A 57,671-nucleotide genomic window follows, 5' to 3' on the forward strand; every position below is an offset into this window, starting at 1 on the left:
TCAGTTGGGGCGTTGGTTTGCCGGTGGTCAGGAGTTGTCGGGCGGACAGTGGCAGAAAATCGCCTTGTCCCGCGCCTACATGCGTCGGGACGCCGATATCCTGATTCTTGATGAGCCGACCTCCGCCCTCGACCCGGCGGCGGAAGCGGCGGTGTTCGAGCATTTCAGCCAGCACACCGAAGGGCGCATGACCTTGCTGATTTCCCACCGATTTTCCAGCGTGCGCAACGCCGATCACATCATCGTGCTGGACAAGGGTGCGATCCTCGAACGTGGCGATCACGCCAGCCTGCTGGCGGCGGGCGGGCGTTATGCGCAGTTGTTCGATTTGCAGGCCAAGGGCTATCGCTAGGAGTCCTGCGCGCCACGAACCGCAGCCGGCCCGGCGATCTGAGCTGGCGGTCTGGATTTCATCAGGCTGTCGATGGCTTGGCGATACTGCGTACCGCCCAGGCTCATGCTGTTGTTGTGCGTGCCACCGGGCACCAGCAACAGGTGTTTCGGTTCAAGCGCTGCGTTGAATAATTGCTGGCTGAAGCGCGACGGCATGAACGGATCGGCCAGCCCATGGACCACCAGCAACGGCATGTCGATGTCGGCAATCTTGTCGATGGAGTCGAATTTTTGTGACAGCAACCAGCGCACCGGGAGCCATTTCACCGGCAGGTTGCTATCAGCCACTTGTGCCACCGCATCGCCCAGCGAGGTGAAGGTGGACTCGATCACCAGCCCGCGCACTGGCACGGCGGCGTGGTCTTTTTTCGCCTGTGCGGCCAGATCGACGGCGAGGTCAATCGCCACCGCACCGCCCAGGGAGTGGCCGTAGATCAGGCGCTTGCTGGCATCCGGCTGCATCGCCGTGAAGCGTTCCCAGGCGACGCGGGCGTCTTCGTAGACACTGGCTTCTGACGGCAGATCACCCGTGCTCTGGCCGAACCCGCGATAGTCGATGGCCAGCACCGAGTACCCCATCGCCCGCAGTTGTTCGATGCGAAACGCCTGGCCGGTGAGGTTCCAGCGCACACCGTGCAGGTAAAGAATCGACGGTGCATCGCGGCGCGCTGCCGGCCACCACCAGGCGTGCAGATTTTGCCCGGCCTTGAAACTGGCCGGCTTGATGTCGAACTCTTGAACGTCCTGCGGCAAGCCGTGATACCAGCCCGCGGTGCCGGGTTCGATACGAAACAACAGCTCGCGCTCTTTGTACTTGAGCACGCCGCAGCCCACCGGCAAGCCGACAATCAGAGCGGCCATGCACAGCAGCGGCAGCCAGCGCCGGCCTAAACGGCTGATAAAGGAGGAGAACATGCAGCGATCCGGTTGATCAGGGAAAGGACGGGTTTTACCAGATGCGTGAGGGCGACGGGGATTAATTCGACAATCGAGCCGGCCAGACACGCAACCTGTGGGAGCGAGCCTGCTCGCGAACGCGTTGTGTCAGGTAATACATCTTCGACTGACACTCCATCTTCGCGAGCAGGCCCGCTCCCACGGGGGGGGGCGTGTGGCCAGGCAGAGATCGGGCGACGTTCGCCGATCAATCCACCCGCAACACAATCTTGCCAATATGATCGCCAGCTTCCATCCGCGTATGCGCCTGTGCCGCATCGTTGAGCGGATACACCTTGTCGATCATCGGCAAGCAGCGCCCGGCCGCCAGCACCGGCCACACATATTCGCGCAATTGATCGGCAATCGCGGCTTTCTCTTCCTTGGTGCGCGAGCGCATCAGCGAGCCGGTAATCGTTGCGCGTTTGCCCATGATCGCCAGCAGATCAACGTCCTTGGCATGGGCACCGCCGAGAAAGCCCAGCATCACCAACCGTCCCTCCATGCCGAGGGCGGCAATGTTCGGGTTCAGGTACGAACCGCCCATGATGTCGAGGATGACGTTGACGCCTTTGCCCGCGGTTTTCTCCTGAATCACCTGGGCGAAATCCTGATCGCGGTAGTTGATCGCCTCGGCGCCGAGCTTGCGGATCGCCGCGCACTTTTCCTCGCTGCCGGCCGTGGCAAACGCCCTGACGCCGAACTCGCGGCAGAGCATCAGTGCCGTGGTGCCGATGCCGCTGGTGCCGCCGTGAATCAGCGCCCGCTGGCCTTTGCTGGCACCGCCCATGTCGAACAGGTTGGCCCACACCGTAAAGAACGTTTCCGGCACCGCAGCCGCGTGCACCCAATCCATGTGCTCGGGGATCGGCAAGGTCTGGCCAACCGGCGCCACGCAATACTGCGCGTAACCGCCTCCATTGGTCAGCGCACAGACCCGGTCGCCCACCGTAAAGTCGCAAGGGCCGGGGCCAATGGCGACCACTTCACCCGCCACTTCCAGACCGGGGATCGGGCTCATGCCGGGCTTCATCGGGTATTTGCCGGCGCGCTGGATCACGTCCGGGCGATTGACGCCAGCGGCGTGTACGCGAATCAGCAGCTCACCGGTGCCCGCCGTCGGCATGGGCACCTGGCGTGGTTGCAGTACTTCGGGGCCGCCGGGGGCGGTGATTTCGATCAGGGTCATGGTCTGGGGCAGGTTCATGTCGGGCTCCGGTCAGGGAAGGGGTTAATAAGTGGGACCACATCAATGCACGAGTGATTCCTTGTAGTGCAGCCCGAGTGGGAGCGAATTCGCTCCCACGTTACCGGCAGGTTTGACGATCATGCCATCTCAGGCAGTTCCTGAGGACGCAGGTCGAATACCAGCACTTCGGCATCCACACCATTGCTCAAGGTCAGCAGCTGTTCCTGGCGAACCCGCACGCCATCGCCTTCGTGCAACGACTGGCCGTTGAGTTCAACGCTGCCACGGGCGACATGCACATAAGCGTAGCGGTTGGCGGCAAGCTCCAGCGTAGCGCGTTCCTGGCCGTCGATCAGCGCCGCGTAGACCCGGGCGTCCTGACGCACTTGCAGCGAACCACCGGCCCCGTCCGGGGAGATGATCAATTGCAGGCGCCCGCGTTTTTTCTGGGTGCTGAAGTGCTCTTGCTGGTAGCGCGGTTTGGCGCCGCTGACCTCTGGCACGATCCAGATTTGCAGGAAATGCACACCACGGCTGTCAGAGTGGTTGAACTCGCTGTGGGCCACGCCACTGCCGGCACTCATCAACTGCACATCGCCGGGTCGGATCACCGAACCGGTGCCCAGGGTGTCTTTGTGTTCCAGCGCGCCTTCGAGCACATAGGAGAAGATCTCCATGTCCCGGTGCGGGTGCTGGCCGAAGCCTTTGCCGGCGGCAACCCGGTCATCATTGATCACCAGCAGGTCGGAAAAACCCTGCTCTTTGGGGTTGCGATAGTTGGCGAAGGAAAAGGTGTGGAACGACTTCAACCAACCGTGATTGGCTGCGCCGCGATCCGAAGCTTTGCGAAGGGTCAGCATGATGAAATCTCCTGTCAGGACGTGAATTCGTCCGAGTGAGGAGAAGGTTAATGTTTATCAGATGGCGCAATAAGTAGATGAAAATTGAAAGACTGTCCTGTTCAGGTTGACAGTTTTGTGCGATCAGTCACGTATTCTTGGCCGACGTTTGCGCCGTGGTTGGCCATAATGCAGTGCATTTCCTGAAGCCTTACAGCCTACAGCCTTACATCAGATCCCTGTGGGAGCGAGCAAGCTCGGCTCCCACAGGGATTTGGTTGAGTCTTCCATTTTTATGACTTTCAGTGATTTCACCCATGAAAACCGTGGCAATGGTGTTGTTCCCCAATTTTCTGCTGCTCGACATGGCCGGGCCGATGGAGGTGTTTTCCATCGCCAATCGCTACCTCGCGCCTGCCGATCATTATGCGTTGACGATGATCGGCACCGAATGCGCGCCATTGCGTGCCTCCAACGGCGTCTGCGTTCAGGCCGACGTGCATATCGATCAGGCGAGCGGGGAGTATGACTTGTTGCTGGTGCCGGGCGGGCCGGGGGCCTACAACGAAAAACCGTTGGCGCTACTGGCCTGGCTCCGCGAGGCCACCGCCCGCGCCGGCGTGTACGGCTCGATCTGCACCGGCGCCTTCGTCCTCGGGCATGCCGGATTGCTCGACGGCTACCGCGTGACCACCCACTGGCACTACACCGAACGGCTGATCAAGGGCTTTCCCAGGGCCACGGTGCAAACCGATCAGATCTATGTGCAGGACCGCAACCTCATCACCTCCGGTGGCGTCACCGCCGGCATTGATCTCGCTTTGGCCGTGGTGGCCGGGGACCACGGCAAGAAAGTCGCCCAGGACGTCGCCAAAGTGCTGCTGGTGGTGATGAAGCGTCAGGGCGGGCAGGCACAATTCAGCCCGTTGATGGCGACAGTGGCGCCTCAGGAAACACCGATTACCCGCGTGCAAAACCATGTCCTCGAACACCTCGATGAAAACTGGACCATCGCCCGCATGGCCAGCCAGGCCAACCTCAGCGCGCGGCACTTCGCCCGGCTGTTTGTCCGCGAAGTGAACATGACGCCCTTGGACTTTGTGCAAAGCGCGCGCATCGACTGCGCCCGTAATCTGCTGGAAACCACAGAGCTGCCACTCAAGACCGTGGCCTACAAAAGCGGTTTCGGCAGCGTGCGGCACATGCGCTTTCTGTTCAGCGAAAAACTCGGCCTGACCCCCGCGCAGTACCGCGAACAGTTCAGCTAGAGCGCTCTTGTCCGTTTTGCGCACCGTGATGTCCGTGATGCTCCCTGTGCAGCGGTTGTGCCGCTGTCGACGCCTGCCAAGATAGCGTTCAACGCTTGAAAAGGGAGGCGCGGGAGCCAGCATGAACACGCAATGGATGATGCAGGACGTTGAGCCGAACCCGGTTTCGGCACGTATCCACGCATGAACAGCCTTCGAGATTTGAACAGCGAAGCGGTGCTGCGGTTCGGCCCGTACGCTTTTTATCCGAGCCAACGGTTGATCCTGGACGGTGATCGGCCATTGCGCATGGGCGGGCGGGCGCTGGACATTCTTCAGGTTCTGGTCGAACGGGCGGGCACGGTGGTCAGCAAAGACCTGCTGATTGCCCGCGTCTGGCCAACCTCGGTGGTCGAGGAAATCAACCTGCGGGTGCACATTGCCGCCCTGCGTCGCGCCCTCGGCGATGGGCAGAACGGCCAACGCTACATCGTCAACGTGCCGCAGCAGGGCTACAGCTTTATTGCGTCAGTGCAGCGCATGCACGAGCGCACGCCGATATCGATCGACCGCCCTCAACACAACCTGCCGGCACGCCTGACGCCGGTCACAGGGCGAGACTCGGTGGTCGGCAGCCTCTCTCGCCAACTGCCGGTGCGCCGCTTCATGACGCTGGTCGGGCCGGCGGGCATCGGTAAAAGCACGGTGGCGTTGCGCGTGGCCGAGTTGCTGTTGCAGCACTATGGCGACGGCGTGTGGCGGGTTGATCTGGCACTGATCGATAACCCGGCGCAGCTCGACGAACATCTGCTGCGTGCCCTGGAACTGAACGGCGGCCTGGCGGCCCTGGCGCACTGGCACGCCTTGTTGGTGCTCGATAACGGCGAGCATGTGCTTGAGCGGTGCCGCACCCTGACAGAGGACTTGATGGCCTCGGCGCCCCGATTGTCGATCCTGGTGACCAGCCGCGAGCCGCTTCGGGCCCGTGGCGAAACCGTGTTGCGCTTACCGCCATTGAGCGTGCCGCCGATCTCGGTGCACGGCGTGACCGAAGCCATGAGTTATTCGGCGGTGCAGTTGTTTGTCAGTCGTGCCCGCGCTCGCCAGCAAGGCTTTGTCCTGCGTGAACAGGACATCAAGGCCGTGCGCGAAGTCTGCCGTCGCCTCGACGGTTTGCCACTGGCCATCGAACTGGCCGCCGCGCAGATCGACGCACTGGCACTGGTGGGCCTGCAAGCGCAACTCGACAACTGCTTTGAACTGCTGACCCTCGGCCGGCGCACCGCCGTGCCACGGCATCAGAGCCTCAAGGCGGCGCTGGACTGGAGTTACGAACGCCTGAACGTGCGCGAGCAGACGCTGTTACACCGGCTGGCAGTGTTCAAAATGGCCTTCACCCTGCAAGCCGCTGTCGACGTGATCCAGTGTGCCGTGCTGCGGCCGCCAGTCGTGGCCGGGTTGATGCAGCGGCTGGTGGACAAGTCGCTGCTGTCGATGGACACGGTCCACGGTCAGCCTCGCTACCGCCTGCTCAACACCACACGACGCTATGCGCTGGAGAAACTCGAACACAATGCTCAGACCTTGATGGCCGTCGAATAACCCCTTTCGGCAGCGCCTACGCAGGCGTACCGAGTTCATTCAGCAATTGCCGCACCTGTTTCAGGTCCGGCGTGGCATGGCCCTCGGTAAAGCGCGCATGGATCGGCGCCAGCAGCTCATAAGCTTGCCGGCGCCGCCCCTGACGCTGCCAAAGCCGCGCCAGCGACATTGCACTGCGCAACTCCCACATCAGCGCCCCCTGACTTTTCGCCACCTCCAACGCGTTCAACAGCGCCACCTCAATCCTGTGGGAGCGATGGTGCGACGATTCGACCTGGTTGCGCAGCGGCCCACCCAGACAGTCCACCTCTAGCGCCAGGTCTTCAATCTGCAAGCCCTCGGCCCGAACCCGCAAGATCTCCGCGGTACTCCAGCCCGCCGCCCCTGTCTCAGCCCGCTCGAGCAGGGCGTCATCCAGAAAACGGCCATCCAGCGTCACCATGATTTCACGCACCAGACCGCTTCCCGGCAGCGCCGGCAAAGTCGCTTGCGATTCATCAATCACCTGAGCGTAATGCCGCGCCCAGTCATGGAACAACAACACCGAATGCTTCTGCGCCTGCTCCAGCAACAGGCGCAAGAGTTCGCGAGCGGTCGGTTCGTCGCCGTTGTACTGGGCGATCACACACCCTGCCAGCGCCAGGGTGTAGCAGACGGACATCCCGTGGTTGATTTGCAATGCAATGTCCAGCGCCTGCCGCGCAGTACGCCAGGCTTGTTCCGGCTGCCCCTGCAACCAGAGGATGCGCGCCAGAATCGTCAGCGCGGCGACGCTCTGGTCGTATTGCACGCCAAAGCCGTGGGTGAAGCGATTGAGATGGCCGCTCTGCGCCATGCGCTGGATCACTTGCTCGGCATCGGCCCGCGCCCGGTCCTGATCGCCTGCAAAATGCAGCGCCAGTACCCGCAGGCGTTGGGCGCTGAGGGACAGGGCGCCCAGGTCGTCGGCATACAGCCCCAAACGATCGAAATGTCGGCTCTGCGTCAGCGCCATTTGATAGTTGCCGCAACTGAGATTGACCGCCATGTGCCCGGACACTGCCCGCAATTGACCGGCCACATCATCGTGTTGTACGGCCAGGAGACGGGCACTGACGAACGCCTCGACGGTTTCCTCGGTGCCGCCCTGAATGTGGTAACACGAACTGCCCAGGGCGAGTTTGAGGCTGATGCTCAAGTGAGGGCAGGGCTCGGCGCTGGTCGTGAGTAACGCCAGGGCTTTACGCAGGTAGCCGCCATGCTCCTTGAGCAGCGACAACGCTTGCCACAATGGTGTCGAGGCGGCCGTCAGGCGGATCGCCAAGTCGTCAGGCCCTGATCCGTTCAAGCCCCAGTCGAGGGCGGTACGGATGTCTTCCAGACTGCGGGCATACCGCTCGATCCACAGCCCCGTGGGCGTTTGCTCCCAGTCGTCGCGGGCTTGCTGCATCAATGCCAGGCAACGTTCGGCGTGGCGCTTGCGGGTGTCGGGCCATTCGGCGGCCAGTTCGAGTTTTTCCAGCGCAAAGTGGCGGGTGGTGTCGAGCAGGCGATAAAACACGGCTTCATCACCGACCTCCACGTTCAACAACGACTTGGCCACCAATTGTGTGATCGACGCAAACACCGCGCCGGGCTCAAGGTGCTGGCCGCCGATCACCGCGGCGGCTGATTCCAGGGTGAAGCTGGCCTGAAATATCCCCAATCGGCGCAGGCAGGTCTGCTCGCAACGGGTGAGCAGATTGAAGCTCCAGTCCAGCGTTGCGCGCAGCGTCTGATGGCGACTCAGCGCCGTGTGATCGCCCTGGCTCAACAAGCGAAAACTGCCGTGCAGTTGCGCCAGCAAGCCGCTCAGGCCCAGGCTGGCGACTTGCGCCGCCGCCAGCTCGATGGCCAACGGGATGCCGTCCAGGCGTCGGCAGATTTCAATCGCCACCGGCACATCGTCCTCGCTCAGCTCGAAACTGTCTTGGCAAGCCATGGCGCGTTCGACGAACAGCTGCAACGCCGCAAACTCCAGGGCACGGCTCGGCACGGCCAGGGGCGGCGGACAGTCGAGGGGGGCCAGGCGTTGCACGAATTCGCCCTCGGCCCGCAGGCTCTCGCGACTGGTGGCCAGGATGTGCACCAGTGGCGCGCCTCTCAGGATGCTCTCGCTCAGCAGCGCCACGGCATCCGGCAGGTGTTCGCAGTTGTCGATCACCAGCAGCATTCGCCGATCGCGCAAGTAGGTCGTGAGCGCGGATGTCGGTTCGCTGTCTGGCAAAACCAGGCCGAGCAGGGTGGCCAGGTGCCGGGTAATCAGCAGCGGATCGTTGACCGGTGCCAGGTCCAGAAAACGAATGCCGTCGCGGTAATGGCCGATCAACTGTTCGGCCACTCGCAGGGCGACAGTGGTCTTGCCGATACCGCCGGGACCGACCAGCGTGATGAAGCGCTGGCGCGGCAGTTGCGCCATGACGTTGTCCAGCAGAGGCTGGCGACCGATCAGGCGCGTATGGCGCACCGGCAGGTTATGCCGACCCGGTTCAACGAAGGCATTGGCGTCGCATTTCACAACAGGTTGCAGGGTAATCGGAGCGACAAAACTGTAGCCGCGCTGGGCCACCGTGACGATGTAGCGCTGGCCGGCCTGACCGTCGCCCAATGCCTTGCGCAGCGCCGCCATGTGCACGCGCAAGTTGATGTCTTCGACCACACTGGTGGGCCAGACCCGGGCGATCAACTGTTGCTTGCTGACCACGCTCCCGGCGTGCTCCAGCAGCATCAACAGAATATCCATGGCGCGCCGACTCAGGCGCAGGGGCTGCTCGCCCTCCAGCACCAGGCGTTGCCCGGGATGGATTAGGTAAGGGCCGACATGCATGGCCAGTTCGGGGAAAAGAGACAACGGTTTGCTCCTGCTGCGTGTCGATTGAGTCTTGAGCTGACGCGGACCCCTGTGGGAGCGAGCCTGCTCGCGAAGGCGGCATTCCATTCAGCATCATTGTTGCCTGACCCACCGCTATCGCGAGCAGGTTCGCTCCCACAGGGACTTGCGTTGTAACCCCTCTACCTCAGGTTTTTCGCGCATGTTCCCCAGCTTCTTCCAGCAACGCAATGATCGGGGTACATGCCCGTTCATCGGATGTCATGCGCCTCGGCCTCCAGCCATCCGCAACAGGTGCTGTATTTACTGGCTGCGGTGCCGATGCGCGGGATCTGAGGCAGTGCCCGGAATTAACAACGATTAACTCGTGCTGCCTGCGGTCTACGCCCAAAAATCCAGTCCTTCAAGACTCACCCTCGTCAAGGAGTATGCCCATGAGTACCTTCACCACCCGCGATGGCACCGAAATCTATTACAAGGACTGGGGCAGCGGTCAGCCCATCGTCTTCAGCCACGGCTGGCCATTGAACGCCGACAGCTGGGAATCGCAGATGTTCTTCCTGGCCTCCAAAGGTTACCGGGTGATCGCCCATGACCGCCGTGGTCACGGCCGCTCCAGTCAGCCGTGGTCGGGCAATGAAATGGACACCTATGCCGACGACCTCGCGCAACTGATCGAGCTGCTGGACCTCAAGGACGCCGTGCTGTTCGGCTTCTCCACCGGGGGTGGCGAAGTGGCGCGTTATATCGGCCGCCATGGCACCGGTCGCGTCGCCAAGGCCGGGCTGATTTCGTCGGTGCCGCCGCTGATGCTCAAGACCGAAGCCAACCCCGGCGGCCTGCCGATCGAAGTGTTCGACGGCATCCGCCAGGCCTCGTTGGCAGACCGTTCGCAACTGTACATCGACCTCGCCAGCGGGCCGTTTTTCGGCTTCAACAAACCGGGTGCAAAACCGTCACAGGGCATGATCGACTGGTTCTGGATGCAAGGCATGACCGCCGGCCACAAGAACGCCTACGACTGCATCAAGGCATTCTCGGAAACCGATTTCACCGAGGACCTGAAGAAGTTCGACGTGCCGACCCTGGTGATCCACGGCGATGCGGATCAGGTGGTGCCGATCGAGGCCGCGGGTATAGCCTCGGCGAAACTGGTGAAGGGCTCGACACTGAAAGTCTATCCAGGCGCGCCCCATGGCTTGACCGACACGCACAAGGATCAGCTCAACGAAGATCTGCTGGCGTTCCTCAAAGCCTGATCAGAAACACCCCCCCCTGTGGGAGCGAGCCTGCTCGCGAAGGCGCCGGCACATTCGGCATCGCTGTTGATTGACCCAACGCTTTCGCGAGCAAGTCGAATCGTCGCACCGCCGCACCCACAAGGGGGGGCTGTGTTCAGCCCGCTGAGAGGCTGTTGTTGAATGGAATCGCACGCACAACCCGACACCGCCACGCAAACGGGTTGATCCCCTCGCTGCGGGTGAAGATGTGGCAGAAATGCGCCTGATCGCAAAACCCGCATTCCAGGCTGATTTGCGTCAGGCTCAGGTCAGTGGTCTGAATCAGTTGCTTGGCGCGGGCGATGCGTTGCTGGCGGATCCAGTCTTGCGGCGAGAGCCCGGTGCTGCACTTGAACGCCCGGGAAAAATGGCTGCGCGACAGCGCGCAAGCCTGTGCCAGTTCGCTGACTTCAACCGTTCCACCGAGCCGTTCGAGAATCAGCTGCTTGACCAGATTTTCGCGCCACGGGGCCAGGCCACCGGTGGTTCTGCCGGGTGCCGGGGTGATTGCCGCGCGGGCGGTGTTTTGCCGAGAAGGGGCCATGGCAGATATCCGTGTCGGAGCTTCATTCTTGGTCGCGGCGATCTGGGCGGCGAGTTAAACGTTGTTAATTGCGTGGGTACGAACAGCCGATCAAGCACCTGAACTCAGCACATTGCTGCAATTTTTCAAGGGATGGGCACGGGCAGAATGGGTGTCATGTGGCGGCCCCGTTCAGGGCCGTTTTTCAGACTCGATAAAGGATGGCTGCATGCAAAAATCCCAGGCTGAACCCACAACGGAACCGTGCTGATGAACCGAAACGATCTGCGCCGCGTCGACATGAACCTGCTGGTGATTTTCGAGGCCTTGATGTTCGAAAAGAACCTGACCCGGGTCGCCGAAAAACTCTTCATGGGCCAACCGGCAGTGAGTGCCGCGTTGGGGCGTTTGCGTGATCTGTTCGACGATCCGTTGCTGCTGCGCAACGGTCGCGGCATGGAGCCGACGGCGCGGGCGCTGACGATTCTCAAGGAGCTGCAACCGGCGATGGACACCATCTGCGGGGCAGTCAGCCGGGCCAAGGAATTCGATCCGACCACCAGTTTCGACGTGTTTCGCATCGGCTTGTCGGATGACGCTGAATTCGGCCTGTTTCCGCCCCTGTTGAGCCAACTGCGCGAAGAGGCGCCGGGCATCATCGTGGTTGTGCGTCGCGCCAATTATTTATTGATGCCGGCGCTGCTGGCGTCCGGGGAAATCTCTGTCGGCGTCAGTTACACCACCGACCTGCCGGCCAACGCCAAGCGCAAGAAACTGCGCGACATCACCTGCAAGGTCCTGCGCGGCGACAAACGGCCCGGCGCCCTGACGCTGGACGAATACTGCGAACGGCCGCATGCAATGGTGTCGTTCTCCGGCGACTTGAGCGGCAACATCGACCTCGACCTGGCCAAGGTCGGACGCAGTCGCCGCGTAGTGCTGGGCGTGCCGCAATTCAGCGGGTTGCGAGCCTTGCTCGCCGGCACCGAGATGATCGCCACCGTGCCGGATTACGCGGCCTGTGCGCTGGTCGAAGGCTGCGACCTAAGGGCTGAAGACCCACCGTTTCCGATTGATGCCGCGCAACTGTCGATGGCCTGGAGCGGGGTGCACGACAACGACCCGGCGGAGCGCTGGCTGAGGTCACGGATCAGCGAATACATGTCCGTCCCGATCCCATGATTCCTGCCAGGACACAGTTCCCCTGTGGGAGCGAGCAGGCTCGCTCCCACACGGATTTTGCGGTGGGTTCGGGATCTCAGTCCCAGCAAAGTCAGCACGTACATCCAATTTTTCCCGACCTTGCCCCGGCACTATCGTTTCAAGTGCCGGCGAAGCCATGCGGGCGATTTTCATTTGTGCGGGTAGGGCCATGGACGCAACAAGATGGGATGAACGGGATCTGGGGCTGTTGTTCCTGCGGATCAGCGGCGGGCTGTTTCTGTTGTGGGTGCACGGTCTGCCAAAACTGCTTCACTACAGTGCGCAACTGCACGTCATCGAAGACCCGTTTCACCTGAGCCCGAGCCTGACCCTGATGCTGGCGATTTTCGCCGAGGTGCTGTGCCCGCTGCTGATCGTCGCCGGGCTGCTGGTGCGATTGGCCTGTTTGCCTATTCTGTTTGTGCTGCTGGTGGCGTTGCTGGTCGTGCACCCGCAATGGAGCCTTGAAGAGGGCCAGTTCGGCTGGCTGCTGTTGATCGTCTTCACCAGCATCTTCCTCGCCGGGCCGGGACGGCTGGCGCTCAATCACCGTTTCGCCGGAGTCTTGAGTCATGCCTGATACCCACCGTGTCGAGCCTGCAAAACCGGGTTTCGATGAAGTCGTGACACTGATCGTCAAACACCGGGTCAAGGCCGGTTTTGAAGTGCCGTATGAAGCCTGGCTGCGCAACATCGTCAGCGTGGCGGGGCAGCGCAATGGGCACTTGGGCGTGGACGTGGTCCGCGGCAAGAACGCCGGCCTCGACACCTACACCTGCGTGCTGCGTTTTTGTTCCACCGAGGCCATGCAGCAATGGCTCGATTCCCCGGTGCGCCAGGAACTGGTCGATAAAGCTGCGCCGATGCTGGCCGACGGCGACCAGACCGAAGTCAACCCGGTCAACGAGTTCTGGTTCTCGCCACTGGCCGATGCGGCCTCGCCGCCGCCACGCTGGAAGCAGGCGCTCATCACCTTGCTGGTGATTCTGCCGCACACCTTGCTGGTGCCGCTGCTCTGGGGGCCGTTGCTCAAGCTCAACGGCTTTTTGTCCAACTACGTGGTCGCCACGTTCCTGATCACCCTGACCATCGTGGTCTCGGTGGTGTACCTGTTCATGCCCCGAGCCACGCGCCTGTTTGCGCCGTGGCTGACCGCCGATACGGCTCATTCCACCCTGCGTGAGGAAACGCGATGAACGCCGATCTGATTCTGTTCAATGGCCAGTTTCACACTGTTGACCGCACCAAACCCCTCGCCAGCGCCGTGGCCATCAGTGACGGCCGGTTTGTCGTGGTCGGCTCCGATGCCCAGGCCATGGCCCTGCGCGGTGCCGGCACGCAGGTCGTCGACCTCAAGGGCCGCTGCGTCATCCCCGGCCTCAACGACTCGCACTTGCACCTGATCCGGGGCGGCCTGAACTACAACCTCGAACTGCGCTGGGAAGGCGTCCCGTCCCTGGCCGATGCCCTGCGCATGCTCAAGGATCAGGCCGACCGCACGCCGACACCGCAGTGGGTGCGCGTGGTCGGTGGCTGGAACGAATTCCAGTTCGCCGAAAAGCGCATGCCGACCATCGAAGAACTCAATCAGGCCGCGCCGGACACCCCGGTATTCGTGCTGCACCTGTACGACCGCGCCTTGCTCAACCGCGCGGCACTGCGAGTCGCCGGCTACACCCGCAACACGCCGAACCCGCCGGGCGGCGAGATTGTCCGTGATGCCAATGGCGACCCGACCGGCATGCTGGTGGCGCGCCCCAACGCGATGATTCTGTACTCGACCCTGGCCAAGGGACCGAAGCTGCCGCTGGAATATCAGGTCAACTCGACCCGCCAATTCATGCGCGAACTCAATCGTCTCGGCCTGACCAGCGCCATCGACGCCGGTGGCGGCTTCCAGAATTACCCGGACGATTATGCGGTGATCGAGCAGTTGGCCAAGGACCAGCAACTGACCGTGCGCATTGCCTACAACCTGTTCACCCAGAAGCCCAAGGAAGAACTCAGCGACTTCAAGAACTGGACCAGCAGCGTGACCCTGCACCAGGGCGACGACTACCTGCGCCACAACGGCGCCGGGGAAATGCTGGTGTTCTCGGCGGCGGATTTCGAGGACTTCCTCGAACCGCGTCCGGACCTGCCGCAAACCATGGAAGAGGAGCTGGAGCCGGTGGTGCGCCACCTGGTCGAGCAGCGCTGGCCGTTCCGTCTGCACGCTACCTACAACGAATCCATCAGCCGCATGCTCGACGTGTTCGAGAAGGTCAATCGCGACATTCCGTTCAACGGCTTGCCGTGGTTCTTCGACCATTGCGAAACCATTACCCCGCAGAACATCGAGCGAGTGAAGGCATTGGGTGGCGGTATCGCGATTCAGGACCGCATGGCGTTCCAGGGCGAGTACTTCGTCGAGCGCTACGGCGCCAAAGCCGCCGAAGCCACGCCGCCGATCAAACGCATGCTCGCCGAAGGGGTGCCGGTCGGCGCGGGCACCGACGCCACGCGCGTTTCCAGCTACAACCCGTGGACCTCGCTGTACTGGATGGTCAGCGGACGCACCGTCGGCGGTCTGGAATTGCACGCCGAAGGCCTGTCGCGCCAGACCGCGTTGGAACTGTTCACCCACGGCAGCGCCTGGTTCTCGTCCGAGCAGGGCAAGAAAGGCCAGATCAAGGTCGGGCAACTGGCCGACCTTGCGGCCCTGAGCGCGGACTTCTTTCATTGCGATGAAGAAGCCATCAAATGGATCGAATCGGTACTGACCGTGGTCGGCGGCAAGGTGGTGTACGCCGCCGGTGATTTCGAAAAACTCGGGCCCGCCAGCGTGCCGGTGCTGCCGGACTGGTCGCCGGTGGTGAAAGTCCCAGGCCACTGGCGCCCGACGTCGCCGATGCAGGCCCTGGTCCACCATTGCAGTGGACCGTGCGGGGTGCATTCCCACAGCCATGAGCGGGCGCGCCTGTCGAATGCGCCAGTCAGTGATTTCGCCGGTTTCTGGGGCGCCTTCGGCTGCTCGTGCTTTGCCTTCTGAGCAGCAAAAAATAAAGCGCCGGCCAACGAGCCGGCGCTATCAAAAAAACAACCACCCCCAAGGAGTTTCACATGAGCAATGTTCCCTACAAACGTCTGAACAAAGATGACGCCGTGGTGCTGCTGGTCGATCACCAGACCGGCCTGATCTCGCTGGTCCAGGATTTCTCGCCCAACGAATTCAAGAACAACGTGCTGGCGCTGGGCGACGTGGCCAAGTTTTTCAAACTGCCGACCATCCTCACCACCAGTTTCGAAAACGGCCCCAACGGCCCGATGGTGCCGGAGCTCAAAGAGCAGCTCCCGGACGCGCCGTACATCCCGCGCCCCGGCCAGATCAATGCCTGGGACAACGAAGACTTCGTCAAGGCGGTCAAGGCCACCGGGCGCAGACAACTGATCATCGCCGGTGTCGTGACCGATGTGTGTGTGACGTTCCCGACCCTGTCGGCGCTGGCCGAAGGCTTTGACGTGTTCGTGGTCACCGACGCCTCGGGCACCTTCAACGAAACCGTGCAACAAGCCGCCTGGGCACGCATGACGGCCGCCGGTGCACAACTGGTCAACTGGTTCTCGGTGGCGTGTGAGCTGCAGGGCGATTGGCGCAACGACATGGAAGGCCTGGCCAACCTGCTGTCGCCGCGTATTCCGAACTACCGCAATCTGATGAACAGCTATTCGGTACTGTCCTCCCGATAAGCCCCGCCTCAATCCTTGCTCGCGATGGCTGCTGCACATTCAACACCTCTGCTGACTGTCAGTCCGCTATCGCGAGCAAGCACGCTCCCACAGGGGCAACAATCAGCTGTCGAAAGCGCAGAAAAAAGCTATAAAGGGATCGACTGTCAACCAGGGCATGACAATGAACCCGTTCGAAGATATGCGTATTTTTTGCCAGGTCATGGACTCCGGCAGCTTCACCGCTGCCGCCGATCAACTGGGCCTGTCGAAGCAGTTCATCAGCCGTCGCCTGATGCAACTCGAAGAGCGCCTCGGTGTGCGTCTGCTCAATCGCTCCACCCGGCGCCTGGACGTCACGCCGCTGGGCCAAAGTTATTACGAATCGGCCCTGCGCCTGCTCAGCGAAGTGGAACAGGTGGAGCAGGGCATTGCCGGCCAGACCACCGAGCCCCGTGGCACCCTGCGCATCAGCGCGCCGCTGTCGTTTGCCCTGGCGCATCTGGGCTGCCTGCTGCCGGCGTTTTTGCAGCGCTACCGCGACGTCACCGTTGAGGTGGATCTGAGCGACCGGCCGGTTGATCTGCTCGGCGAGGGCTATGACCTGGCGCTGCGCATCGGCGTGCTGGAAGACTCGACCCTGATCGCCCGCCGCATCGCCTCCATCGAACGCGTGTACTGCGCCAGTCCAGCGTACCTGGCCGAACGCGGCACGCCACTCAAACCCGAGGACCTGCACAGCCATGACTGCCTGCCCTACGGTCACGGGCGGCAGGTGCAGTGGCGTTTCGAAGGGCCGGGCAAGCCGCTGACGATCAATGTCACCGGGCGTATGCGGGTCAACAACGGCGAGTTGCTCAAGGACGCGGCGATTGCCGGCATGGGCGTGACGTACTTGCCGACGTTCATCGTCGGTGCGGCGCTCAAGGATGGGTGGTTGTTGCCGGTGCTGGAAGATGTTCGGCCCAGGCCGCTGACGTTGTCGGCGGTGTATCCGCAGCATCGCCAGTCGTCACGACCGGTGCAGGCGTTGATCGAATTCCTGCGTGAGCGACTGGATCAGAGCAACTGATTACAACATCACAACAAAGCGCGGATGTGGTTTTCGCAGGCGCTGTTCTAGACGTTGTTTTGCTCGTCTGATATCAGCGCTTTGCGAGGCCTTGTCACCGCTGGGCGATAGCACGATGACCACTCCATTACGCTGGATGAAATAAATTCGATAGCCGGCACCGACGTCCACGCGCATTTGCGAAACGCCTCCACCCACGGGTTTGATATCCCCCAGATTGCCAGAGCCTGCGCGGTCGATATGACGGGCGATTGCAATCTTCGCCCGTATATCCCTCACTGAGGCATGCCATTTCACGAAAGTGCTGGTTTGCCGAACAAGACAGTTCATTGCTCAACTGTATCCAGGTGGATACGGATGAGTAGTCAGGCCACTCCCTTGATGTGTGTGGTTTCTTGCGTGGTTTGTGCAGGAAATATGATTTTGAGAAAAACGGGGGATGTTGGCTGGCAGGGATGCTTAAAGAGTCGAAGTATGGGTGCTCTGGCCGACGCCTTCGCGAGCAGGCTCGCTCCCACATGGGGCCGGTGTGAAGCACATTTTTGTGATCGACATTGAACCCCTGTGGGAGCGAGCTTGCTCGCGAAGGCGGCCTGTGTGGCGCGAAAATTTCGAGGCGGCACGGGATGTCGGTTATTCCTGCGCCGCAGTATCGCCGGGCAAGCCGCCCAGAAGCATGCCGTAAGACACCCGTGGCACGCCCGCCAGACGCTGTTCCAGCAACCGGCTCAGTGATTCGCCGGGGTGCAGATAGGCATCGCCGAAATCGGCGCCGAGCTGATTGGGGTGCGCGACGATTTCCAGCACACCGTCGGTGGGCGGCGGTGCGTCGCGCAGGTCCACCGGGGTGCAGACGTAGTCCGCGGTGGCACCGGCCAGTTGGTTCAAACGCCAGTTGAGTAAGCCCTTGAATACGCGTTTCGGCAGGCTCAGGTTGTGCCCCAGATTGCGCGCCAGGCGCACGGCCACGCCTTGTCGGGCAGCGAAGCGCGCGACGATCTCGCCGATGGGCCAGATGTTGTGCACATGCTGGTGAGAATCCAGATGACTGGGACGCACGCCATGGTCCAGGCAGCGTTGCCACTGCGCGTGCAGTTCGTCCATCACCGCCTCCCGGTCTGAGGCGCTGAGCCAGAGACGGTGACGGGGCAGGTCGAGATCGAACACGCCATTGCTGTCGCAGAAGGTCGGGCGCGTCAGAATGCCCTGGCTCAAGGGGCGCCCGTAGGTCAGGTTGAAGTGCAGGCCGATCCGGTCCTTGAGCAGCGGGTGCTGCGCCATCACACACGCGGCGTCAAACGCCGGCATGTTGGCCATGGCCGTGGCGCAACTGATGACCCCGGCCTGAAAGGCATTGAAGATCACGGCGTTCTCGTTGTTGCTGAGGCCGAAATCGTCAGCGTTGACTATGACTTGGCGAGGCATGTTCGCCCTCCATGGTTTTTTCGACAGGCGCGGCGGCCTTGGGCGCGGGCGCATCAAGCGGTCGTTTGCTGCGCCAGCGTTGCACGGTTGGTTTGATTCGGTGCCAGAGGCGCAACGCCAGTCCCAATACCAGGCCGCCGGGCCGCCAGGAATAGAAACTCCAGCGCCAGTGCTCCAGTTGCCCGGTCATGCGCTCGTGGAGTTGATGGCTGGAGTTTTCCAGGCTGACCCGCGAGGCATCGATCCAGCGCCAGTTGTCGTCCAGGCCCCAGCGAATCCATTCTTCAAGCAGTACCCGACCGCTGCCCAGATCGGCGTATTGCGGCAGGAATGCCAGGTTGTAATCGTACAGCCGACCCTGTTCCAGCAAGCCGAGGCGGTAACTGATGCAGCGCCCGTTCAGCTCCAGTATCACCAGCCGCACCAGCCCTTGGGCGGCGAGGCCGGTAAAGGCGCGATCCATCCACAGTCGATGTTGCTCGCCGGTGAAAATCCCCACGCCTTCATCACCTTTCCAACTCACCGCTTCCACTTCACTGATGGCTTGTAACCAGGCCGGCATGCTCGTCGCATCGGGGGTGATGCGCCGTACTTCGGCGCCGCAGGCGGCGATGCGTTTGCGCGCCCGGCGCAGTTTGTAGCGCGGGTCGCCAGACACTTCCTGGCGGTCGGCGTCGCTGATCAGGTGCACCGGCACTTTGCAGCTCAGGCGGCGTTCGGCGGTCGAGCTGCGGCCCATCCATTCGGTCAGGGCGCTTTCTTCACCGGTGGGTTCGGACAATTCGTTGAGTTGCAGCAGCGCGTGGGGCAGGTGTCGACGGATGCCCTTCAGCGCCCGGCGCGTGTCCTCGGCGTCGAGGCAAGACAGCAAGGCCAGACGATCGGCCATCGGATAGCCCAGGTGATGCAACACCCGAAACGGCACCCCGCCAAAACGCTGCCTGCCTGCCACCAGTGGCAGGCACAGCATCAGTTCAGCGCCAGACCAGGCAAGCAGAATGTGCAAGCGCTGGCCATCGATCAGTGCCTGTTCCGAGGCGCACAGCCAGGCCAGGCTGTTGAACGGCGTGTGGTCCGTCACCCGCAGGCGCAAGGCCTCGAAGGCCTGCGCCGGAAAGTCCGGGGCGCACAACGAGGTGCGCCATTCGAATCGCGCCGCCATCGACTCAGGTCGCCTGTGCGGTGACAGGTGGCCGAGACGGTTTGCGCAGCGCATCCAGACGTGAGCCGGTGTAGCGGGTTTCACGGTAGAAGCGCCAGCGGCCGAACAGGCCATAGACGTTCATGATCCGCCCTTGCTCGGTGTAGCCCATGCGCAGGTGCAGCTTGAGCGCCGGGATGTTGTGGAACTCGCAGACGTCCACCACCTTGTCGCAGCCCTGGGCCTGCATGGCTTTCCACAGCTCCAGTTGCAGGTCCACCGACAGCGTGGTGCCCCAGTAGGCGCGCGTCAGTTCGCCGCCGAACTCGAAAAACTCGCCGGGTTTTACCGGGAACCAGCAGCCGTAGTAGTGCTTGTCGAAGTAGTTGCGGTTGGCGCCCCAGATGAACGCCACGGCATCGCCCTGATCGTCCAGGTGCATGTGCCCGGTGTAGCCTTCGCGGGCGAGTTCGGCCATGGTCTCCACACGGTCGCCGAAGTAGCGGGCGAAGGCCTTGGTGTTGTGCGGCGTGATGGTCTCCAGGCGCAATGGCGGATATGGCTTGAGCGAATGCGGCGGCACCGGGCTGACCAGGTCACGCTCCATCCACAACAGTTCCCAGTGATAAAACACGTAATGGCGCCACAGCGTCTTGACGGTGGCGCGCAAGCCTTTTTGTTTGATGCGATCGCGTAATTTCTGCAAGGCACTCATTGGATCGTCTCCTGAGTTCTGGCTGGGTGAAAACACTGCGTTGGCGGGGTCAGCCCCAATGCCAGTGAGTTAAGCGCAATCCCTTGTGGGAGCGGGCTTGCTCGCGAAGGGGCCATCACCTGCGACATCAGTGTTGACTGAGCCACCGCATTCGCGAGCAAGCCCGCTCCCACAGGTGATTCGTCGATGGTTCGGTATTCGGGTTCATGACGCACTCCAGCTCAATGCAAACAAGGTTTGCCCCGGCAGCTCGAAGCTGACGCGTCCGTTGCGGCAATCGAAGGGCGCGTCGCGGCTGCGGTTGTCGGCGCCGAAATAACGCAAGGCGCCTTTGCTCAACGGGCAGCCCGCGCCAGCCAGATCGACACGTTGCAAACGCGTGCCCTTGTTCACTCCCAGCAGGCTGCGCTGGTGATCGGTGGCCATCGCCAGGGCGTCGACTTCGAAGGCGTCGTTGTCCAGTTTCAGCACGCTGCCCAACCAATGCCCGGCGATGAATTGCTGCGCCAGGCCCACCGGCTTGAGTTCAAAGCGGTCATTGCCCAGCACCCGCAACATGCCTTTGGGGTAGTCCGGCTCATCGGCGGCCTGGAACCAGTTGAGCATGCTCAGCAAACCGTCCTGCGCCGAATTGATTACCACCGACGCCCACCACAACGAAGCGTAGTGGGTTTCCTGATCGTAGGGGCTCAGGCTGCTGCCACTGGACAGATTGGTCTGGTCGAGCAGCAAGGCCTTGCGCGGCTGGCCCTTGGCATCGAGGCCTACCAGTTCGGCGGCGCGGCGCACGCTGTCGCGGTAGACCCGGGTCGCCAGCAGGTCGCGGATCATCCATTCGTGCCAGGCCAGGGCATCGACCAGTTCGCCGGATTCGGCCAGCAGGCGCCGCGCCCACTCGATGCCGCGCTTGTCGGCGGCGTTGTCGGCGAACGGACCGTTGACCAGCCGCGAACTGGCGGGCATGGCAATACGGATTCCCGCCCTGGCATTGGCCGGATCACTGCGCACTTGCCGGGCCATGCTGTTGAAGATCGCCTGATAGTTGGCGTAGCTCGGGTAGTTGAGGTTCGGCTCGTCGGCGAACCCGATGTAGTGGGTGCCGTTGCCGCCCAGCGCCCGGGTGCTGGCGAGCCAGGCGTCGAGGCCGCTGTTGCTGATCGTGTCGGCGCGCAGGTCGGCCTGGCGCTGGCTGCCGGCGAGCAGCGTGATGTCTTGGCGGATGCCGAAACGGTCCTGATAAACCTGGCGGAACGCGTCTTCGAAATGGCGGTTCTTCGCCGTAATGTCGACGAAGCTGTAGTAACTGCCCGCCTGCGGTTTCAGCGCATCGAGCACGGCATAACTGGCGGGCGGCGGCAGGGTATAGGGCAGGGCGATGCCGAGCTTGGGTGTGGGGCCGAGCACGTCTTGGTAAAGCGTCAGCCGGGTCCGGCCATCGTCCTGACGCAATGGTTTGAGCTGCTGCGGATTCTGCGCGAACAGGTTGGCGGTGCCGTCGAGCCAGAACGCGACTTTGCCGCTGCCTTGCAGGCGCAGGCGCCAGACTTGTTCCGACGTGGCCACGGGCAGTTCAACCTGATCAAACTGCCAGTAGGCGCGATACGGTTTCAGCGCCAGGGACAGGCTTTTACCGTCGCTCATTCGTTGCGCTTGCAGGGCGCCGACGCCGCCGTGGAACTTGCCGGCCAGCACCGCGTGCTCGCCCGGCGCGACCTTGAAAAACAACTCGTCGCCGTCACGGGTTTCGGCACTGAAATGCACCTTGGCCGGGGCGAACAGCGCCACCGTGCGTTCGTCGTGTTCGACCTTGTAGCGACGGAAACTGTAGCCCGGAATATCCAGCTGATAACTGGCCGCGCCGGGAGCCAGCGGCCAGCTCTGCGTGCCACGACTTTCACTGGCGGTGATCAGGCGGTCGCCCTGAAGTTTGCCCTGGCCGTCGAGCAGGTAGATATGTTCTTCATTGGCATCGGCCTGCCACGCCGCAGTCCAGCGAATCGTCAGCGTATCGGGCCGATCCGCTTGCAGGTACAGGCTGCCGTCGCGGATATCGGCCCAGCGCATGGGCGCGCCGTGGGCACCGAGGGTCAGGCCCAGGCTCAACAGCAGCACGACGCGTTTCATGCCGACTTCCGTTGCAGCATGTGCAGCATCGGCACGACATCGCCGGGCAGGATGATCAGGGTTTGCCAGACCGATACACCACTCAGGCGGCAATACAGCACCAGCAGCGCGAGGGTCACCGCCAGATAAGCGATGGACGAAGCCGCGGCCGCGCCGACGATGCCATAGTGGGGAATCAGTAAAACGTTCAGGGCCAGGTTGAGCAGGGCACCAAGGCCCATCAACAGCGAGATGCTGCCGGGGCGGTTCTTGCCCAGCAGGTCCAGGCGCAAAATGGAGGCGTAGCACAGGCCCAGCAGCCCCGGCAGCAGGGCCAGCAACGCCGGGTATGCCGGTTGGTAGGCAATGCCGAACAGGGTGATGATCAACCATTCACCGATCACCGCCATCACCAGGCAGGCGCCGAGCATCACCGTGCCCGTCAGGCGCAAGGCCAGGGGCGTCACCTGGTCGATGCCTTCTTCCTGTTGCAACAGGCGCTTCATCAGCGGCGTGGTCACCGCTTCGGGGACGATCAGCAGCAACTCGGCGGCGGTGCTGGCCATGGCGTAATGACCCAGCGCGGTGCTGCCGAGCAGGGCGCCGATAAACAGATAATCGGAACGCAGAATCACTTGCTGAAACAGCAGGTCGGGATGGCTGCGTGCGCTGTAGCGCAGCAGCTCGTTCTGACTGGCGCGGTCCCATTGCAGGCGCAGCGGCTGATCACGCTTGAGCCACACCCAGCCGGCCACCACCACCAGGCTGATGCCCGCCAGCCAACTGATCAGCGCCGCTTCCAGGGCGGCGGTTTTCCACATCCAGAACAACGCGAGAAACAGCAACAGCGGTGTCAGGGATTCCACCAGCCGCAAGGCGTTGAACGCCACCACGCCACCGGACGCGTTGTGCAAGGTCAGCAAACCACTTTTGAGTACCGTCAGCGGCACTGCCAGCAGCAACAACCAGGCCAGCAGGCCCAGTTGGAGGGTGATGTCCAGCTCGTCGCCAAACGCCCGGGTCAAGGCTACTACCAGCAAGGTCAGCAGCGCCGCGAGCAGGCAACCGAACACCAGCACTTGACTCAACAGCAAGCCCATCGGCCGTTGCTTGGCGGCCTGATAACCCACCGCCGAATTCAGCCCGCCGCTGGTGGCCGCGCTGATCAGGTCAGGCAATGTGCTGAGCAGGGCAAACAGGCCCCGCTCGCTGGGCCCGAGAATCCGTGCCAGCAACACGTTGCGCAGCAAGCGCAAAGCGATCATCGCCAGCTTGGTGCCCATGCTCAGGGCCAGGTGTTTGAGGTAGTGGCTGCGACTCATGGTTGACCGCCGCGAAAGATGCGCCAGGACAGCAACTCGGGGTTGCGTGCAGTGCGTTGGCTGACACCGAAACGCGGCAGGGCCAGCGGGTCGCTGTTGCCGCGATAAATGCCGGTGCCGGTGCCCAGCGCGAACGGAAAATCGTGGGCGGCCACCTGTCGCCGGACGCGCGCATCATGGTCGCCATTGGGGTAGCAGTAGACCGGCAGTGGCCGGTTGCAGCCGTTGAGCAGCGCGTCGCGGCTGCGGCTCAGTTCTTCGTCCAGGCGTTGATCGTCCAGGCTGGTGAGGATCGCGTGACTGGCACCGTGAGGGCCGAAACGCACCAGCCCGGACGACTCCAGCGCGCGTACCTGTTGCCAGTCCAGTGCCTGGGGCATCGACTCTTGCGGGCATTCATCGGTCAGCCGGCTAAGCTCCCGCGCATCCAGGCTTTTCAGGCTTTGCAGGTAATGCAGCAGCGTCACGCTGCGCCGGTTCTCATCCAGATCGTCCATCAGTACCGGCACCGGGTGACCGCGCTTGTACAGGCATTCGATCAGGTGCCGCCGGGCCTGCTCGCCATGGCTTTCCCACAGGGTTTCACCCAGGCTTTCCCACCAGAAGCGCTGGCGGCTGCCAATGAAATCGGTGGAGAGAAAAATACTCGCCGGTACCTGGTGTTTCTGGAGCAGCGCGAAGGCGTTCACGGCGTTGTCGCGCCAGCCGTCGTCGAACGTCAGCGCCACTTTCGGGCGGTCCGAGCGCAACGTACCAGGTTGCAGAATGTCCATCAGCGGCACGCAGTCGAAGTGTCTGCGCAACCAGATCAGCAAGTGTTCGAAGGCCTTGGGTCCGACGCACAACTCGTTGCGGTGCGGCAGGTTGGCCGTGTGGTCGCTGGCGAGCACCCGGTGCAGCATCAGGATCACCCCGGCGCCCTGCAACTGGCTGCGCCCGACCGCCGAGTTCAGGTAGAGCCATCCGCTGGTGCGTTTGATCAGTTGCTTGATGACCATGGCGCAGTCCTCTCAACGGTTTTGTTCCGGATTCCACTGGCTGTAACGCTGTCCCCGCAAGAACTGCCACAGGCCGATGCTCATCCCGGCCAGGGTCACCAGCAAGAACGCGGCGAGGCGAAAGGGCTTGGGCAAGCGGTGCTGCACGTCCAGCAGCCCGGCGACGGCCACGGCGTAACCCAGCAATTGCGCCACCAGGCTCAGTTGATAGAACGAGTGTTCGTCCCACAGCCAGAAGTTGCTCAGCAGCAACGGCACCAGCAGGACCGGTGCCAGGCGGCGGATCAGTTTGTGGCTGATCAACGCCAGCGCATACAGGCCGTGGCGCAGCGGGTTAAGCAGTTCCCGGCGCTGGGCCAGGCTTTGCAAACCGCCGACGGTGACGCGCTGACGGCGCCGAAACTGCTTGTCGGCTTCATCCACGCCGTGGTCGATCACCTGGGCTTCGGGCACATAGACGATGCGTTTGAAGGCCACCGGCGCGCAGGTGCTGATGAAGAAGTCATCGTTGACCTCGGCCGGTACGCTTTGGAACAACTCGCGGCGCAGGGCGAGCAGGGCGCCGTCGGCGGAGACCATGCAACCGGTGCGATTCTCGACCCGGCGTACCCAGCCTTCGTAATGCCGATAGAGGCTGTCGCCGACGCTCAGGCCGGCGCCGGTCACCGGGATCACCATGTGCCCGGCGCAGGCGCCGACGTCGGGATCGGCCAGTGGTGCAAGCAGGTAACCGAGGGTCTCGCGGGACCATTGATTGTCGGCGTCGGTGAACACCAGAATCTCGCCGGTGCTCACGGCGACGCCGGCATTGAGGGTGGCGGCCTTGCCCTGGCGTGGCAGGTCGAGTACTTGGATGCGTGGGTCGATGACGTTGTGCGCGCAGGCCACGGTGTCATCGCTCGAACCGTCACTGGCCAGAATGATTTGCAAGGAGGCGGGCTGATAATCCTGGGCCAGCAGGGTACGCAGCTTGTGTTCGATGTGCCGCGCCTCGTTGTGTGCGGCGATCACGATGCTCACGTTCAGCGGTGGCGTCGCTTCCCGCCGCAGTGGCCGGAACAGCGGCGTCAACAGGGTCAGCAGTAACGGGTAGCCCAGCCAGGCGTACACCGGCAGTAACAGGCACAACCAGAAAATGAGTTCAGCCACGGGCAGGCCTCCTGGCATTCCAATGACACAGGCTGAGCACTAGCGCGGCGCCGGCCAGGTGTAGACGCAACCAGTGCAAGCCCCAGAGTTGCAGGGTCAAGCGAATATCGTGGTGCTTCAGACTCTGGCGCAGACTGAGGAACAGCGCCGGCAGCGACGTGACGAAGATCATCAGCAACGCGTGGTGCGGGAAGCCATTGAGCAGCGCCGAGATCGCCAGGAAATCCAGGAGCCAGACCACAATCGACAACAGTGGGAAACGCAACAGACGCAGGCTCATGCCGTGGGTGCGGAGCAATTGCAGGTGACTGCCCTGACGCCACATTTCCTTGCCCATCCACTCGCGCCAGCTGCGCTCGTAACCCCAATGCAGGGCGACCGTTTCGTTGACTGTCAGCAAGCGTGCGTCGGCTTCGCGCAAGCGCATGGTGAATTCCTTGTCTTCTCCGGTACGCAGATTTTCATCGAAGCCACCGACCTGTTCACACCAACTGCGACGCATCAGCAGATTGGAACTGGGCAGCCATTGCACCGGGTGCAGGGTGTGAGTGACGGGGCGCAAGGTGCGGCGTTGCCAGGCATCGGCAAACCAGGGCGCTTCGGCCGGGGTGTGCAGATCGAGGCCAAAGACGTCGGCGTGCTCGGCGGATTCGAGTTCGAACAGCAGCGTCAACCAGTCCTCGGGCATCTCGACATCGGCATCGATAAAGGCCAGCCATTCTCCGCTGGCGACGGCGGTCCCGCGATTGCGCAGGGCGCCGATCAACAGACCGGGCAACACCAGCACCTGAGCGCCGAACTGGCGGGCGATCTGCGGGCCCTGATCTTCGGAGCCGTTGTCGACCACGATCAGTTCGCATTCGATATCGGCGGCATCGGCGGCCCGTTGCGCAGCCAGCAACGTGCGGCCGATGTGCCGGGCTTCGTTGAACATCGGGATGACGATACTGATCCGACTCATGCCCTGACCTCCAGCAACGGCGCTTCTTCGGCCTGGGTGCGCAGCACGCTGCTGAGCGCGAGCATGATCCACACGTACTTCTGGTTCGGCGCGCTGAGGAACATCAGAAACAGCGTCAGCGACAGAAAACTGATGGACAGGTGCGTCAACAGGTCGGCCTGTTCCCAGTTGCGCCGCAGCATCCAGGCGCGGCGGGCGCGGATCAGGTTGTACAGGCCCAGCCCCAGCATGGCGACGAACAACAGGCCGGCGGGGATCCCCAGTTCGCTGAAAATCTCCAGATAGGTGTTATGGGCGCGGCGGTACAAGTCGCCGATCTTGCGGTTGGCGGAAAACGCGGCGGCGTAACCGCTGGGGGCGTAGTGCAGGGGGAACGTGCCGGGGCCGGAACCGAGCAGCGGATTCTCCCTGATCATCTGGCCACCGACCACGATGTACGAAGCGCGGCGGCCCAGGGATTCATCGTCATGGCCCTTGGCGCCGGCGCTGAGCACGCTCAGGGATTGAATGCGCGCGATGTAGCCCGCCGGCATCGCATAGATCGCCAGCGGAATGACGATGGCCGCGCCGAGCATGGCAAACCCCAGATGCCGGGGGCGGATACGCGGCAGTTGGGCGCGGTAGTGCAAGGTGCCGATGACCAGGCTCAGGAACAGCACCACCAGCCCCGAACGGGATTCGGTCTTGGTCATGCCGCCCAACAGCAACAGGCAGCAACCGCCCCAGAACAAACGGTGCAGCAGGTTCGGGCTGCGAAGCACCAGCAACAGAGCCATGGGCACGGCGAAGGCGATCAGCAGGGCGAAGGCGTTCGGGTCTTCCAGCAAGCCGGAGGCGCGGCCCTGATCCTGATACTTGGCGGAAAACATCGCCATCACGCACGTCACCGCCACGCTGAGGGTGACCAGCCGGGCGAACAGATCGAGGTTGAGTTCACGGCCAATCAGCAGGGTGATCACAAACAGAATCAGACCGACGCTCAGTTCCCGCAGGTGCCCGGCAGACATGCCGAGGTCGTCGCTGGTGATGAAACTGAGCCCGTACAGAATCAGAAACCAGATCAGGAAGCGCCAGATGTTGCTGCGCAGCCGTTCACCGGGCAGTTGATGAATTGCCAGTTGCAGCAGCAGGATCAGGATCAGCGAGACACCGAGGAATTTGCTGCCCGACAGCGCGTTGCCCTTGAAGAAACCTTCGAATGGCACCAGCGCGGTGATGCCCAGCAAGCCCCAGGTCGGCTTGCGGTACAGCACGGCAACGCCGACCAGGCCCAGCACCGCGCCCGGCGCCAGATACGGATAAGGACTGGCCAGCAGACCGAGACATGCCAGGCCGAGCAGGCTGACGATCGAGAGCGGAAAAATCATGCGCGTGCCTCCCGTGCCGTTTGGATGTACAGCTGCGACCAGCGTTCGGCCAGGGCCTTGAGGTCGTAGCGGTCACGTTGTGTACGTTTCGCGTTGTCGCTCAGTTCCCGGGCCATGGCCGGTTGCGTCAGCAGCGCGTCGATCTGCCGGGCGAGGGCGGCGCTGTCGGTGGGCGCGGCCAGCAAGCCGTTGACCCGGTCCTGCAGCACATCCGGAATGCCGCCGACGCTGAACGCCACCACTGGCACCCCGGCCTGCATCGCTTCGAGCAGGATCATCGGCGTGCCTTCGGTGCGCGAGCTGATCACCAGCGCATCGAGCTGTTGCCACCACGGCGCCATGTCGGTCTGATAGCCGGGCAGGGTGATGCGGCTATGCAAGCCTGCCGCCTCGATACGCGCCAGCAGGCCGTCGCGCTCTGGGCCGTCGCCGAGCATCACGGCATCCAGCTGCGGGTGCTGCTGGCACAGCGGGATCAAGGCATCGAGAAACAGGTCCGGGCCTTTTTCACTGCTCAACCGCCCGACAAAACCGGCCAGCCAGCGCGAAGTTTTGACGCTGGCACCCCTTTTAAAAACTGACAAAGCACCGGTGGCGAGCGAGCTTGCTCGCGCCGGGCCGCGAAGCGGACCCAAAGCCGGCCCCGCGTTCTGTCTGAAACCCTGCGCTGCTGTTGTTGGGGCTGCTGCGCAACCCAGCGGGAGCGAACTCCCTCGCCACGGTTTTGTGCCGCCGGTATCTGTGCTTTGTGCGGGCAGGCCGTTGGGGATCACTTGCAGCTTCTCGGCCTGCACACTGGCTGCGCGGTGCAGCACGGCAATGCTTTCGGCCACGCACACCACCCGATCCACCGAAGCGGTGCGGCACAGTTGCAGGCTCAGCCAAGTGTAGAAGCGTTGTTTGCGACTGCGCGGCGTGAAGCCGTGCTGGGTAATCACCAGTGGCAAACGCCACAGCGTCGCGCCGATCCAGCCAAACAGCAGGCCCTTGAAATTATGCGTATTGATCAGCGGATGGTCGGCGCGGCGCTGGCGCAAATGCCCCAGCAATGCCCCGAGGCTGGCGCAGCCCTGGCTATCAACACCGGCTGCGCGAAACCGTGCAATCAGTTCTGGCGGCGCATCGAGGAACAGCACCTGGTGCTGCCCCGGCGTCGCCAGGCAATGGTCCAGCAGCATCCGCTCAGCCCCATAGAAGCCGCCGCTGCCGAGCAAATGAATGATTGGCAGGGCGCTGGCAGGGCTGAGCGGCGCGTTCAATTGCGCACCCAATGCATGAAACTTGGCACGGTCCAGTTCTTGTACGGGTTGAGCGGTTGCGCGTTTTGATCGTTGATCACCAACAGCACCGGCAGGCCCAGCTCGTGGCTGATTTGCGCCGGGTGTTTGAAGCGGTGATCGAAGAACTCACGCACGTAGACCAGGGCAATCGCCAGCAGCAGGCCGGTGAACAGTCCGAATGGAATGATCAGCATGGGTTTGGGGAACGCCGGATCGGTTGGTTCATACGGTGGGCTGAGGATCCGGGCGTTGGACAGGTCGTTGTCCAGCGAACGGGTGGTGCTGCTTTCGGCAAAGCGTTGGGCGTAGGTGGAGAATGCCGCGTGCAACGCGTCGATCTCGGTGTCCATCTGCCGCAACTTGCTCTGGGTTTCCTGCAACTGGTGGATGCGATTCTTGAACGTGGCGATGCGCGCGGTTTTCTGATCGATCACCTGGCTGACCACTGCCAGGTCGTTGGTGCGCTCCTGAATCCGGTTATTGACGATTTTCAGGAATTGCTGACGGGTGCGACCGATTTGCTCGCGGGTCAGCAGCATGGGTTCACTGCTTGGCTGGAACACCGCCAGGTCGTTGTTGTAACGCGTCACCTGAGTGGTCAGCTCTTCGCCCAGCTGTTTGATTTCCCGGTCCTCGAACGCCACGTTGTCGACGGTGGTGGTGAAGGTGTAGGGGAAGGTGTAGTCGGTCAGCTTGTTGTTGGTGGCATTGGCCAGGGCGGTTTTCAGGTATTCGAGCCAGCGCTGGCTTTGCAGCAGCCGGTCCTGATACAGGTTCAGCGCCTGTTCCTCGGTGTTGATGGCGTTAAGCCGAAACGTGATCTCTTCCTTGGGATCGGAGGAGGCGACACTTTCCAGCAGCGTCAGGCGCGTGCCTTCGAGCCCGTCAAGGCGCACCTGGTATTGGTGCTTCTTGGTTTCGTAGAAACTCTGCGGCAGGTCAATGGATTGCAGGGCCTGACGACTGATCAGGTAGTTTTGCAGCAGCGCCGCGACAAACTCGGTGCCTTGATGCGGATTGCCAAAGCTGTAGATGATGGAGATCACGTTGGAGCCCGGCAGCGTCTCGACTTTCAGGCTGTCGATGGCCTGTTGGGTCAGCGCATCCAGCGCCGTGTCGCGCACCGGATCGGTTTCCAGTCCCAGCACCTTGCGCACCGGGTTGATCACGTATTCACGCAGCGGCGTGGTCACGAAACGCCGGAATGGCTGGGCCACCAGTGTGTAGAACACGCCGGGGCTGGGTGTGTACTCGCCCTTGTCCCGCAGCTCGCTGATGGTTTGGCGGATCAGCGCCGGTGAACGCAGGATATTGCTCTCGGTTTCCATGTCCGCCAGCGATGGCGGAATGAACGTGGCGTTGTCCACGGTCAGTGAGGTGGTGGCATCGCCCTGCGAGAGTTTCTTCGACTGGACGATCACCTGCGCGGTGATGTCGAAGCTCTGTTTGAGCACCAGCGGCAACAGCAGAACGATCACTGCAAAGACCAGGAACACGCGCTTCACCAATTGCTTGTTGGCGAAGAAGATCCTGAAGAACTCGTGCAGGTAGTTTTCCTTTGGATTCATGTCAGGTCACCCACGCATCAGTTGCTGCTGTTGTCGTTTTTGTTATCCAGGCGGTAGCTGAAACTCATGCCCACGCCTTGAAACAACACCACGTCCGCCAGTTGCCGGGCGAGTTCACCGGCGCTGGCCAGTTTGGTCTTGGGTACGTAGAGCATGTCGTCGGGTTGCAGGTAGGCGATTTGCGAGGCATCGCCCGCCAGGGCTTTTTCGACGTCGTAGTGCACCGCCTGTACCTGGTTGCCATTGCGCCGCATGATCACCACCGAATCGAGCCGCGCCTTGATGCTGGTGCCTCGGGCCAGGGTCAGCGCTTCCAGCACCGACACCGGACGGCGGATCGGGTACGAACCCGGCTGGCCGACTTCACCCAGCACATAGATTTCGTTGCCGGCGGTGGACTTGAGCATCACGTCCACGCTCATTTTTCCCGGCAGGCTGGCGTAGCGCTGGTTGAGGAAAGTCTCCAGCTGATTGATGGTCATGCCTTGCAGCGGCACCGCGCCGATTTCCGGGAAGCTGGCATAGCCGTCGTTGCCCACGGTGATCTCCCGGCTCATGCCGGTGGCCGGGTGGTTCAGCGCACTCTTGAGGTTCTGTTCATTGGTCAACGGGCTGATGACTTGCACGGTCAGCTGGTTGCGGTTGGGCTGGAACAGCTGTTTGCGCTGATAGGCGCGCTGGATTTCATCGCGCGCCTGATCACTGGTCAGCCCGGCGATTTTCACCGAAGTGTTGGCGCCCGGCAGGTTGATGGTGCCGTCAGGCAGCACCAGCTGATTGCCGTTGAGCTGGCTGGCGGCGGTGAAGTTCAGGCCGATCTGGTCACCGGATTGCACCCGGTACGCATCCGAGCCGCTGGTGCTGATGTGGAAGATCACGTCCAGCACGTCCTGGGGCCGCAGGGTCTGTTCGACCTTGGCCATGTCGGTGGCCTGGGCGTTGGCGGGCGTGGCGGTCATGATCTGCACCGGCATGCTGGAGGGGTTGTTGCTGGAGCAACCTGCAAGTGGCAACAGAAGCAGGACAAGCATTTTGGCGTTCATGGCGTCATCCTTTGGCAGTCACTTACAGGTTTTTGTAGAGCCACTTGGGCATGTAGTACTTGCGGCGATTGAACACGCTGCCTACCAGTTTTGCGCCGGCCTGGGTCAGGCGTTGCACGGCGGCCTGGCCGACTTCCCAGCGGGTATCTTCGGCGCGCACGACCATGATCACGCCGTCCACCTGGGTGCTCAGCACCAGGGTGTCGGCGGCCGAATACACGGCGTCGCCGTCGATCACCACAAAGCGGTACTGGCCGGCGAGTTGCGCCAGCAGTGGGCTCAGGCGCTCGGCGGTCAGGTGTTCGGCACCGCGAATGTGGCGGCCGTTGGGCAGGATGTGAAAGGGCAGGCTGGAGACCTGCACCACGCAGTCCTGCAACAGCGGCGGGTTATCGGCGTTGAACAGCAGGTCACGAAAACCGCGTTCCTTGGTCAAGCCCAACTGCTGACTGAGATTGGTCGCCGACTGGCTGGCGTCCACCAGCAACACCTGGCCGCTGCTCATTTGCGCCAGTTGGCTGGCCAGCGCCAGCGCGCTGGTGGTGGTGCCTGCACCGGGATTGGCGGCGGTCAGGAAGAGGGTCCGCAGACCTTGATCGAGCACGGTCGAAGTCAGATTGGACTCGCTCGGGTTGGCAATGGTCAGGCTTTTGGTCGATGAACCGTCCATTTAACTCGCTCCGTGGCCGCTGAATACTTTGAAGGGGGTTTTCAACAGGATCTTCAGATCAAGCAGCAGGCTCTGCTCGGCGATGTAGTTGAGGTCCAACTCAACGCGCTGGTCGAAGTCGATATTGCTGCGCCCGGAGATCTGCCACAGGCCGGTCATGCCGGGGTAGATGCTCAGGCGGGCAAGGTGATTGTCCTTGTAGCGGTAGGCGCTGAACGAGGTTGGCCGGGGGCCTACCAGGCGCATGTCACCGGTAAACACGTTGATCAGGTTGGGCAGCTCGTCGAGGCTGCTGCGCCGCAGGAAACCGCCAATGCGGGTGATGCGCGGGTCCTTGTCGATCTTGAAATCGATGGCGTCGGCGCCATGCTTGTTGAGGTGGCGCAGCGACTCCTTGAGCTCCTCGGCGTTGGCCACCATGGTGCGAAACTTGTACATGCCAAACGAACGGCCGCGATAGCCGGTGCGTTTTTGCACGAACAGAATCGGACCAGGGCTGGTGTATTTGATCGTCAGTGCCAGACCCAGCAGCAACGGCGAAACCAGCACCAGAATCATCAGCGCGCCGATGCACGCCACCACGCGGTTGGTGCGCGACAGCGTCCAGGGCCGGCCACCATCGCGCCCGGTGATCCAGCCGCGACCCTGCATGTGGATCGCGCTGTCGAGGCGCATTCGGTGCTCGGGGTCCAGACGATTGTCGCGTCGCAGATTGTTGAGCGGGACTCCTTTCTCATGACCAGTCATAGACTCCTCCGCTTTAACGCTGCCGCGTGCGAAGCCAGGGGGATCGGCAGCAGGTAGTAATCGCAGAACCAGGCGACGAAGCGGCGCAAGCCTTCATCGAGTTCAATGCGCGGGTGAAAGCCGGTGTCATCTTCCAGTTCATGCACATCGGCACAGGTGTTGAGCACGTCTCCAGGTTGCAGAGGCAGCAGCTCGACGTTGGCCTTGCGGCCCAGGTGCTTCTCCATCAGCGCCAGATAATCCTTGAGTTCCACCGGGTGCTCGCCACCGATGTTGTAGATGCGCCACGGCGCCATGCTGCTGGAGGCGTCCGGTTGTTCACGGTCCCAGTTGGGCGAGAGGTGCGGCGGGTGGTCGATCAGACGGGCAATGCTTTCGATGATGTCGTCGATGTAGGTGAAGTCGCGTTGATGCTGACCGTAGTTGAACAGCTTCAACGGACTGCCTTCGATGATCGCCTTGGCAAAGCGGATCGGCGACATGTCGGGCCGGCCCCACGGGCCGTACACGGTGAAAAAACGCAGACCGGTGCTGGGAATGCCGAACAGGTGGCTGTAACTGTGGGCCATCAATTCGTTGGCTTTTTTGGTCGCGGCGTACAGCGACAACGGGTGATTGACACCGTCGTGCGTCGAGTAGGGCGTGTGCTGGTTAGCGCCGTACACCGAACTGGACGAGGCGTAGATCAAGTGTTCCACCGGATGGTGCCGGCACGCTTCGAGGATGTTCAGGAAGCCGCAGAGGTTGCTGTCCAGATATGCCTTGGGATTGTCCAGCGAGTAACGTACCCCGGCTTGCGCCGCAAGGTTGATCACCACCTGCGGTTGTTCACGGGCAAACAAATGTTCGACGGCCGCAGCGTCGGCGAGGTCGATGGTGGCGAGGGGAAATTCACCGACCTGGTCCTGCACCCAGCGCACGCGATCGCGCTTGAGTTGCGGGTCGTAGTAGTCGTTGAAATTGTCCAGCCCGCAGACCCGATGCCCGTCGCGCAGCAGCCGCAATACGCAATGGGCACCAATGAACCCCGCCGCTCCGGTCACCAGGATATTCATGGGCGCAGTCCCTTCGACGCGGTGCCCATAGACCGCACGCGTTGTTCGATATTGGCCGGTGCTGCAGTTTGAATAAGGCCGACGTAGCCCATACCAAATACGTTCACGTCCATAGTGGCGTGCCTCGTAAGTCGGTGGAAAGATCGAATAGAGACTGTCAAAAGGGGTATAGCCCAGCCTTGGCAAACCGTGTCAGCAAAATGACATGTTGCACGGCTATAACACCGGGCTTTTTTCCGGCGATTGGCCATCAAGTACTTGGTGGGGCTGGATTTGCCGCGGTTTTGACGGGTTCCTGACAATTCCGAGAAAGCGATAAACGGTCGTAAGCCGCGAAATACAAGGGCTGCGGCGATTCGAGTGTGTCAGTTTTGAGTCAACGTTTTTTTGACGCTTAATCGAAAAAGCCGACATTTCTTGCGGTTTGATGGCCCGCTGCTAGTGTCAGAAAATGGCCGACAAACTATTGGCTCGACACCTTTTTGATCAGCATCGGAATCGCCATGATTCGCTACCTCAAAGAACTGTTGCTGGTCCTCTATCTGCTCAAGAATTACGACTATTACCTTGAGCGTCTGAACGCGATGGGCATCGGTTTTCCGATGCTGCTGTTCGGTGCGATGTTTGTGGCGCTGACCGTGGCGTTGTTCATGACCGCCTACATTCGTCAGACCTTGGTGCGCCATGTGTTTGCCTTGGCGATGTTCGTTTCGGCGGTGTTTTTTGATGTGTATACGCGGGTCACCGCCGACTACCTGACCTACAGCAGTTTTGTCTCACTGGTGTATTCCGGCGGGTTCATACAGGAAGCGGCTTATCAGTACCGCGCGCCGCTGATCAGTGGTCTGCTCAGCGGTGTGTTGCTGTTGTTGGGGATCGGGCTCAAGCCGCGTCGGCGTTGGCCGGTGCCAGGTGCATTGCTGATAGCGGCGCCGTTGCTGGGCGTGCTGTTGCTCAGCGCGGTGCTGTTTGTACGGGCCGGCGAGGGCGCCCGGGGCCTGCCGATCATGTACACGCCACTGGCTTACCTCAACCTGTTTGCCTATGAGTCATTGCACAACACGGTCGGCCCGCGCGAGCCGATCAAACTGGCGCGCATCGACACGCCCGTGGACCACGACATCGTGTTGATCATCGACGAGAGCATCTCCGGCAATTATCTGGACATCAACGCGCAGTACGGTGTGCACAGCCAGCTCAAGGAAGCGCGTCCGGGGGTGGCGATTTTCAACTACGGCTATGCGGCATCCATCGCCAATTGCAGTGCCGACACCAATGTCACCCTGCGTTACGGCGGCACTCGCGCCGACTACATGCGTATCAACACGACGATGCCGTCGATCTGGCAGTACGCAAAAAAGGCCGGGCTGCGCACCGTCTACATCGACGCCCAACGCACTGGCGGCAACCTGCAGAACCTGATGAGCGACACCGAGAAAAAGGACATCGACGAGTTTGTGCAATTCGACCAGACCAGCGTGCGTGACCGCGACATGGCGGCGGCCAGCAAGCTGATCGAACTGCTTGATGACGGCACCCCGGAGCTGGTGGTGATCAACAAGGTCGGCGCGCATTTTCCGGTGCACGACAAGTACCCGGATGCGTTTATGGCCTACCGTCCGACGTTACCCCGCGGGCAGTTTGTGGAAGTGGCGGACACCGGCAAGCGCGATGGTTTCAACGGCCAGCCGGATGACTGGGTGCTGTATCGCAATGCTTATAAAAACACCGTGCTGTGGAATGTCGGCGAGTTTTTTTCACGGATATTTGCCCAGGCCGACCTCAGTCATGCGCTGCTGATCTACACCTCGGATCATGGTCAGGATTTGCATGAACGTGGCAACCCTGGCCTCAACACGCACTGCGGTGGCGACCCGGTGGAGGAAGAAGGATTGGTGCCGCTGGTGGTGATTCAGGGCGATCAATTGCATACCCTGGACTGGCAACAGGCGCTGGCGCAGAACAAGGACCGCTCCAGTCACTACAACATCTTCCCGACTTTGCTGGAGCTGATGGGCTATGACGCGGCTACAGTCGAGGCGACCTACGGCAAACCGCTGAGCGTGCCGACGGTGGACGACTTCACCTTCAACTACCGCTTCAATGCGCGGCTGGGGGCCAAGCCTGCGTGGCGGCATATTGATCTGAAAACCATCGTGACGCCTGGTGAGGCGACGCCGAATGTGGTGGTTGAGCCGTGAGAGGTGGGTTGATTGTGCCGGCCTCTTCGCGGGCAAGCCCGGCTCCCACAGGGGATCTGTGGTGGGTAGGGAGTTTGCGGGCACTGCGGTTCAAAGGTGGGAGCGAGCTTCAGTGAATGAATGACGTGTACACGACACAAAACAGTGTGGGAGCCGGGCTTGCCCGCGAAAAGGTAGGCCCATTCAAAGCAACGGCAACAGACCCCCCACGTTCCTGAGGAAACCACTCAATCCAGCGCCACCACCCACACCGTATCCCCCGACGCATCACACACGTACAGCCGACTGCCATCGGCGCTGAATGCCGGGCCCTGCGGGTACTCGCCGGCCTGGAAGCGGCTGACCACCTGCCACGTTGCCGTGTCGATGATCGTCAGGCGCCGTTCACTCGCGCTGCAACAGCACGCCAGGTCGCCATGGGGGTTGATGATCAAACCATGGGGCAACGCCGGGGCGGGCAGCAGGTCGAGTACGTCGTAGCTTGTCAGATCGATCTTCGCCACGATGCCGTCGCTCGTTCGATATGGCAGATAGCCGACATCCTGTGCAGCAACGATAGCGATCTCTTCAAGGGGAGCGGGCAGTGACAGGGCCGTGGTGATTTCACCCGTGTCGGTGTCCAACACTTTCAGGGCGTGGTGAATGTAGTCGCAGTAGAACAGACGACCGTGCGCGGCAAGTACGGCAGCACTGGTAAATGATCCGGTTTCGATGCTGTCGATCATGCTGGCGCTCGCCGTGTCGATCACACAGATCCGGCATTTCGCCGGGCTGTTGGCGTTGACATAAACCCGCGTGCCCTCGGCGTTGATGGCCAGCGCATGTCCTTCGCCCGAGATGATTCTGCCAATGACCCGCCGCGCCGCAATATCGATCACCATCAGCAGCGGTTTGCCCAGCCCGGTCACATAACCACGGCGGCCTGACCGGTCGATGACCATGGCCAGTGGTTGAATCGGCAGGCGAATGACGGCAACTACTTGATGGGCCGTGGTGTCGATCACTGACAGCGTGCTGTCCAGCGCATTGCAGACCCAGACAGTTGAATCGCGGTCGGACAGCGCCAGGCTGTTCGGCTCGCAACCGACTTCGATGACGGCAATGACCACAGCCTTGCGCTGGCGTTTGCCGAGGATGTTCGACGGGTGACGGAAAGAGTTGCCTGGTGAGATTTTCACGAGCCGTGCGCCTTCTGTGCGCTACGCCATTGAACCAATGGATTGACCGTCCTCGGTATCAGCACTCCCTGTGAGGGTATTAGATACCTGCGCCCGACCGGCCGCTACTGTAAGAACTAACAGGTAGTCCGCTATCCTTGGTCCACACTCCTCAATCGGGTTTGCCCATGCTTCAGGTCCACGACGTCTTTAAAAGCTATGCTACCGCGCAAGGCCCATTGCCGGTGCTGCAAGGCATCGACCTGACCCTCAGACCCGGCAGCAGCCTGGCGTTGATGGGCGAGTCGGGCAGCGGTAAAAGCACGCTGTTGCACCTGATTGCCGGGCTGGACAAGGTCGATCACGGCAGCATCAGCAGCGGTGACTATCGCCTCGAACAGATGAACGAGGCTCAACTGGCGCACTGGCGGCGTACCGAAATCGGCCTGGTGTTCCAGCAGTTCAACCTGATCGGCAGCCTGCGGGTGGAAGACAATCTGGCGTTCCAGGCGCGGCTGGCCGGGCGTCACGACGCGCAGTGGCAGGCACATCTGGTACAGCGGCTGGGGCTGGCGGATTTGCTGCGGCGTTACCCGGAGCAGCTATCGGGCGGGCAGCAACAACGGGTCGCGTTGGGCCGCGCGCTGGCGTCGCAACCGAAACTGCTGCTGGCGGACGAGCCTACTGGCAGCCTCGATGAAGCCACCAGCGACGAGGTGCTCAAGCTGTTGCTGGAGTTGCTCGACGACAGCCCCACCACCTTGTTGATGGTCACTCACAGCCACCGGGTGGCGGCGCGACTGGCGCAAACGGTGACCTTGCACGGTGGCCGGCTGGCCGACGCGCAAGCACGCTGAAGTGCGAGTTTTTCGGCAAACCTTGCGGGCACTGCTCAGCCATTGGCGGCGGCACCCGGTGCAGTTTTTCAGTGTGCTGACCGGGTTGTGGCTGGCTACCAGTCTGCTGACCGGTGTGCAGGCGCTGAACAGCCAGGCGCGAGACAGCTACGCCAGGGCCAGCCAGATGATCGGCGGCGAGCCTCAGGCCAGCCTCGCGGCGCCCGGCGGCGGGGTATTTTCCCAGCAACTGTTTGTGGACCTGCGCAAGGCGGGTTGGCCGGTGTCCCCGGTGCTGGAGGGACGCCTGGTCCTCAAGGGCCATGAGGACCAGCGCTTGCAGTTGACGGGTATCGAGCCGGTGTCGTTGCCGGCGGGTGTCGCGGTAGCGGGGCAGGCCATGGCGATGGCGCGCATCGTCGATTTTTTCAGCCCGCCGGGGCGTACCTGGATTTCGCCGCAGACCTTGCAGGCTCTGGGTTTGCGCGAAGGCGATACGCCGCTTTCCGAGGGTGGAGAAACCTTGCCGCCCTTGCAGGCTCAGCGCGACATGGCCCCCGGTGTGCTGCTGGTGGACATCGGCTTTGCCCAGCAGTTGCTCGGCCTGCCGCAGCAACTGTCGCGCTTGCTGCTGCCCAAGGATTTCACCGCACCGTTGCCGGCTCCCTTCAAGCACCGGCTGCAACTCAAGACCGCAGGTGAAGAAAACAATCTGTCGCGTCTCACTGAAAGTTTTCACTTGAACCTCGATGCCCTGGGTTTTCTGTCGTTCGTGGTCGGCCTGTTCATCGTTCACGCCGCCATCGGCCTGGCGCTGGAGCAACGCCGAAGCTTGCTGCGAACGCTGCGCGCCTGCGGTGTCAGTGCTCGGATGTTGATCGCCGGACTTGCCGTCGAGTTGATGGGCCTGGCGTTGATCGGCGGGATCGCCGGGGTCGTCAGCGGTTACTGGCTGGCCAGCGTGTTGTTGCCGGACGTCGCTGCCAGCCTGCGCGGGTTGTATGGCGCGCAGGTGCCGGGGCAGTTGAGCCTCAGCCCGTGGTGGTGGTTCAGCGGCGTTGGCCTGAGCCTGCTCGGCGCCTTGCTGGCCGGTATCAACAGTCTGCTGCGGGCGGCACGCTTGCCATTGCTGGCCCTGGCCAACCCGCAAGCCTGGCATCAGGCCCATACCCGTTGGTTACGACGTCAGGGTTGGGTCGCCACGCTGGCGGCGGTGATCGCGGTTGTCGCGCTGCTTTTCGGCAACAGCCTGGCCAGCGGTTTTGTACTGATGGCGGCATTGTTGATCGGCGCGGCGCTGGCCTTGCCGGTACTGCTCAATACGTTGCTCAATCTGCTTCTGCGCCGCCGTCGCTCAGTGCTCGGTCAATGGTTTCTCGCCGATTGCCGGCAGCAGCTGCCGGCCCTGAGCCTGGCCTTGATGGCGCTGCTGTTGGCGCTGGCGGCGAACATCGGCGCCGGTAGCATGACCGCCGGTTTCCGCCAGACCTTCAGCGACTGGCTCGAGCAGCGCCTGACCGCCGAGCTGTACATCAATCCGCAAAACCCGTCCCAGGCCCGCGACATGCAAACCTGGCTGGCACAGCAGCCGCAGGTCCGCGCCGTGCTGCCCAACTGGCAGGTGTCGGTGCAGTTGCAGGGCTGGCCGGCGGACGTCTATGGCGTGATCGATCACCCAACGTATCGCCAGCACTGGCCGCTGCTGGAGTCCCTGGGTGCGAACCCCTGGGATCGCCTGGCCAAGGACGATGCGGTGATGCTCAGCGAACAGATGGCCCGCCGCCTGAAGGTGCATCTGGGCGATCACCTGACGATCCCTGCGCCGAACGGTCCATGGTCGCCGCGTATCGTCGGGATCTACGCCGACTACGGTAATCCCAAGGGCCATGTGCTGGTCAACGCCGAGCATTTGCTGCGAGGCTGGCCGGACTTGACGCCGAACCGGTTCAACTTGCGCATCGACCCGGCCCGGATCCCGGCTTTCCTGAAAATCCTGCAAACGCGCTTCACGCTGGACGACAGCCATATCGTCGATCAGGCCCGGCTCAAGGGCTGGTCGACCCAGGTGTTCGAACGTACCTTCGCCGCCACCGCCGCGCTCAACAGCCTGACCCTGGGCGTTGCCGGTGTGGCGTTGTTCATCAGCCTGCTGACCCAGAGCCAGAGCCGTCTCGGGCAGCTTGCACCGCTATGGGCGCTGGGCGTGACGCGGCGGCAATTGATGCTGCTCAACCTTGGCCAGACCTGGTTGCTGGCGGTGTTGACGCTGGTGCTGGCGTTGCCGTTGGGTATTGCGCTGGCCTGGTGCCTGGACGCGGTAATCAACGTTCAGGCATTCGGCTGGCGCCTGCCGTTGCGAGTGTTCCCGTGGCAGTTGGCGCAGTTGATGGGGCTGGCGTTGTTGGCGACGTTACTGGCGTCGGCCTGGCCGCTGTATTCGTTGTACCGCACGCAACCAGCGGACTTGCTGAGGACCTTTGCCCATGAAGATTAAGGTCGCCGTGCTGCTGTTGGCGTTGCTCAGTGGTTGCGACAACTCGGCGCCGGTGGAAAAGGGCTTCGCCGGGCTAGGCGGTGAGGCGTCGGCCTTCACGCCGGTGGTGCCGGGGCGGGTGTTCAGCTTTCCGGCCGATCACGGGCCGCATCAGGGTTTTCGCATCGAATGGTGGTATGTCACCGCCAACCTCAAGGACGATCAGGGCCGTGAGTTTGGCGTGCAGTGGACGTTGTTTCGCAGCGCCCTGAAAGCGGCGCCCGAGGTGGCGGGCTGGGGCAACCAGACAATCTGGCTCGGCCATGCCGCTGTCACTTCGGCGACGGCTCATCACGCCGCCGAGCGCTACGCTCGTGGCGGTGTGGGGCAGGCCGGGGCGAACACCGCGCCGTTCAATGCATGGATCGACGACTGGCGTTTCAGCAGCGAGGCGACTGACCCGTTGACGGATTTGCAGCTCAGCGCCCGTGACAAGCATTTCGGCTATCAACTGCGGCTGGTGTCGTCGCGTCCACTGGTGCTTCAGGGCGATAAAGGCTTCAGCCAGAAATCCGAGCAGGGGCAGGCGTCTTACTACTACAGCCAGCCATTTTTCCAGGCCAGTGGCACGCTTGAAATCGACGGCAAAGCCTACACGGTCAGCGGTCCGGCGTGGCTTGACCGCGAGTGGAGCAGCCAGCCATTGACCGCTGATCAAACCGGCTGGGACTGGTTCTCGCTGCACCTGAACAGCGGTGCGCAGGTGATGCTCTATCGCATGCGGCAAAAGGACGGCGCGCCGTACCTCACCGGCACCTGGATTGATGCGCAAGGCGGGACGCAATTGCTGCATGGCGATGATATTCGCCTGACGCCCGAGGACACCGCCGATGTCGCCGGGCGTTCAATGCCCGTGCGCTGGTCGATCCAGATACCGGGCAAGCACCTCGATATCACCACCACGGCGCTCAACCCCAAGGCCTGGATGGATTTGCGCATTCCGTATTGGGAAGGGCCGGTGCGGATCAGCGGCAGCCAGGGCGGGCAGGGGTATCTGGAGATGACCGGGTATTAAGATCAAAAGATCGCAGCCTGCGTCAGCTCCTACACTGACACGTACATCCGTAGTGGGTGGCCGCGATCTTTTGCTCTTGAAACCTGCCGGAACTCCCGCCGCCATCGGCCTCTCTACCCTAGGAACACCTCACAGGAGCCCGCCCATGAGTGACGACCTCAAACCGCCAGACCTTGCCACCTGGCAACGTCTGTATGACGACCGAGCCTACTGGCAACAATCCCCGGACGCCCACTACCTGGAACTGCAACGCGTGGCTGACGACTTGCTGGGGCAGGGCGCCATTGACCTCGACCAGTGGCAAGACCTCAAGGACAAGGCCGAGCAGATTCACCGTGAATCACCGGCCATCAACGTCGCCCAGGAAGTGGACGACCCGAAAGCCTGAAGGAGAAGAGCATGACATCCGCCTGCGAAGACAAACACCCGGACGAGCCCCGGCCACCCGGTGAAACCGAGCGCGACAATGATGCCCTGCGCCCCACCGACCCGACCCGTCGCAAGGACAGCGGCAAAGGCACCGACAGCGGCGAATCCACCGCGCAAGAAACTGCCAAGACTCCCTGAACAGCGTCTATGCTCATGGGCACGCGCGGCGAAGAACCTTGTTCCAGAGCCGCGTGCTGCCATTAATCACAGGGAATGTAATGCTTATGAAGCTCCACGCACTGGCTAAAGCCATCACCCTCGCCACGCTCCTTTCCTCCGCCAGCCTCAGCGCCTTTGCCGCTGATATTCCGCTGTCCGCTACCGTGGAAGCCGATCAGGTCGTGGCCAAAGTCCTGTCGGTCGATGCCGTCAAGCACCAGGTCGTGCTGCAAAATGCCGACGGCCGTCAGGTGCATATTCAACTGAGCGACCAAGCCAAGGACTTGGGCAACCTGAAAGTCGGCGATCAGGTGCAGGTCGATGTGACCCACTCCGTGGCCGCCTACCTCGACACCGATGTCGATAAAGGTCTGCCCGGCGCCACCGAACGTACCGGCGACATCCGCGCCACCAAAGACAACCCCAACCCGGGCGGAGAGGCTTATCGTCAGGTGCAGGTCGAGCTGAAAATCACCCACATCGACGTCAAGAAAAACCAGGTCACCTTCGAAAACCCGGCTGGCCAGTCGAAAGTCCTCAACGTCGAAAAGCCTGAAGTCCAGGCCAAGTTGAAGGATCTGAAAGTAGGACAGAGTGTTGTAGTGACCTACACCGACATTCTGAAAGTCACCAGCCAGCACGAAAGCTGAGTATTAGCTCTATATATAGTGATTACTCTTGTACAGCTTCTTGTATAAGAGTAATTGGCTTTAATGTTCTAGCTGGTGAGTTCTGGCGTTTTATCGGTTTGTAGTTCGATAAATATCGTGAGATGTTGTATCCATAAATACCTTGTTTATGTATACGGATATATTTTTGAACTTCCTTTAAAATGCCTCCCGTTCGCCCAGTGTCAAGGCTCTTTACCAGTGCAAGGATTGCCGAGGCCATTACACTGGGCGAACACCTTTTTGGTGTTACCGGTTGGATGTTGCAAGCAAAAAAATGGGCGACTGCAGAAGTCGCCCTTTTTTATTGGGCCCGTTTCAATATCGTCAAGCCAACGCCGCCCCTATGGTGAGGGGGGTTACCCCCGTTGGGTTGCGCAGCAGCCCCAAAACCAGCGCCCACGACCTGTCAGACACAACCAGGCCCCCCTGTGGGAGCGAGCTTGCTCGCGATGGCGTTGTGATGCCGTTGTCGCAAGCAGGCTCGCTTCCACAGGGGGTAGGTTCGGGTCAGAGTTCTAATTTTTTTAAAGCGCTGGTGACTGCTTCGTCCAATTCAGGCCAGCTTTTTGCGGTATCGATGAAAGCCGGGTGTTCCCAATCGTAGGCCATAATCAAGGAGATTCTAAATGAGCCACTCTCGCAAAACTCTGGATACCAGCCTATGTCAATAATCTGATCATGAGGGAAGGCGGCTTGGAATAGGTCTTCCTTGAGGTCGTCCACAATCAGCGCTATGTCAGTAAATTGGTTGAGGTGGGATATGTCATCAAGCGTGATCGTTCCACCTAGCGCAATTATTTTTTTCAATATTCATCTAGCTTTTCGCTTTCGTGAGCTTTCTAAAGGAGTCTTCGGAAATAGGATGGCCATGGATAGTGCCTGCGCTTAGTTCGATTCTCACGAATTGCGTTTCCTAACCATTGTTGGCGCCGATGGTCTTACCCATATCAATAACCTTCCAGGGCTTTCCATTAGTAACCTCCTGCCCGTTTTGAAATGCATGCCGTTCAAGTGCTTCTATATTTGTGCCAGGTAGATACTTTGCGGAACCACCATTGGCTGTTGATTTCACAATGTTTGGCCAGGGAGCTTTGGGCGCGACGTGCTTGTTACCGTGACTTATCCATTGAACACCGGGCGGTGCTGATGTCCCCTCATTTATCTTGGCGTTGTTCGCCGGGTTCTCAGCTGTTCCAGGTTTGCTATTTGCTCCTCCCGGACAATCGCAGCTCAACCCCAACGGATCCACCCACCCCGTCGGGTTGGGCACGTACTGGTAGTTATTCAACCCACCCGCAAGCTTGATCGGGTCCGGCGTCAGAAACCGTCCAGTCCCCGGATTGTAGTAGCGATGCCGGTTGTAGTGTAAGCCTGTTTCCGCGTCGAAATACTGGCCCTGAAAACGCAGCGGGTTGTCGATTTCGGCGATGTCCAGCGCTGCGAGGTCAACGGCCCTTCGAGCGGGCAGCGGGCGACGTTGGAGGTATAGTCAGCGTCGGTCATGCTCACCGTTTTGGGGGTGTCGCCGACTTTGATCGTTCGGTCCATGCCCATCAGCGAGGGCAGGTCTGCGGCGTGGCTGATTGTGTCGGCGGCCTGCGCGTACCAGGCTTTGGTTTGCTGTTGATACAGCGTCAGGCTGTCTTTGAACGTGTTCAGCTGGTTTTCGACATAGGCAACGCGGTCCATCAGCCTTGTTCCAGAATCAGGTAGTTGAGCAGTGCTTCATGTCGGTTTTTTTCAACCGTGGGACGGCGTACGAAATGCGTGACTTTCAGCTTCAGATTGCTCTCGGGGCAGGTGTTGTAGATCTGCGGGTGTTCGTCCTCCAGCCATTGCAGCAGGTTGTCGATCAGGGGCGCCGGGTTCTGCGTGGTCAGGCTGTCCAGCAGCTCTTGTGGCACTTCCCACCAGGGCCAGTCTTTGGCCTTTGGCACCGCTCGTGGACCGACGTCCAGACACTGGCCATTGATCAGATACCGATTGAAGACCGGCAGGATTTCCCCGGCGCTATCGCCCAGCTGTTCAAGAATCGGATGGATGAATCGCCCGTCCCAGAAGCGGAAAAACACCTCGCTTGTGTTCGGCATTCGTACTTGGGTCAGGCTACGCAGATGCTCGAGTACCACCTCCGGCGAGCTGGTGGACACGGCCAGCCAACCCCAGTCCCGAGCATCGGTTGCGGTGATCCATGGCAGGAAGTCCGAGTTGGATTTGATCTCGGCGAGGTAGGGCATTACCGCTTCCCAGCTGGCGTAGGGTGTTTCGCTCCACAGGGGTGTCAGTTGGGGGGCAGGGTGTGTTTCGTGCAGTGTCTTGATGGCTTGAGCGTCGCTGGCGGCGCTGATGATCAAGTAGAGGCGTTCGCCAGCCTGCAAGGGCCGTTCGGTCAGCCAGGCGTGGGGAGTCAAAGGATCAGGTTGCAAAATTAGGCGCCCTTGAGGAATTGAACGACATCGACCAGCAGGGCTGGTCGATGCTTGAGACCGGTTGGCCAACTCAGGCGGTTTTCGGGGCGTCCCAGTTATAGACGCTGCTAGTGCCGCAGGCTTCATGGGTCCAGGTTATTTTCCGGAAGCCAAGATGCACCTCCTGCATATGGGTGGAGTGCGAGTGCACCGGGTCCTGGCAGTCGAGCATGTAGTCCTTGACTGTGAGGACGATTGCCTCTTCAAGGGTGGTGGTGAAGTAGTGCTCCTGGCCTATGGGCGAGTCGCGGTACCACTTGATTTCAACCCAAAGGCGCTCGCCTGATGACAGCGCTTCCTGGAGCAGAGGCGAAGTCTTGTCAAATACCTTGCTGATCACCACAGGGTGGTTCAAACGCTTGCCAGTCGACTGGCCGGATTGGGGGTCCGTAGCGATGATCACGTCGTGTTTGAAAGACTGAACCATGATTTCGTCTAAACGGTCACCCTGGCGGGTTGTGCCGACCGATTTCTCGGAAGAAGCTCCCGCAGTGATATGGTTTTGAGTTGCGCCAATGATGGTCATGTACGCTGGTATGGCCATGGGTGTTTCCTATCGAATCAAGTGATGAAATCCGAAAGGCGATATCGCCATTCGGGTATCCAACCTCTAATCAATGTGCGTGCCAAAACAATAAAATCTATATAAATCAAATATATATGTAATCTGATTGAAACATGTAGAAACACCAACGGAAAACCGGCACCTGATGTGCGCAACATCTTGCGCACTGCTGCGCCACTTGTTGCGCAGTGCTCTACAGGCGTTACCGGGCAGGGCGTGCAACGCAATGGGCGTTAATTTTTCGCCTATCACTGCGCAACCTGTTGCGCATCAAGGCCATGAGCCACCAACGGCTTAATGTGTCGCTGAACGAACCGCCGAACAAGACGGTCCATCACACAGGTCCCTCCGCGCCGTCGGGTGGGCGACAACCCTGAAATCAAGTGAGAACACCATGAAGATCCTGATGGTTCTAACGTCCCACGATCAGTTGGGTGATACCGGCAAGAAAACCGGTTTCTGGCTCGAAGAATTCGCCGCGCCGTATTACACGTTCAAGGATGCAGGCGCGCAGTTGACCCTGGCGTCGCCCAAGGGCGGTCAGCCGCCGCTGGACCCGAAAAGCGACGAGCCCGACGCGCAAACCGCCGCTACCGAGCGCTTTCGCAAGGACTCTGCCGCGCAGTCCGCACTGGCTTCCACGGTGCTTTTGAGCAGCCTCAAGGCTGAAGATTTCGACGCCGTGTTTTACCCCGGTGGCCATGGCCCGCTCTGGGACCTGGCCGAAGACCAGCATTCAATCGCGTTGATCGAGGCGTTCTACCGCGCCGGCAAACCTGTCGCCACCGTCTGCCATGCGCCGGGTGTGCTGCGTCACGTCAAGGGCAGCGACGGGCAGTCGTTGGTCAAGGGCAAGCGGGTGACGGGGTTCAGCAATAGCGAAGAAGCGGCGGTGCAACTCACCGATGTGGTGCCGTTTCTGGTGGAGGACGTGCTCAAGGCCAATGGCGGGACTTACTCGAAGGCCGATGACTGGGCGAGCTACGTGATTGCCGATGGTCTGTTGCTGACGGGGCAGAACCCGGCGTCCTCGGAGGCGACGGCTGAGGCGTTGCTGGCGAAGCTGGCTGAATAAAGCTCGGCCGAACACGTTCATGTGGCGAGGGAGCTTGCTCCCGCCGGGCAGCGCAGCGGCCCCAAAATTCTGCGAACGGGCACGGATTTTGTCAGCGCTGCGCACTCAAGCGGGAGCAAGCTCCCTCGCCACAATGAGCTGTCGCACGTCAGACGACGTTCGACAACCCAAGCGTCTTGCAGCACTCATCAATCGAGCGCCGTTGTGTCTCGGCATACAACCCCAGCTCATCGATGGTTGAACGCCCCAGCGCCTGTTCAAATGCGTGCTGATTGGAGTGCGCGCCATAATGGGTTTGCGCCGCATCCCCCAGGTTCGACTGGAAAATCCCCGCCGCGCTGACCGGCAAGAAATCCTCATACACCAGCGGCTCTACCCGTACATGACCGTCGCTGAGCAAGCCCTCCAGCGACGCACCCCCGAGCCCGTCCGCCGCCAGGCCTTTGTCCGTCACGAAATACCGAAAGTACGCCAGTTCCTGTAGGTGCATGCCTTCAATGCTGTCAGGAAATTCTGCGAAGTGTTGGGCCATCAGCGCGTTGTAGCGTGCGGCATTGGCTTCGTTGGGGAAGTCCTTGAGCTCCTCTCGGGCGGCATTGAGCAGACGGTCGTAGAGCGCCCGGCCTTTGGGCGTGAGCGCCGCGCCGCGTTGCTCGATTTCACCGAAGCGGGCGCTGTGGCTACCGCGGTTGTCGGCCTGATCGGTGAAGGCAATCGGTTCATCCAGCGCCTTGAAACTGGTCTGGCGCAACAGGATCGGGCACTGGCGGCGGGGCGGGCCTTCGATGACGGCCTTGGGGGTGATGCCGTGAGCGGGCATTTGCGCCTGGACGATGTCGATGTCCAGGGTGCGCGGCGTCAGGTGGTTGATGTGCGGGCCTTTGAACGCCACGACGTCGGCGATCAGTCGATGCTGGGCGCTGAGTTGTTGGTACTGCGCGGCGGTGACGGTGGCGCTGTGGTGCCAGCGGAACGTCTCCAGCGCCTGTTCGACGAAGTCAGTGGCCTGGGTTTCGGTAAGGCCACCCTGGGTTTCAGCCTGCTCGATCAGGATCAACGCGGCAGGGGTGAAGATCGAGCGTTTATCCAGCACCGACTGCGCGAAGGCCCGCAGTTCAAGGTCCTCGATCAGCTCCAGGCGCAGCAGTGATGTGAATACCCGGAACGGGCTGACCTGCAACGCTTGTTCATGCACCGCACGAAATGCCGTGGAATGCACCGGCACCCCGGCCGGCGTCAGGTCGTAGTAGCCCACCGGTTGCATGCCCATGACCGCAAACAGCCGGGCCAGGGTTGCCAGTTCCGCTGCGGTGCCGACGCGGATGGCGCCATGGCGCTCCAGGTCAAGGCGCTGGATTTCCCCGGTGCTGTGCAGTTGCCGGGCGATCTGCGGTTCGTTGTCGAGCACCTTGCGGTTGGTCTGTTCAACCAATTCCATCAGCGCACCGTACAGCGGCACCTCTTCGCGATACATGTCGGACATCGCTTTGGAGAAGCGTTGGCGGATCAGGTCGGGGCTGATGAGGCTCGGCTGGCTCATGAAAAGTGTTCCTGGCGCTAAGACGGATGGATGGAGCAAAAGATCGCAGCCTTCGGCGGTGCCGACAAACGAAGAATCCTACGGACTTCATTCTGTCAGGGACTGGTCCAGCAGTTCGATCCAGTGCCTGACCGGCGTCCGCCCGGCGCTGGCGAGGTGGCTCTGGCAGCCGATGTTGGCGGTGACGATCAATTGCGGGTGGCCGCTTTCCAGCGCGTTGAGACGGTTATCGCGCAGTTGCCGGGCCAGCTCCGGTTGGGTCAGCGAATAGGTGCCGGCCGACCCGCAGCACAAATGCCCGTCTGGCACCGTGGTCAGGTTGAAGCCGAGGCGGGTCAGCACCGCCTCCACCGCGCCGCCGAGTTTCTGTGCGTGTTGCAGGGTGCAGGGGCAATGCACGGCAATGCGCTGATCGCTGGCGGCGCAGATCCGCTCCAGAGGCAGTTCGGCCAACACTTGCACCAGGTCCAATGCCAGCGCGCTGACGCGTCGGGCCTTGGCCGCGTAGGCCGGATCGTCCTGCAACAGGTGCCCGTAATCCTGGATGAACGCGCCGCAGCCGCTGGCCGTTTGCACAATGGCTTCGGCGCCGTTTACCAGGTATGGCCACCAGGCATCGATGTTGTGGCGGGCGCGATCCAGGCCTTTGGGTTGGGCGTCGAGGTGATAATCCAGGGCACCGCAACATCCGGCTTCAGGCACCGCAATCACGCTGATTCCGAGTCGATCCAGCACCCGCGCCGCTGCCGCGTTGGTGTTGGGCGACAGTCCCGGTTGTACGCAGCCTTCGAGCATCAGCACCCGACGGGCATGGCGCGGGGCAGGGCGCTGGCCGGTGGCGGGCAGGTCACGGGGTAACTTCGCTTCGACGCTGCGCGCCAGCCACGGCCGAAATGTCGTGCCGATACGCAGCAAGGATTTGAACAGGTTCGGGTTCGGCGCCAGCGCCCGCAAGCCTTCGCGCAGCAAACGCTGGCTTGCCGGGCGCGGCACCGCCTGATCGACCACGGCACGGCCGATGTCCAGCAGGTTGTGATAGTCGACCCCGGAGGGGCAGGTGGTTTCGCAGTTACGGCATGACAGGCAACGGTCCAGATGCAGCTGGGTGTTCGCGGTGGCGGGGGCGCCTTCGAGCACTTGCTTGATCAGGTAAATGCGCCCACGGGGACCGTCCAGCTCGTCGCCCAGCAGTTGGTAGGTCGGGCAGGTGGCGTTGCAAAAGCCGCAGTGCACGCAGGTACGGAGGATTTTTTCTGCTTCGGCGGCGCGTGGCAGTTGTCGGGATTGTTCGCTTAATGTGGTTTGCATCGGCGGGCCTGGGCAACTGTGGGTGGAAGAACGCAATCCCTGTGGGAGCGAGTGGGCACTAAAACTCCGCGTACATCCGGCCAGGATTGAACAGCCCTTGCGGGTCCAGTTGTGCCTTGAGCTGGCGGTGGTAGCGCAGCAGCGCCGGGGCCAGTGGCTGGAACGGTGCCTCAGTGACGCCATGGCTGTAACAGGTGGCATGGCCGCCCAGTTCATGGGCGAGGGTCTGGACATCGAGTGCGTCGGATTTGAGCCAGCGTTGCGCGCCGGCCCAGTCGATCAGCTGCTCACCGGGCAACGGCAAGGCCCCGAGATTGTTGGGCAGTGACAACCGCCACAAGGGCAGGCCTTCATCGAAAAATGCCAGTCTGTGCTCATTCAACGCCGACCAGTAACCCGCGTCCAGCGGTTCGCCCCCCAGCCGTTGCCGGGCCGCCGTTACAGAGCCTTCACCGCCCTCCAGGCGCAGAAACAAACGCTGGCCGTCGTGGCTCGCGGCGCTGATCGGCAGCGGCTGCTGGCCCCACTCGGCGAGTCGGGCAAGGGCCAGGGCGCTGTCGATTTCAAGGCCGATACTCAGGGAGTGCCGGGGTTTTGGCAGCACCTTGAATGAGACTTCGGTCAGCACGCCGAGGCATCCGTAGCTGCCCACCAGCAAACGCGAAAGATCGTAACCGGCGACGTTTTTCATCACCTCGCCACCAAAGCGCAGGTGTTTACCCAGGCCGGTGATCAGCCGCGTGCCGAGGACAAAATCTCGCACCGAACCGGCCCAGGGACGTCGAGGCCCGGACAGCCCGGCAGCGACCATCCCGCCCACTGTCGCGCCTTCGCCGAACGACGGCGGTTCGCAGGGCAGCATCTGCCCGTGAGCGTCGAGTGTGGCGAGCAATTCGCTCAGTGGCGTACCGGCGCGAACGCTGACCACCAGCTCTGTCGGGTCATAACTGACAATGCCGCAATGGGCGCGCGTGTCGAGCACTTCGCCGGCCACCTCGCGACCCAGGAACGCCTTGCTGTTGGCGCCCTGAATTCGCAGTGGCGTGGCATTTTCACGGGCCAGGTTGACCTGGTCGAGCAAGTCCCGGCTGGCGTCGAACTCGCCCATCAGAAGCGCTCCAGCTCGGGAAATGGCAGTTGGCCTGCGTGGATGTGCATCGCGCCGAACTCGGCGCAGCGATGCAGGGTCGGGATGTTCTTGCCGGGGTTGAGCAGGCCTTGTGGGTCAAAGGCACTTTTCAGGCTGTGGAACAGGGTCAGTTCGTCGCTGTTGAACTGCGCGCACATCTGATTGATCTTCTCGCGGCCGACCCCGTGTTCGCCGGTGATACTGCCACCGACCTTGACGCACAGTTCGAGGATCTGGCCGCCCAGCGATTCTGCCCGTTGCAGTTCGCCGGGCTGGTTGGCGTCGAACAGGATCAGCGGGTGCATGTTGCCGTCGCCGGCGTGAAACACGTTGGCGACGCGCAAACCGTGCTCGGCGGCCAGCCGGGTGATGTCCCGAAGCACGCCGGGCAGTTCGCGGCGGGGAATGGTGCCGTCCATGCAGTAGTAGTCCGGTGAGAGCCGGCCAATGGCCGGGAAAGCGTTTTTGCGTCCGGCCCAGAAACGCACGCGTTCAGCTTCGTCCCTGGCCAGCCGCACGTCACTGGCGCCGGCTTGTTGCATCACCTCGCGCACCCGCTGGCAGTCGTCGTGGACGTCGGCTTCGACGCCGTCCAGTTCGCACAGCAGAATGGCCTCGGCGTCCATCGGATAGCCGGCGTGGATGAAGTCCTCGGCGGCGCAAATGGCCAGGTTGTCCATCATTTCCAGGCCTGCCGGAATGACCCCGACGGCGATGATGTCGGCCACGGCGCGCCCGGCTTTTTCCACCGAATCGAAACTGGCCAGCAAGACCTTGGCGACCTGGGGTTTGGGCAGCAGTTTGACCGTGACTTCGGTGATGATCCCCAGCAGGCCTTCGGAGCCGGTGAACAGCGCCAGCAGGTCGAATCCCGGCGAATCCAGTGCGTCAGAACCCAGGGTCAGGTGCTCGCCTTCGATCGTCAGCACTTCCAGTTTCAGCAGGTTGTGTACCGTCAGCCCGTATTTGAGGCAATGCACACCACCGGCGTTTTCCGCGACGTTGCCGCCGATGGAGCAGGCGATTTGTGACGACGGATCGGGCGCGTAGTACAGGCCAAACGGTGCGGCAGCCTGGGAAATCGCCAGGTTGCGCACGCCGGGCTGCACGCGCGCCGTACGGGCGGCGGGGTCGATGTGCAGGATGTTGTTGAAGCGGGCCATCACCAGCAGCAGACCTTTTTCCAGCGGCAAAGCACCGCCGGACAACCCGGTGCCGGCGCCTCGGGCAACCACGGGCACCTGCTGTGCGTGGCAGATTTGCAGCAGTTGTTGAACCTGATCCAGCCGCCGGGGCAGGGCGACCAGCATCGGAGTGGTGCGGTAGGCGGATAGCCCGTCGCACTCGTAGGCCTTGAGTTCTTCTTCACGCCAGAGCAGGTCAAGCCCGGGGATGTGTTGGTGCAGGTGTTTGATCAAGACGTCCTTGTCCGTGTCGGGAAGGGCGCCGTCGATGCGTTCGTCATACAAAATGTTCATCGTCGCACCCTGTTTATTCGAGGAAACCGTGCGATCCCTGCAGGCGCTGCGGGTTGCTGTTAGTGCTTCTTGCCCAGGAACTCCCGATACAACTGCGCCGTCCGCGCCGGTTGCTCGACCATCGGCATATGCCCGATGCCGTCCCAGATTTCCACACGCAAATTGGCGATGCCCTTGCTCCAGGCCGGTACGCTGCTGACGTCGATCAGCCGGTCCAGCCGGCCCCACAGCAACAGCGCCGGGCACTGGATGTCGGGCAGCTTTGGCTCCATCGGCGCGCTGGCGTGGAAGTCGGTGAAGATCTCCGCCAGTTCATCCCGACGTTGTTCGTAGCGCTGGCCGACAGCGTCCAGCACCAGACCAGGCACCCAGGGCGGCGCGGCCATGGTCATGGCGTAGAAGCGGCGAAACTCCTCGCGCGAATGAATCAGGAACGGGTTGTGCCCCTGGGCCAGTTGTCGGGCCATGTCACTGAGCTGCGGCGCGGTGACGCCCGCCGGGTCGATCAACGCCACCGAGGCGATCCGCTCCGGGTAGGTGGCTGCCAGCCACGCCGCGATGTAGCCGCCCATGGAGTTGCCGATCACATGCACTTTCTCGACACCGCAGACGTCGAGCAATTGGATCATGCGCTTGGCCTGCAAGCCGATGTCATAACCGCCGCCGGTCTTGAAGCCGGTTTCGCCATGGCCGGCGAGGTCGGGGATGATGACCCGGTAATCATGGACAAAATGCCGGGCAAAGCGCAGCCAGATGTTCTTGTCGGCACTATAGCCATGCAGCATCAACACACTGCTGGAGGCCTCGTAGGGCCCGCCTTGCCAGGTCGAGACGGTCATTTCGCTGATCGGCACGACGATTTTGTGCAGCCGATACAGCTTGGCTTCGATGGCCATGTTCAAGTCATACAGCCAATGACCGATGGCCGGGTAACTCAACCAGCTCCAGGCCACGAAAACGGCGATAGCGACAACCAGCACAAGCATCAGGTATTTCCTTTTACGTGATCAGGACAGAATGTGGTCAGCGGGTTTTAGTGTACGGGTCAAGCGGTAGTAGCTGAAGCTGAACCCCGGAAACATGGCAATCACATGGCCGCTCTTGCTTTGATACCAGCTGTGACAGCCTCCGGACTTCCATACCGTGCGCTCCATCTCGCGATGGATCATATCAGTGTAGGTACGTTCCGCTTCGGGGCGAACTTCGATGCTGCGCAGGTCTTTTTCCTTGAGTGTGCGGATGCAGTCGAGAATGTAGTTCATCTGCGATTCTATGATGAACAGCGCCGAGGTATGGCCGATACCGGTGTTGGGGCCGGTGACGATAAACAGGTTGGGGAAGCCCGGCAGGCTGGTGCCGAGGTAGGCGCGGGGGTATTGGGCCCAGACATCTCGGAGTTGTACGCCGTTTTTTCCGCTGACCGGGTAGGAAATAACGCCATCGGTGGCGTCGTAGCCGGTGGACCAGATGATCAGGTCGAGGTCCAGATGTTCGCCGTCCAGCGTGTTGATGCCGCTGGCATCGATGGATGCGATGCCTTGTTCACGACTGTGCAGGCTCACGTTGGGACGCTGTAGCGCCGGATAATAGGTGCTGGAGACAATCACCCGTTTGCAGCCGATGGTGAAGTCCGGTGTCAGTTTGCGCTGCAGTTTGGGGTCCGGCACTTGCCGTTGCAGAAAGTGCAGGGCGTGGCGCTGCACCATGCGGATCGCCGGTTTCGAGTATTTGAAGGCAATGACGCGGGTTTCGAACTGCCAGTAGATCAGCCAGCGCAGCAGTTTGTAGGCCGGTTTCAGCCCCAGCAACCAGCGCTGGAAACGGCCAAAGGTACGGTCGGCGCGGGGCAGGACCCAGTGCGCTGTGCGTTGGAAGACATGCAAGTGCTGCACATCCGGGGCAATCGCCGGGATGACCTGGGCGGCGCTGGCGCCGCTGCCGACGATGGCGACACGTTTGCCCTTGTAGTCGTAAGAGTGATCCCAGTTATTGGTGTGAAAAGTCTTGCCCTGAAAACGTTCCTGGCCCTCGAAGTGCGGGATCACCGGTTGGCTCAACGGTCCCGTCGCATTGATCAGGAACTGCGCGTAAAACGTGCCTTCACTGCCTGTGTGTACTGCCCAGTGTTTGGCGATGTCATCCCATTCAATGCGCTCGACGTTCGCCTCCAGTCGCACCTTGTCACGCAGGCCGAAGTGTTCCACGACATGGCGGGTGTAGCGGTGCAGTTCGGCCTGGTCGGCGTACATCTGCGTCCAGCGGTAAGGGGCGAAGGACAGCGAATAAAGCGGCGAAGGCACATCCACCGCTGCGCCGGGGTAGGTGTTCTGGCACCAGGTGCCGCCGAAAAAGCTGCGTCGTTCCAACAGGCAAAAGTCACGGATGCCGGCTTTGAGCAAATTGACCGCCGCGCACTGGCCGCCAAAGCCGCTGCCGATGATCAGCACCTGAAAAGTCTGCATGGGTCTCCTGTCGGTATCGTTGTTTTTTGATCGTTCCCATCATGTATAGCCAAACCGTGGCGGTGTGCAGCGCTTTCTATGGGCCAGCAAATAACGCCGCCAACCGGTGATGGCTATTTAACGTTGCCCTGATAGACTCCCAACACACCTGCAGCCCCGGTGTGTTCAGGTTCGGTCAAGTGTGGCAGAGGCCTTTATGGCAAAAACAGGAGGAAAGGGACTTTCATTGGCCAGGAGGCTCTATACGTCGCGAACCCTGGGGTTGGCGCTGGGGTTGTTGTGCGTGAGCGCGGCGATGTACTCGCTCAACCCGTCGCCTTGGGTCTGGGGTTTGATGGTGATCAACGGCGTGTTGTGGCCGCACCTGGCCTATCAATGGGCGCGTCGTTCGAAAGTCCCTTACCACGCCGAACACCGCAACCTGCTGGTGGATGCATTTCTCGGCGGCTTCTGGGTCGCGGCCATGCAGTTCAATCCACTGCCCACCGCGACCACGATTTCGATGATGGCGATGAACAACGTGGCCATCGGCGGAATGCGCTTCTTGCTCGCCGGCAGCGCGGCGCAAATCCTCGGGATCGGCGTCGGGCTGGTGATCTTCACCCCGGCCTTCATCCCGCAAACCAGCCCGTTGCAGCTCTATGCCTGCCTGCCGCTGCTGACTCTGTACCCGCTGGCATTGGGTTGGATCTGCTTTCGCCAGGCCCACACCCTCGGGCGCCATAAACGCGAATTGCTGGCCCTGAGCCGTACTGACAGCCTGACCGGCTTGCTCAATCACGGGACCTGGAAAGACCAGCTGGAAATCGAATTCCAGCGTTGCCAGCGCCAGGAGCAGGGTGGAGCGATTGCGCTGATCGACATCGATCACTTCAAGACCATCAACGATACCTATGGCCATGTCGCCGGCGACATCGTGTTGCGTCAACTCAGCAAAATGCTCAAACAAAACCTGCGTACTGCTGACGTTGCCGGGCGATACGGCGGCGATGAGTTTTGCGTGATTCTCCCGGATTTGCCCCTGCACAATGCCGCCGTCGTGATGGATGCACTGCGTGATCGTTTTGCCACCCTCGGCTATGAACAGAATCCGGCGCTAAAAGTCAGCCTGAGCATCGGTCTGGCTGCTTTCGACCCTGCGCATACCGATGCGACCCTGTGGCTCAACGATGCCGATCAGGCACTTTACGAAGCCAAGACCACGGGGCGTAATCGTGTTATCTGCGGCGGCGCCGACAAGCCTCGGCGTGAGTTGCTGGACTCCGTTTAACCAGACACCGCCTATTTCCCGTAGGCCCGCACCTGCGGCAGCGCCTACCTGGAATCGGGTGTTTTTGAGTCAGCATTCCTGATCAGGCAGTTCAGTGTCGCATCCGGTATAGAGCCCTACGCCTCACTCAGGTAGGGTTCGGCTACCCCCGACACGAAACAAGGACTGATTCATGACGTTCAAACACGCCCTCCTGCCCTCCAGCCTCGCCCTCGTTTTTACCCTTGCAGCCTTCTCCCAAACGGCGTTCGCCGAACTCCACAAACAGGTCCTGGCTGATGCCGAGCAGTACCAGGCCGAAGCGCTGAAATTGCTGGAACGCCTGGTGAATATCGACTCCGGTTCCGGCTATGAGCCGGGCCTGACCCAGGTTGGTGACATCGCTATCGACGAGCTGAAAAAACTCGGCGCCAGCATCGAACGGGTGCCCAACACCCCGGACAAAAGCAGCCATGTGCTGGCCACGTTCAAAGGCACCGGCAAGGCGAAAATTCTGCTGATGGCGCACATGGACACGGTGTTCAAGGAGGGCTCTGCCGCCGAGCGTCCGTTTCACATCAAGGACGGTCGCGCCTACGGGCCGGGTGTGATGGATGACAAGGGCGGCATTGTTGCCGGGATCTACGCACTGAAAGTCCTGAAAAATCTCGACTTCAAGGATTACGCGCAAATCACCTTCCTGCTCGACGCCAGCGAAGAGACCGGCTCGCCGGTGGCCACCGACCTGATCAAGAAAACCGCCAAGGCCCACGACGTGACCCTCAACCTCGAACCGGGGCGCCCCGCGGATGGGTTGGTGGTGTGGCGCAAGGGCAGCGCCACGGCGGTGGTCGAAGTCAAAGGCAAGGCCGCTCATGCCGGCGTCGCCCCGGAACTGGGGCGCAATGCCGCGATGGAAGTGGCGCATCAGATTCTGCAACTGGGCAAACTGGGGGACGAGGCGAAGAAAACCACCATCAATTTCACCGTGCTCAAGGCCGGCGACCGCACC

Annotated in this window: 51 protein-coding genes and 1 pseudogene (2 of these 52 only partly in view); 20 read left to right on the forward strand and 32 right to left on the reverse strand. The window is 61.7% G+C overall.

The window, feature by feature from the left end:
• Positions 1 to 352: the final stretch of an ABC transporter ATP-binding protein gene (locus tag POF45_RS27025; protein WP_282317155.1), read on the forward strand. The gene continues 1,460 nt to the left of window position 1, outside the view; only the last 352 of its 1,812 coding nucleotides appear in the window; its start codon lies off the left edge, out of view; it ends in the stop codon at positions 350 to 352.
• Here the strand turns inward: POF45_RS27025 and POF45_RS27030 are convergent.
• The 3 genes from POF45_RS27030 to POF45_RS27040 all read right to left on the reverse strand — a co-directional run bounded on the left by POF45_RS27030 (position 349) and on the right by POF45_RS27040 (position 3,378).
• Positions 349 to 1,308 (reverse strand): alpha/beta hydrolase, encoded by a 960-nt coding sequence (locus POF45_RS27030; RefSeq protein ID WP_282317156.1) that lies wholly within the window; start codon positions 1,306 to 1,308, stop codon positions 349 to 351. The genes POF45_RS27025 and POF45_RS27030 overlap by 4 nt on opposite strands.
• Before the next feature lie 229 nt (positions 1,309 to 1,537).
• Positions 1,538 to 2,536 (reverse strand): NAD(P)H-quinone oxidoreductase, encoded by a 999-nt coding sequence (locus tag POF45_RS27035; protein WP_259501905.1) that lies wholly within the window; start codon positions 2,534 to 2,536, stop codon positions 1,538 to 1,540.
• A 119-nt stretch (positions 2,537 to 2,655) separates the two neighbouring features.
• Positions 2,656 to 3,378 (reverse strand): pirin family protein, encoded by a 723-nt coding sequence (locus POF45_RS27040; protein WP_282317157.1) that lies wholly within the window; start codon positions 3,376 to 3,378, stop codon positions 2,656 to 2,658.
• A gap of 296 nt (positions 3,379 to 3,674) precedes the next feature.
• Here POF45_RS27040 and POF45_RS27045 point away from each other — a divergent pair, with 296 nt between their 5' ends.
• Together POF45_RS27045 and POF45_RS27050 are read left to right on the forward strand one after the other, a co-directional pair.
• Positions 3,675 to 4,625, forward strand: a complete 951-nt coding sequence (locus POF45_RS27045) for a GlxA family transcriptional regulator (protein ID WP_282317158.1) — start codon at positions 3,675 to 3,677, stop codon at positions 4,623 to 4,625.
• 183 nt (positions 4,626 to 4,808) lie between these two features.
• Positions 4,809 to 6,206: an ATP-binding protein gene (locus POF45_RS27050; protein ID WP_282317159.1), complete on the forward strand. Its 1,398-nt coding sequence runs from the start codon at positions 4,809 to 4,811 to the stop codon at positions 6,204 to 6,206.
• A 16-nt stretch (positions 6,207 to 6,222) separates the two neighbouring features.
• Here the strand turns inward: POF45_RS27050 and POF45_RS27055 are convergent, their stop codons facing one another.
• Entirely contained in the window at positions 6,223 to 9,075 is a 2,853-nt protein-coding gene (locus tag POF45_RS27055) for an ATP-binding protein (protein WP_282317160.1), read from the reverse strand.
• A gap of 413 nt (positions 9,076 to 9,488) precedes the next feature.
• Here POF45_RS27055 and POF45_RS27060 point away from each other — a divergent pair, with 413 nt between their 5' ends.
• Positions 9,489 to 10,313, forward strand: a complete 825-nt coding sequence (locus tag POF45_RS27060) for an alpha/beta fold hydrolase (RefSeq protein ID WP_259501917.1) — start codon at positions 9,489 to 9,491, stop codon at positions 10,311 to 10,313.
• Positions 10,314 to 10,449: 136 nt separating this feature from the next.
• On the opposite strand, the gene POF45_RS27065 is transcribed toward POF45_RS27060, so the two are convergent.
• The gene (locus tag POF45_RS27065) at positions 10,450 to 10,878 is read right to left on the reverse strand and encodes a helix-turn-helix domain-containing protein (protein ID WP_259501919.1); all 429 of its coding nucleotides are present in this window, start codon (positions 10,876 to 10,878) and stop codon (positions 10,450 to 10,452) included.
• 249 nt (positions 10,879 to 11,127) lie between these two features.
• On the opposite strand from POF45_RS27065, the gene POF45_RS27070 reads away from it, so the two are divergent.
• The 6 genes from POF45_RS27070 (at position 11,128) to POF45_RS27095 (ending at position 16,840) form a co-directional block, all read left to right on the forward strand.
• A complete protein-coding gene (locus POF45_RS27070) occupies positions 11,128 to 12,039 on the forward strand; it encodes a LysR family transcriptional regulator (protein WP_282317161.1) in 912 nt (303 codons plus the stop codon).
• Between the two features lie 190 nt (positions 12,040 to 12,229).
• Positions 12,230 to 12,640: a DoxX family protein gene (locus POF45_RS27075; RefSeq protein ID WP_282317162.1), complete on the forward strand. Its 411-nt coding sequence runs from the start codon at positions 12,230 to 12,232 to the stop codon at positions 12,638 to 12,640.
• Entirely contained in the window at positions 12,633 to 13,256 is a 624-nt protein-coding gene (locus tag POF45_RS27080; protein WP_259501924.1) for an antibiotic biosynthesis monooxygenase, read from the forward strand. The genes POF45_RS27075 and POF45_RS27080 overlap by 8 nt, the downstream gene beginning before the upstream one ends.
• Positions 13,253 to 15,091, forward strand: a complete 1,839-nt coding sequence (locus POF45_RS27085) for an amidohydrolase (protein ID WP_282317163.1) — start codon at positions 13,253 to 13,255, stop codon at positions 15,089 to 15,091. The genes POF45_RS27080 and POF45_RS27085 overlap by 4 nt, the downstream gene beginning before the upstream one ends.
• 71 nt (positions 15,092 to 15,162) lie before the next feature.
• Complete coding sequence (gene ycaC / locus POF45_RS27090) at positions 15,163 to 15,789, forward strand: isochorismate family cysteine hydrolase YcaC (protein WP_282317164.1); 627 nt, start codon at positions 15,163 to 15,165, stop codon at positions 15,787 to 15,789.
• A gap of 163 nt (positions 15,790 to 15,952) precedes the next feature.
• Positions 15,953 to 16,840 carry a LysR family transcriptional regulator gene (locus tag POF45_RS27095; protein WP_282317165.1) on the forward strand — a complete coding sequence of 296 codons (888 nt, stop codon included), beginning with the start codon at positions 15,953 to 15,955 and terminating at the stop codon, positions 16,838 to 16,840.
• Here POF45_RS27095 and POF45_RS27100 read toward each other — a convergent pair whose 3' ends face one another.
• The 16 genes from POF45_RS27100 to POF45_RS27175 all read right to left on the reverse strand — a co-directional run bounded on the left by POF45_RS27100 (position 16,841) and on the right by POF45_RS27175 (position 34,384).
• Entirely contained in the window at positions 16,841 to 17,170 is a 330-nt protein-coding gene (locus tag POF45_RS27100) for a type II toxin-antitoxin system RelE/ParE family toxin (RefSeq protein WP_282317166.1), read from the reverse strand.
• Between the two features lie 303 nt (positions 17,171 to 17,473).
• On the reverse strand, positions 17,474 to 18,265 hold the full coding sequence (locus POF45_RS27105; RefSeq protein ID WP_259501929.1) for a ChbG/HpnK family deacetylase: 792 nt from the start codon (positions 18,263 to 18,265) through the stop codon (positions 17,474 to 17,476).
• On the reverse strand, positions 18,237 to 19,427 hold the full coding sequence (locus tag POF45_RS27110; RefSeq protein WP_259501930.1) for a GNAT family N-acetyltransferase: 1,191 nt from the start codon (positions 19,425 to 19,427) through the stop codon (positions 18,237 to 18,239). The genes POF45_RS27105 and POF45_RS27110 overlap by 29 nt, the downstream gene beginning before the upstream one ends.
• A gap of 4 nt (positions 19,428 to 19,431) precedes the next feature.
• Complete coding sequence (locus POF45_RS27115; RefSeq protein WP_259501931.1) at positions 19,432 to 20,121, reverse strand: GNAT family protein; 690 nt, start codon at positions 20,119 to 20,121, stop codon at positions 19,432 to 19,434.
• Positions 20,122 to 20,325: 204 nt separating this feature from the next.
• Positions 20,326 to 22,245, reverse strand: a complete 1,920-nt coding sequence (locus POF45_RS27120; RefSeq protein ID WP_282317167.1) for a hypothetical protein — start codon at positions 22,243 to 22,245, stop codon at positions 20,326 to 20,328.
• A complete protein-coding gene (locus POF45_RS27125; protein WP_282317168.1) occupies positions 22,242 to 23,546 on the reverse strand; it encodes a lipopolysaccharide biosynthesis protein in 1,305 nt (434 codons plus the stop codon). The genes POF45_RS27120 and POF45_RS27125 overlap by 4 nt, the downstream gene beginning before the upstream one ends.
• Positions 23,543 to 24,544, reverse strand: a complete 1,002-nt coding sequence (locus tag POF45_RS27130; RefSeq protein WP_282317169.1) for a polysaccharide deacetylase family protein — start codon at positions 24,542 to 24,544, stop codon at positions 23,543 to 23,545. Before POF45_RS27130 ends, POF45_RS27125 begins: the two co-directional genes overlap by 4 nt.
• 12 nt (positions 24,545 to 24,556) lie before the next feature.
• A complete protein-coding gene (locus POF45_RS27135; protein WP_282317170.1) occupies positions 24,557 to 25,693 on the reverse strand; it encodes a glycosyltransferase in 1,137 nt (378 codons plus the stop codon).
• Positions 25,686 to 26,654, reverse strand: a complete 969-nt coding sequence (locus tag POF45_RS27140) for a glycosyltransferase (protein WP_259501940.1) — start codon at positions 26,652 to 26,654, stop codon at positions 25,686 to 25,688. Before POF45_RS27140 ends, POF45_RS27135 begins: the two co-directional genes overlap by 8 nt.
• Positions 26,651 to 28,021 (reverse strand): O-antigen ligase family protein, encoded by a 1,371-nt coding sequence (locus tag POF45_RS27145; RefSeq protein WP_282317171.1) that lies wholly within the window; start codon positions 28,019 to 28,021, stop codon positions 26,651 to 26,653. Before POF45_RS27145 ends, POF45_RS27140 begins: the two co-directional genes overlap by 4 nt.
• The gene (locus POF45_RS27150) at positions 28,018 to 29,280 is read right to left on the reverse strand and encodes a glycosyltransferase family 4 protein (protein WP_282317172.1); all 1,263 of its coding nucleotides are present in this window, start codon (positions 29,278 to 29,280) and stop codon (positions 28,018 to 28,020) included. Before POF45_RS27150 ends, POF45_RS27145 begins: the two co-directional genes overlap by 4 nt.
• The gene (locus POF45_RS27155) at positions 29,277 to 30,869 is read right to left on the reverse strand and encodes a GumC family protein (protein ID WP_259501946.1); all 1,593 of its coding nucleotides are present in this window, start codon (positions 30,867 to 30,869) and stop codon (positions 29,277 to 29,279) included. The genes POF45_RS27150 and POF45_RS27155 overlap by 4 nt, the downstream gene beginning before the upstream one ends.
• Positions 30,870 to 30,886: 17 nt before the next feature.
• On the reverse strand, positions 30,887 to 31,912 hold the full coding sequence (locus tag POF45_RS27160) for a polysaccharide biosynthesis/export family protein (RefSeq protein ID WP_259501952.1): 1,026 nt from the start codon (positions 31,910 to 31,912) through the stop codon (positions 30,887 to 30,889).
• A 22-nt stretch (positions 31,913 to 31,934) separates the two neighbouring features.
• Entirely contained in the window at positions 31,935 to 32,582 is a 648-nt protein-coding gene (locus POF45_RS27165; RefSeq protein WP_259501953.1) for a CpsD/CapB family tyrosine-protein kinase, read from the reverse strand.
• A complete protein-coding gene (locus POF45_RS27170; RefSeq protein ID WP_259501955.1) occupies positions 32,583 to 33,329 on the reverse strand; it encodes a sugar transferase in 747 nt (248 codons plus the stop codon).
• Complete coding sequence (locus POF45_RS27175) at positions 33,326 to 34,384, reverse strand: NAD-dependent epimerase (protein WP_259501957.1); 1,059 nt, start codon at positions 34,382 to 34,384, stop codon at positions 33,326 to 33,328. Before POF45_RS27175 ends, POF45_RS27170 begins: the two co-directional genes overlap by 4 nt.
• 503 nt (positions 34,385 to 34,887) lie before the next feature.
• Between POF45_RS27175 and POF45_RS27180 the strand changes: the two genes are divergently transcribed.
• On the forward strand, positions 34,888 to 36,585 hold the full coding sequence (locus tag POF45_RS27180; protein WP_282317173.1) for a sulfatase-like hydrolase/transferase: 1,698 nt from the start codon (positions 34,888 to 34,890) through the stop codon (positions 36,583 to 36,585).
• A gap of 227 nt (positions 36,586 to 36,812) precedes the next feature.
• Here the strand turns inward: POF45_RS27180 and POF45_RS27185 are convergent, their stop codons facing one another.
• Positions 36,813 to 37,763, reverse strand: coding sequence for a YncE family protein (locus POF45_RS27185; RefSeq protein ID WP_282317174.1), 951 nt, complete (start codon positions 37,761 to 37,763; stop codon positions 36,813 to 36,815).
• Positions 37,764 to 37,930: 167 nt separating this feature from the next.
• Here POF45_RS27185 and POF45_RS27190 point away from each other — a divergent pair, with 167 nt between their 5' ends.
• From POF45_RS27190 to POF45_RS27215, 6 genes are all read left to right on the forward strand, one after another.
• Positions 37,931 to 38,599 (forward strand): ABC transporter ATP-binding protein, encoded by a 669-nt coding sequence (locus POF45_RS27190; RefSeq protein WP_259501962.1) that lies wholly within the window; start codon positions 37,931 to 37,933, stop codon positions 38,597 to 38,599.
• A gap of 1 nt (position 38,600) precedes the next feature.
• On the forward strand, positions 38,601 to 41,072 hold the full coding sequence (locus POF45_RS27195; RefSeq protein ID WP_282317464.1) for an ABC transporter permease: 2,472 nt from the start codon (positions 38,601 to 38,603) through the stop codon (positions 41,070 to 41,072).
• Entirely contained in the window at positions 41,062 to 42,126 is a 1,065-nt protein-coding gene (locus tag POF45_RS27200) for a lipocalin-like domain-containing protein (protein ID WP_282317175.1), read from the forward strand. Before POF45_RS27195 ends, POF45_RS27200 begins: the two co-directional genes overlap by 11 nt.
• A gap of 145 nt (positions 42,127 to 42,271) precedes the next feature.
• Complete coding sequence (locus POF45_RS27205) at positions 42,272 to 42,514, forward strand: hypothetical protein (protein WP_259501965.1); 243 nt, start codon at positions 42,272 to 42,274, stop codon at positions 42,512 to 42,514.
• Between the two features lie 11 nt (positions 42,515 to 42,525).
• Positions 42,526 to 42,693 carry a hypothetical protein gene (locus POF45_RS27210; protein ID WP_259501967.1) on the forward strand — a complete coding sequence of 56 codons (168 nt, stop codon included), beginning with the start codon at positions 42,526 to 42,528 and terminating at the stop codon, positions 42,691 to 42,693.
• Positions 42,694 to 42,779: 86 nt separating this feature from the next.
• A complete protein-coding gene (locus POF45_RS27215) occupies positions 42,780 to 43,364 on the forward strand; it encodes a hypothetical protein (RefSeq protein WP_259501969.1) in 585 nt (194 codons plus the stop codon).
• A 528-nt stretch (positions 43,365 to 43,892) separates the two neighbouring features.
• On the opposite strand, the gene POF45_RS27220 is transcribed toward POF45_RS27215, so the two are convergent.
• The 4 genes and pseudogenes from POF45_RS27220 to POF45_RS27235 form a co-directional block, all read right to left on the reverse strand.
• On the reverse strand, positions 43,893 to 44,192 hold the full coding sequence (locus tag POF45_RS27220) for a hypothetical protein (RefSeq protein ID WP_259501971.1): 300 nt from the start codon (positions 44,190 to 44,192) through the stop codon (positions 43,893 to 43,895).
• A gap of 396 nt (positions 44,193 to 44,588) precedes the next feature.
• Positions 44,589 to 44,832: pseudogene (locus POF45_RS27225) on the reverse strand (RHS repeat-associated core domain-containing protein); the annotation flags it as partial.
• Between the two features lie 241 nt (positions 44,833 to 45,073).
• Positions 45,074 to 45,811, reverse strand: a complete 738-nt coding sequence (locus tag POF45_RS27230; RefSeq protein WP_282317176.1) for a DUF4123 domain-containing protein — start codon at positions 45,809 to 45,811, stop codon at positions 45,074 to 45,076.
• 73 nt (positions 45,812 to 45,884) lie between these two features.
• Complete coding sequence (locus POF45_RS27235; protein ID WP_259501974.1) at positions 45,885 to 46,397, reverse strand: Hcp family type VI secretion system effector; 513 nt, start codon at positions 46,395 to 46,397, stop codon at positions 45,885 to 45,887.
• A 415-nt stretch (positions 46,398 to 46,812) separates the two neighbouring features.
• Here POF45_RS27235 and POF45_RS27240 point away from each other — a divergent pair, with 415 nt between their 5' ends.
• Positions 46,813 to 47,493, forward strand: coding sequence for a type 1 glutamine amidotransferase domain-containing protein (locus POF45_RS27240; RefSeq protein WP_282317177.1), 681 nt, complete (start codon positions 46,813 to 46,815; stop codon positions 47,491 to 47,493).
• 148 nt (positions 47,494 to 47,641) lie between these two features.
• Here POF45_RS27240 and hglS read toward each other — a convergent pair whose 3' ends face one another.
• The 6 genes from hglS to POF45_RS27270 form a co-directional block, all read right to left on the reverse strand.
• Positions 47,642 to 49,033 carry a 2-oxoadipate dioxygenase/decarboxylase HglS gene (gene hglS / locus POF45_RS27245; protein ID WP_282317178.1) on the reverse strand — a complete coding sequence of 464 codons (1,392 nt, stop codon included), beginning with the start codon at positions 49,031 to 49,033 and terminating at the stop codon, positions 47,642 to 47,644.
• Between the two features lie 87 nt (positions 49,034 to 49,120).
• Complete coding sequence (gene glcF / locus POF45_RS27250; RefSeq protein WP_282317179.1) at positions 49,121 to 50,341, reverse strand: glycolate oxidase subunit GlcF; 1,221 nt, start codon at positions 50,339 to 50,341, stop codon at positions 49,121 to 49,123.
• Positions 50,342 to 50,399: 58 nt separating this feature from the next.
• Positions 50,400 to 51,449: a glycolate oxidase subunit GlcE gene (gene glcE, locus POF45_RS27255; protein WP_282317180.1), complete on the reverse strand. Its 1,050-nt coding sequence runs from the start codon at positions 51,447 to 51,449 to the stop codon at positions 50,400 to 50,402.
• Entirely contained in the window at positions 51,449 to 52,948 is a 1,500-nt protein-coding gene (glcD, locus tag POF45_RS27260) for a glycolate oxidase subunit GlcD (protein ID WP_259501979.1), read from the reverse strand. Before glcD ends, glcE begins: the two co-directional genes overlap by 1 nt.
• A 59-nt stretch (positions 52,949 to 53,007) precedes the next feature.
• Positions 53,008 to 53,934, reverse strand: a complete 927-nt coding sequence (locus POF45_RS27265; RefSeq protein WP_259501980.1) for an alpha/beta fold hydrolase — start codon at positions 53,932 to 53,934, stop codon at positions 53,008 to 53,010.
• 21 nt (positions 53,935 to 53,955) lie between these two features.
• Positions 53,956 to 55,410: a flavin-containing monooxygenase gene (locus POF45_RS27270; protein ID WP_282317181.1), complete on the reverse strand. Its 1,455-nt coding sequence runs from the start codon at positions 55,408 to 55,410 to the stop codon at positions 53,956 to 53,958.
• Between the two features lie 196 nt (positions 55,411 to 55,606).
• Here POF45_RS27270 and POF45_RS27275 point away from each other — a divergent pair, with 196 nt between their 5' ends.
• Positions 55,607 to 56,680, forward strand: coding sequence for a diguanylate cyclase (locus tag POF45_RS27275; protein WP_282317182.1), 1,074 nt, complete (start codon positions 55,607 to 55,609; stop codon positions 56,678 to 56,680).
• A 172-nt stretch (positions 56,681 to 56,852) separates the two neighbouring features.
• A protein-coding gene (locus POF45_RS27280) for a M20/M25/M40 family metallo-hydrolase (protein ID WP_282317183.1) crosses the window boundary here: on the forward strand, positions 56,853 to 57,671 show its 5' portion. 417 nt of this gene lie beyond the right edge of the window; the window shows 819 of its 1,236 coding nt (coding positions 1-819); the start codon lies at positions 56,853 to 56,855; its stop codon lies beyond the right edge, outside the window.

The organism is Pseudomonas fungipugnans, from assembly GCF_029955235.1.
In the GTDB taxonomy this organism is placed as follows: Bacteria; Pseudomonadota; Gammaproteobacteria; order Pseudomonadales; family Pseudomonadaceae; genus Aquipseudomonas; species Aquipseudomonas fungipugnans.

Coding starts and splice junctions, on each gene's coding strand:
- POF45_RS27030 (WP_282317156.1), bottom strand. CDS start 1,308: ATGTTCTCCTCCTTTATCAGCCGTTTAGGCCGGCGCTGGCTGCCGCTG.
- POF45_RS27035 (WP_259501905.1), bottom strand. CDS start 2,536: ATGAACCTGCCCCAGACCATGACCCTGATCGAAATCACCGCCCCCGGC.
- POF45_RS27040 (WP_282317157.1), bottom strand. CDS start 3,378: ATGCTGACCCTTCGCAAAGCTTCGGATCGCGGCGCAGCCAATCACGGT.
- POF45_RS27045 (WP_282317158.1), top strand. CDS start 3,675: ATGAAAACCGTGGCAATGGTGTTGTTCCCCAATTTTCTGCTGCTCGAC.
- POF45_RS27050 (WP_282317159.1), top strand. CDS start 4,809: ATGAACAGCCTTCGAGATTTGAACAGCGAAGCGGTGCTGCGGTTCGGC.
- POF45_RS27060 (WP_259501917.1), top strand. CDS start 9,489: ATGAGTACCTTCACCACCCGCGATGGCACCGAAATCTATTACAAGGAC.
- POF45_RS27065 (WP_259501919.1), bottom strand. CDS start 10,878: ATGGCCCCTTCTCGGCAAAACACCGCCCGCGCGGCAATCACCCCGGCA.
- POF45_RS27070 (WP_282317161.1), top strand. CDS start 11,128: ATGAACCGAAACGATCTGCGCCGCGTCGACATGAACCTGCTGGTGATT.
- POF45_RS27075 (WP_282317162.1), top strand. CDS start 12,230: ATGGACGCAACAAGATGGGATGAACGGGATCTGGGGCTGTTGTTCCTG.
- POF45_RS27080 (WP_259501924.1), top strand. CDS start 12,633: ATGCCTGATACCCACCGTGTCGAGCCTGCAAAACCGGGTTTCGATGAA.
- POF45_RS27085 (WP_282317163.1), top strand. CDS start 13,253: ATGAACGCCGATCTGATTCTGTTCAATGGCCAGTTTCACACTGTTGAC.
- ycaC (WP_282317164.1), top strand. CDS start 15,163: ATGAGCAATGTTCCCTACAAACGTCTGAACAAAGATGACGCCGTGGTG.
- POF45_RS27095 (WP_282317165.1), top strand. CDS start 15,953: ATGAACCCGTTCGAAGATATGCGTATTTTTTGCCAGGTCATGGACTCC.
- POF45_RS27100 (WP_282317166.1), bottom strand. CDS start 17,170: ATGAACTGTCTTGTTCGGCAAACCAGCACTTTCGTGAAATGGCATGCC.
- POF45_RS27105 (WP_259501929.1), bottom strand. CDS start 18,265: ATGCCTCGCCAAGTCATAGTCAACGCTGACGATTTCGGCCTCAGCAAC.
- POF45_RS27110 (WP_259501930.1), bottom strand. CDS start 19,427: ATGGCGGCGCGATTCGAATGGCGCACCTCGTTGTGCGCCCCGGACTTT.
- POF45_RS27115 (WP_259501931.1), bottom strand. CDS start 20,121: ATGAGTGCCTTGCAGAAATTACGCGATCGCATCAAACAAAAAGGCTTG.
- POF45_RS27120 (WP_282317167.1), bottom strand. CDS start 22,245: ATGAAACGCGTCGTGCTGCTGTTGAGCCTGGGCCTGACCCTCGGTGCC.
- POF45_RS27125 (WP_282317168.1), bottom strand. CDS start 23,546: ATGAGTCGCAGCCACTACCTCAAACACCTGGCCCTGAGCATGGGCACC.
- POF45_RS27130 (WP_282317169.1), bottom strand. CDS start 24,544: ATGGTCATCAAGCAACTGATCAAACGCACCAGCGGATGGCTCTACCTG.
- POF45_RS27140 (WP_259501940.1), bottom strand. CDS start 26,654: ATGAGTCGGATCAGTATCGTCATCCCGATGTTCAACGAAGCCCGGCAC.
- POF45_RS27145 (WP_282317171.1), bottom strand. CDS start 28,021: ATGATTTTTCCGCTCTCGATCGTCAGCCTGCTCGGCCTGGCATGTCTC.
- POF45_RS27155 (WP_259501946.1), bottom strand. CDS start 30,869: ATGAATCCAAAGGAAAACTACCTGCACGAGTTCTTCAGGATCTTCTTC.
- POF45_RS27160 (WP_259501952.1), bottom strand. CDS start 31,912: ATGAACGCCAAAATGCTTGTCCTGCTTCTGTTGCCACTTGCAGGTTGC.
- POF45_RS27165 (WP_259501953.1), bottom strand. CDS start 32,582: ATGGACGGTTCATCGACCAAAAGCCTGACCATTGCCAACCCGAGCGAG.
- POF45_RS27170 (WP_259501955.1), bottom strand. CDS start 33,329: ATGACTGGTCATGAGAAAGGAGTCCCGCTCAACAATCTGCGACGCGAC.
- POF45_RS27175 (WP_259501957.1), bottom strand. CDS start 34,384: ATGAATATCCTGGTGACCGGAGCGGCGGGGTTCATTGGTGCCCATTGC.
- POF45_RS27180 (WP_282317173.1), top strand. CDS start 34,888: ATGATTCGCTACCTCAAAGAACTGTTGCTGGTCCTCTATCTGCTCAAG.
- POF45_RS27190 (WP_259501962.1), top strand. CDS start 37,931: ATGCTTCAGGTCCACGACGTCTTTAAAAGCTATGCTACCGCGCAAGGC.
- POF45_RS27200 (WP_282317175.1), top strand. CDS start 41,062: ATGAAGATTAAGGTCGCCGTGCTGCTGTTGGCGTTGCTCAGTGGTTGC.
- POF45_RS27205 (WP_259501965.1), top strand. CDS start 42,272: ATGAGTGACGACCTCAAACCGCCAGACCTTGCCACCTGGCAACGTCTG.
- POF45_RS27210 (WP_259501967.1), top strand. CDS start 42,526: ATGACATCCGCCTGCGAAGACAAACACCCGGACGAGCCCCGGCCACCC.
- POF45_RS27215 (WP_259501969.1), top strand. CDS start 42,780: ATGAAGCTCCACGCACTGGCTAAAGCCATCACCCTCGCCACGCTCCTT.
- POF45_RS27235 (WP_259501974.1), bottom strand. CDS start 46,397: ATGGCCATACCAGCGTACATGACCATCATTGGCGCAACTCAAAACCAT.
- POF45_RS27240 (WP_282317177.1), top strand. CDS start 46,813: ATGAAGATCCTGATGGTTCTAACGTCCCACGATCAGTTGGGTGATACC.
- hglS (WP_282317178.1), bottom strand. CDS start 49,033: ATGAGCCAGCCGAGCCTCATCAGCCCCGACCTGATCCGCCAACGCTTC.
- glcF (WP_282317179.1), bottom strand. CDS start 50,341: ATGCAAACCACATTAAGCGAACAATCCCGACAACTGCCACGCGCCGCC.
- glcE (WP_282317180.1), bottom strand. CDS start 51,449: ATGGGCGAGTTCGACGCCAGCCGGGACTTGCTCGACCAGGTCAACCTG.
- glcD (WP_259501979.1), bottom strand. CDS start 52,948: ATGAACATTTTGTATGACGAACGCATCGACGGCGCCCTTCCCGACACG.
- POF45_RS27265 (WP_259501980.1), bottom strand. CDS start 53,934: ATGCTTGTGCTGGTTGTCGCTATCGCCGTTTTCGTGGCCTGGAGCTGG.
- POF45_RS27270 (WP_282317181.1), bottom strand. CDS start 55,410: ATGCAGACTTTTCAGGTGCTGATCATCGGCAGCGGCTTTGGCGGCCAG.
- POF45_RS27275 (WP_282317182.1), top strand. CDS start 55,607: ATGGCAAAAACAGGAGGAAAGGGACTTTCATTGGCCAGGAGGCTCTAT.